This is a genomic window from Arcicella sp. GW458-12-2-14-TSB2, from assembly GCF_059423785.1.
Genome location: NZ_JBWKYN010000002.1, coordinates 1 through 57,671 on the forward strand (window position 1 = coordinate 1; position 57,671 = coordinate 57,671).

General features: G+C 35.4%; 52 protein-coding genes (1 of these 52 running past the window's edge). 25 read left to right on the forward strand and 27 right to left on the reverse strand.

The window, feature by feature from the left end; all coding sequences use genetic code 11:
* Positions 1-250: 250 nt before the first annotated feature.
* On the reverse strand, positions 251-1,564 hold the full coding sequence (locus AC07XN_RS00315; RefSeq protein ID WP_494741616.1) for a cryptochrome/photolyase family protein: 1,314 nt from the start codon (positions 1,562-1,564) through the stop codon (positions 251-253).
* Between the two features lie 505 nt (positions 1,565-2,069).
* On the opposite strand from AC07XN_RS00315, the gene queA reads away from it, so the two are divergent.
* From queA to AC07XN_RS00355, 8 genes are all read left to right on the forward strand, one after another.
* The gene (gene queA / locus AC07XN_RS00320) at positions 2,070-3,122 is read left to right on the forward strand and encodes a tRNA preQ1(34) S-adenosylmethionine ribosyltransferase-isomerase QueA (protein WP_309923315.1); all 1,053 of its coding nucleotides are present in this window, start codon (positions 2,070-2,072) and stop codon (positions 3,120-3,122) included.
* 111 nt (positions 3,123-3,233) lie between these two features.
* Positions 3,234-3,893, forward strand: a complete 660-nt coding sequence (locus AC07XN_RS00325) for a 2-C-methyl-D-erythritol 4-phosphate cytidylyltransferase (RefSeq protein WP_494741617.1) — start codon at positions 3,234-3,236, stop codon at positions 3,891-3,893.
* Positions 3,886-4,878 carry a methylmalonyl Co-A mutase-associated GTPase MeaB gene (meaB, locus tag AC07XN_RS00330; protein WP_494741618.1) on the forward strand — a complete coding sequence of 331 codons (993 nt, stop codon included), beginning with the start codon at positions 3,886-3,888 and terminating at the stop codon, positions 4,876-4,878. Before AC07XN_RS00325 ends, meaB begins: the two co-directional genes overlap by 8 nt.
* The gene (locus AC07XN_RS00335; protein ID WP_494741619.1) at positions 4,875-7,238 is read left to right on the forward strand and encodes an efflux RND transporter permease subunit; all 2,364 of its coding nucleotides are present in this window, start codon (positions 4,875-4,877) and stop codon (positions 7,236-7,238) included. Before meaB ends, AC07XN_RS00335 begins: the two co-directional genes overlap by 4 nt.
* Before the next feature lie 299 nt (positions 7,239-7,537).
* On the forward strand, positions 7,538-8,722 hold the full coding sequence (locus AC07XN_RS00340; protein ID WP_494741620.1) for an MFS transporter: 1,185 nt from the start codon (positions 7,538-7,540) through the stop codon (positions 8,720-8,722).
* Between the two features lie 451 nt (positions 8,723-9,173).
* The gene (locus AC07XN_RS00345) at positions 9,174-9,356 is read left to right on the forward strand and encodes a hypothetical protein (protein WP_309923113.1); all 183 of its coding nucleotides are present in this window, start codon (positions 9,174-9,176) and stop codon (positions 9,354-9,356) included.
* A gap of 189 nt (positions 9,357-9,545) precedes the next feature.
* Positions 9,546-11,171, forward strand: a complete 1,626-nt coding sequence (locus AC07XN_RS00350; protein WP_309923111.1) for an NADP-dependent glyceraldehyde-3-phosphate dehydrogenase — start codon at positions 9,546-9,548, stop codon at positions 11,169-11,171.
* Positions 11,172-11,268: 97 nt separating this feature from the next.
* Positions 11,269-11,496, forward strand: a complete 228-nt coding sequence (locus AC07XN_RS00355) for an Rpn/YhgA-type helix-turn-helix domain-containing protein (protein ID WP_494741621.1) — start codon at positions 11,269-11,271, stop codon at positions 11,494-11,496.
* A gap of 3 nt (positions 11,497-11,499) precedes the next feature.
* On the opposite strand, the gene AC07XN_RS00360 is transcribed toward AC07XN_RS00355, so the two are convergent.
* The 3 genes from AC07XN_RS00360 to AC07XN_RS00370 all read right to left on the reverse strand — a co-directional run bounded on the left by AC07XN_RS00360 (position 11,500) and on the right by AC07XN_RS00370 (position 14,292).
* A complete protein-coding gene (locus AC07XN_RS00360; RefSeq protein WP_494741622.1) occupies positions 11,500-12,300 on the reverse strand; it encodes a lipid II flippase family protein in 801 nt (266 codons plus the stop codon).
* A gap of 133 nt (positions 12,301-12,433) precedes the next feature.
* Positions 12,434-13,228 (reverse strand): DUF3108 domain-containing protein, encoded by a 795-nt coding sequence (locus AC07XN_RS00365; protein ID WP_309923104.1) that lies wholly within the window; start codon positions 13,226-13,228, stop codon positions 12,434-12,436.
* A gap of 11 nt (positions 13,229-13,239) precedes the next feature.
* Positions 13,240-14,292 (reverse strand): aminopeptidase, encoded by a 1,053-nt coding sequence (locus AC07XN_RS00370; protein WP_494741623.1) that lies wholly within the window; start codon positions 14,290-14,292, stop codon positions 13,240-13,242.
* Between the two features lie 185 nt (positions 14,293-14,477).
* On the opposite strand from AC07XN_RS00370, the gene AC07XN_RS00375 reads away from it, so the two are divergent.
* The 4 genes from AC07XN_RS00375 (at position 14,478) to gatC (ending at position 16,931) form a co-directional block, all read left to right on the forward strand.
* Complete coding sequence (locus AC07XN_RS00375; protein WP_309923099.1) at positions 14,478-14,846, forward strand: Rid family detoxifying hydrolase; 369 nt, start codon at positions 14,478-14,480, stop codon at positions 14,844-14,846.
* Positions 14,847-14,856: 10 nt separating this feature from the next.
* Complete coding sequence (gene gltX / locus AC07XN_RS00380) at positions 14,857-16,353, forward strand: glutamate--tRNA ligase (protein ID WP_494741624.1); 1,497 nt, start codon at positions 14,857-14,859, stop codon at positions 16,351-16,353.
* 83 nt (positions 16,354-16,436) lie between these two features.
* Positions 16,437-16,619, forward strand: a complete 183-nt coding sequence (locus tag AC07XN_RS00385) for a hypothetical protein (RefSeq protein ID WP_309923095.1) — start codon at positions 16,437-16,439, stop codon at positions 16,617-16,619.
* A gap of 24 nt (positions 16,620-16,643) precedes the next feature.
* On the forward strand, positions 16,644-16,931 hold the full coding sequence (gene gatC / locus AC07XN_RS00390) for an Asp-tRNA(Asn)/Glu-tRNA(Gln) amidotransferase subunit GatC (protein ID WP_309923093.1): 288 nt from the start codon (positions 16,644-16,646) through the stop codon (positions 16,929-16,931).
* A 93-nt stretch (positions 16,932-17,024) separates the two neighbouring features.
* On the opposite strand, the gene AC07XN_RS00395 is transcribed toward gatC, so the two are convergent.
* From AC07XN_RS00395 to AC07XN_RS00410, 4 genes are all read right to left on the reverse strand, one after another.
* Positions 17,025-17,588 carry a DNA-3-methyladenine glycosylase gene (locus tag AC07XN_RS00395; protein WP_494741625.1) on the reverse strand — a complete coding sequence of 188 codons (564 nt, stop codon included), beginning with the start codon at positions 17,586-17,588 and terminating at the stop codon, positions 17,025-17,027.
* A 133-nt stretch (positions 17,589-17,721) separates the two neighbouring features.
* Positions 17,722-18,900 carry an MFS transporter gene (locus AC07XN_RS00400; RefSeq protein WP_494741626.1) on the reverse strand — a complete coding sequence of 393 codons (1,179 nt, stop codon included), beginning with the start codon at positions 18,898-18,900 and terminating at the stop codon, positions 17,722-17,724.
* Positions 18,901-18,911: 11 nt separating this feature from the next.
* Positions 18,912-19,577 carry a cyclase family protein gene (locus AC07XN_RS00405; protein WP_494741627.1) on the reverse strand — a complete coding sequence of 222 codons (666 nt, stop codon included), beginning with the start codon at positions 19,575-19,577 and terminating at the stop codon, positions 18,912-18,914.
* Positions 19,574-19,816, reverse strand: coding sequence for a CBU_0592 family membrane protein (locus tag AC07XN_RS00410; protein WP_494741628.1), 243 nt, complete (start codon positions 19,814-19,816; stop codon positions 19,574-19,576). Before AC07XN_RS00410 ends, AC07XN_RS00405 begins: the two co-directional genes overlap by 4 nt.
* A 251-nt stretch (positions 19,817-20,067) precedes the next feature.
* On the opposite strand from AC07XN_RS00410, the gene AC07XN_RS00415 reads away from it, so the two are divergent.
* Together AC07XN_RS00415 and AC07XN_RS00420 are read left to right on the forward strand one after the other, a co-directional pair.
* Complete coding sequence (locus tag AC07XN_RS00415; protein ID WP_309923083.1) at positions 20,068-20,499, forward strand: FKBP-type peptidyl-prolyl cis-trans isomerase; 432 nt, start codon at positions 20,068-20,070, stop codon at positions 20,497-20,499.
* 367 nt (positions 20,500-20,866) lie between these two features.
* Entirely contained in the window at positions 20,867-21,244 is a 378-nt protein-coding gene (locus AC07XN_RS00420) for a GxxExxY protein (RefSeq protein WP_494741629.1), read from the forward strand.
* A gap of 318 nt (positions 21,245-21,562) precedes the next feature.
* On the opposite strand, the gene AC07XN_RS00425 is transcribed toward AC07XN_RS00420, so the two are convergent.
* Positions 21,563-24,064, reverse strand: a complete 2,502-nt coding sequence (locus AC07XN_RS00425; RefSeq protein WP_494741630.1) for an FtsK/SpoIIIE family DNA translocase — start codon at positions 24,062-24,064, stop codon at positions 21,563-21,565.
* 217 nt (positions 24,065-24,281) lie between these two features.
* A complete protein-coding gene (locus tag AC07XN_RS00430; RefSeq protein WP_494741631.1) occupies positions 24,282-26,510 on the reverse strand; it encodes an FG-GAP-like repeat-containing protein in 2,229 nt (742 codons plus the stop codon).
* Positions 26,511-26,571: 61 nt separating this feature from the next.
* Between AC07XN_RS00430 and AC07XN_RS00435 the strand changes: the two genes are divergently transcribed.
* Positions 26,572-27,882, forward strand: coding sequence for a UDP-N-acetylmuramoyl-tripeptide--D-alanyl-D-alanine ligase (locus AC07XN_RS00435; RefSeq protein WP_494741632.1), 1,311 nt, complete (start codon positions 26,572-26,574; stop codon positions 27,880-27,882).
* Positions 27,883-28,021: 139 nt separating this feature from the next.
* Positions 28,022-28,981, forward strand: a complete 960-nt coding sequence (locus AC07XN_RS00440; protein WP_309920684.1) for a DUF8428 domain-containing protein — start codon at positions 28,022-28,024, stop codon at positions 28,979-28,981.
* 39 nt (positions 28,982-29,020) lie between these two features.
* On the opposite strand, the gene AC07XN_RS00445 is transcribed toward AC07XN_RS00440, so the two are convergent.
* Positions 29,021-29,860 carry a hypothetical protein gene (locus AC07XN_RS00445; protein WP_494741633.1) on the reverse strand — a complete coding sequence of 280 codons (840 nt, stop codon included), beginning with the start codon at positions 29,858-29,860 and terminating at the stop codon, positions 29,021-29,023.
* Positions 29,861-30,179: 319 nt separating this feature from the next.
* Between AC07XN_RS00445 and ahcY the strand changes: the two genes are divergently transcribed.
* Entirely contained in the window at positions 30,180-31,496 is a 1,317-nt protein-coding gene (gene ahcY / locus AC07XN_RS00450) for an adenosylhomocysteinase (protein WP_494741634.1), read from the forward strand.
* Between the two features lie 235 nt (positions 31,497-31,731).
* Positions 31,732-32,109, forward strand: coding sequence for a VOC family protein (locus AC07XN_RS00455; protein ID WP_494741635.1), 378 nt, complete (start codon positions 31,732-31,734; stop codon positions 32,107-32,109).
* An 84-nt stretch (positions 32,110-32,193) separates the two neighbouring features.
* Here AC07XN_RS00455 and AC07XN_RS00460 read toward each other — a convergent pair whose 3' ends face one another.
* Complete coding sequence (locus AC07XN_RS00460; protein WP_494741636.1) at positions 32,194-33,510, reverse strand: DUF6624 domain-containing protein; 1,317 nt, start codon at positions 33,508-33,510, stop codon at positions 32,194-32,196.
* 104 nt (positions 33,511-33,614) lie between these two features.
* Here AC07XN_RS00460 and AC07XN_RS00465 point away from each other — a divergent pair, with 104 nt between their 5' ends.
* The 5 genes from AC07XN_RS00465 (at position 33,615) to AC07XN_RS00485 (ending at position 39,018) form a co-directional block, all read left to right on the forward strand.
* The gene (locus tag AC07XN_RS00465) at positions 33,615-35,453 is read left to right on the forward strand and encodes a sensor histidine kinase (RefSeq protein ID WP_494741637.1); all 1,839 of its coding nucleotides are present in this window, start codon (positions 33,615-33,617) and stop codon (positions 35,451-35,453) included.
* Between the two features lie 528 nt (positions 35,454-35,981).
* Positions 35,982-37,280: an ATP-binding protein gene (locus tag AC07XN_RS00470; RefSeq protein ID WP_494741638.1), complete on the forward strand. Its 1,299-nt coding sequence runs from the start codon at positions 35,982-35,984 to the stop codon at positions 37,278-37,280.
* A 214-nt stretch (positions 37,281-37,494) separates the two neighbouring features.
* Positions 37,495-37,698: a helix-turn-helix domain-containing protein gene (locus AC07XN_RS00475; protein ID WP_494741639.1), complete on the forward strand. Its 204-nt coding sequence runs from the start codon at positions 37,495-37,497 to the stop codon at positions 37,696-37,698.
* On the forward strand, positions 37,695-38,018 hold the full coding sequence (locus tag AC07XN_RS00480) for a HipA N-terminal domain-containing protein (protein WP_494741640.1): 324 nt from the start codon (positions 37,695-37,697) through the stop codon (positions 38,016-38,018). The genes AC07XN_RS00475 and AC07XN_RS00480 overlap by 4 nt, the downstream gene beginning before the upstream one ends.
* Positions 38,011-39,018, forward strand: a complete 1,008-nt coding sequence (locus tag AC07XN_RS00485; RefSeq protein WP_494741641.1) for a type II toxin-antitoxin system HipA family toxin — start codon at positions 38,011-38,013, stop codon at positions 39,016-39,018. Before AC07XN_RS00480 ends, AC07XN_RS00485 begins: the two co-directional genes overlap by 8 nt.
* Before the next feature lie 65 nt (positions 39,019-39,083).
* Here the strand turns inward: AC07XN_RS00485 and AC07XN_RS00490 are convergent, their stop codons facing one another.
* The 15 genes from AC07XN_RS00490 to AC07XN_RS00560 form a co-directional block, all read right to left on the reverse strand.
* Positions 39,084-39,443, reverse strand: coding sequence for a hypothetical protein (locus tag AC07XN_RS00490; protein ID WP_309917612.1), 360 nt, complete (start codon positions 39,441-39,443; stop codon positions 39,084-39,086).
* 285 nt (positions 39,444-39,728) lie between these two features.
* Positions 39,729-40,841 (reverse strand): sensor histidine kinase, encoded by a 1,113-nt coding sequence (locus tag AC07XN_RS00495; protein ID WP_494741642.1) that lies wholly within the window; start codon positions 40,839-40,841, stop codon positions 39,729-39,731.
* Between the two features lie 134 nt (positions 40,842-40,975).
* Positions 40,976-41,758, reverse strand: a complete 783-nt coding sequence (locus AC07XN_RS00500; protein WP_494741643.1) for a LytR/AlgR family response regulator transcription factor — start codon at positions 41,756-41,758, stop codon at positions 40,976-40,978.
* 90 nt (positions 41,759-41,848) lie between these two features.
* Complete coding sequence (locus tag AC07XN_RS00505; RefSeq protein ID WP_309917619.1) at positions 41,849-42,571, reverse strand: efflux RND transporter periplasmic adaptor subunit; 723 nt, start codon at positions 42,569-42,571, stop codon at positions 41,849-41,851.
* A 32-nt stretch (positions 42,572-42,603) separates the two neighbouring features.
* The gene (locus AC07XN_RS00510; protein ID WP_494741644.1) at positions 42,604-44,922 is read right to left on the reverse strand and encodes a peptidase domain-containing ABC transporter; all 2,319 of its coding nucleotides are present in this window, start codon (positions 44,920-44,922) and stop codon (positions 42,604-42,606) included.
* 13 nt (positions 44,923-44,935) lie between these two features.
* Positions 44,936-46,138 carry a radical SAM protein gene (locus AC07XN_RS00515; RefSeq protein ID WP_494741645.1) on the reverse strand — a complete coding sequence of 401 codons (1,203 nt, stop codon included), beginning with the start codon at positions 46,136-46,138 and terminating at the stop codon, positions 44,936-44,938.
* Between the two features lie 27 nt (positions 46,139-46,165).
* On the reverse strand, positions 46,166-46,345 hold the full coding sequence (locus AC07XN_RS00520) for a hypothetical protein (RefSeq protein ID WP_494741646.1): 180 nt from the start codon (positions 46,343-46,345) through the stop codon (positions 46,166-46,168).
* 30 nt (positions 46,346-46,375) lie between these two features.
* A complete protein-coding gene (locus AC07XN_RS00525) occupies positions 46,376-46,537 on the reverse strand; it encodes a hypothetical protein (protein WP_494741647.1) in 162 nt (53 codons plus the stop codon).
* A 53-nt stretch (positions 46,538-46,590) separates the two neighbouring features.
* Positions 46,591-49,017: an alpha/beta hydrolase family protein gene (locus AC07XN_RS00530; protein WP_494741648.1), complete on the reverse strand. Its 2,427-nt coding sequence runs from the start codon at positions 49,015-49,017 to the stop codon at positions 46,591-46,593.
* Positions 49,018-49,041: 24 nt separating this feature from the next.
* Entirely contained in the window at positions 49,042-52,206 is a 3,165-nt protein-coding gene (locus AC07XN_RS00535) for a lantibiotic dehydratase (protein WP_494741649.1), read from the reverse strand.
* Positions 52,207-52,488: 282 nt separating this feature from the next.
* On the reverse strand, positions 52,489-52,686 hold the full coding sequence (locus AC07XN_RS00540; RefSeq protein WP_309917642.1) for a class I lanthipeptide: 198 nt from the start codon (positions 52,684-52,686) through the stop codon (positions 52,489-52,491).
* A gap of 107 nt (positions 52,687-52,793) precedes the next feature.
* Positions 52,794-52,988, reverse strand: a complete 195-nt coding sequence (locus AC07XN_RS00545; RefSeq protein ID WP_309917645.1) for a class I lanthipeptide — start codon at positions 52,986-52,988, stop codon at positions 52,794-52,796.
* A gap of 55 nt (positions 52,989-53,043) precedes the next feature.
* Positions 53,044-53,244, reverse strand: a complete 201-nt coding sequence (locus AC07XN_RS00550; RefSeq protein WP_492804467.1) for a class I lanthipeptide — start codon at positions 53,242-53,244, stop codon at positions 53,044-53,046.
* 156 nt (positions 53,245-53,400) lie between these two features.
* Positions 53,401-53,595, reverse strand: coding sequence for a class I lanthipeptide (locus AC07XN_RS00555; protein WP_494741650.1), 195 nt, complete (start codon positions 53,593-53,595; stop codon positions 53,401-53,403).
* A gap of 82 nt (positions 53,596-53,677) precedes the next feature.
* A complete protein-coding gene (locus tag AC07XN_RS00560; RefSeq protein ID WP_309917652.1) occupies positions 53,678-53,890 on the reverse strand; it encodes a class I lanthipeptide in 213 nt (70 codons plus the stop codon).
* A 343-nt stretch (positions 53,891-54,233) separates the two neighbouring features.
* Here AC07XN_RS00560 and AC07XN_RS00565 point away from each other — a divergent pair, with 343 nt between their 5' ends.
* Together AC07XN_RS00565 and AC07XN_RS00570 are read left to right on the forward strand one after the other, a co-directional pair.
* Positions 54,234-56,768: a TonB-dependent receptor gene (locus tag AC07XN_RS00565; protein WP_494741651.1), complete on the forward strand. Its 2,535-nt coding sequence runs from the start codon at positions 54,234-54,236 to the stop codon at positions 56,766-56,768.
* Between the two features lie 3 nt (positions 56,769-56,771).
* Positions 56,772-57,671, forward strand: partial view of a lanthionine synthetase LanC family protein gene (locus tag AC07XN_RS00570; RefSeq protein ID WP_494741652.1) — the 5' portion only. The gene runs 294 nt beyond the window's last position; the window shows 900 of its 1,194 coding nt (coding positions 1-900); its start codon is at positions 56,772-56,774; its stop codon lies off the right edge, out of view.

A 57,671-nucleotide genomic window follows, 5' to 3' on the forward strand; every position in this document is an offset into this window, starting at 1 on the left:
GGATGAAAGGATTATAGAAAAGATTATAGAAAATATCTAGATTCTAACCCCGATGGGGTGACATAAATTTTTAATCTTATACATTTTCACCCGATTGTATCACCCTTTCAGGGTTCTGACAATATTACATTAATTGTTTGCTATAATCATTCCATCCCTTCGGGATTATGGTCTACAAGATATAAGACACTAGAAGTAAGACAAAAGATTTAGTTTTAATACCTTTCTTTAAGTCTTTAGTCTTGTATCTTTAGTCTATAAAACCCTTCAAAGCCATTTGATAAACAGGCAACACCCGTTTACGTGCAAAATCATGATTGACGATAGGTGTAGGATAATCGAAAGTATTTAATTCTGGTACCCATTTTTTAATATATTCCAGTTGCTTATCAAACTTTTGTGTTTGTAAAGTCGGATTGAAAACCCTAAAGTAAGGTGCCGCATCGCAACCGCTCCCTGATGCCCATTGCCAACCGCCATTGTTGGCTGCAAAATCAAAATCTAATAACTTTTTAGCAAAATAAGCCTCGCCCCAACGCCAATCGATTAGTAAATGTTTGGTCAAAAAAGAAGCTACAATCATCCTAACACGGTTGTGCATGAAGCCTGTGGTATTCAATTCACGCATACCAGCATCTACGATAGGATAGCCCGTTTTGCCTTCACACCAAAGCTCAAACTCCTTTTCATTATTTCGCCAGATAATTTTGTCATACTCTTTCCTGAAAGCTTGTCCTTGCGAGATGTGTGGGAAGTGATAAAGAATATTGAAATAAAAATCTCGCCAGATTAATTCATTCAGCCATGTTTCTGATAGCGATTGTGCTTTGCGTGCTAATTCACGGATGCTAACTGTACCAAAGCGTAGATGAACAGATAACTTAGAAGTGCCTTCGATTGCGGGGAAATCTCGGTTGTCGGCATAGCTACGAATAATACCATCTCGCACTTGTTTACTAGGAAATTTTGTTTTAACTGCTTGAAATCCCATCATGGCTAAGGTTGGTATTTCAAAAGGCTTTGTTTGAAGAAAATTATCAAAGTACTTTTCAGTAGGATATGATTTCAAATAAAATGCATTTACCTTCTCTTTCCATTTACGGCTATAGGGTGTAAAAACAGTATAAGGCGTTCCTGCACCCGAAAGGACTTCATTTTTCTCAAAAACGACTTGGTCTTTATAAGTACTAAAGCCAACGCCTTCGCTAGTCACAAATTCACGGACGCTCTCATCTCTTTCATGGGCATACTGTTCATAGTCATGATTGGTATAAATCGTATCTATGTCATATTCATCAAGCAATGCCGGAAAAACTTCTTCAGGCGTACCATATTTTACTAAAACAGTACTGCCCATAGCCGTTAAAAATGCTTGGATTTCGGTTAGCGCCTCGTGAATAAATGCTACTCTGCGGTCATGTTTGTCGTCAAGTTTATCCAGAATATTTTTGTCAAAAATAAAGATTGGTAATACTGGCACACCTTTTTTAAGAGCATGGTATAATCCTGCATTATCGTGTAAGCGGAGGTCGCGACGAAACCAAAAAATCGAAATTTTAGACATTTTAATAAAGAATAAGGAAAATAAAAATTGGTTACTCTGAACTAACTATTTCAATCTGAATTTGTTCGATAGATTTATTGTATTCAAAACATAAATCAGTGTAAAGTTCTACAGGAAAGCCAGAAAATGGATTGAAAACCAAGTGGTTTTGAGATAATTCAGAAAAATATATTACTTATTAAAAAAAATATTGTCAAATATTATAGGCCAAAAAGAGCTATTGAAGAAGCATATACAGGTTTATTTGAAAAATTAACTAAAAGAATCAACTAAAAGTGTAATTTATTATCATATTGTATTGACAAGCCCTATCTGGAAATTGTATATTTGCAAGAATCGTATTGAAGTCATTTATCTATAGGGTGGGAGACTTTAGTATAAAACCAAGATTTTTGTTTTGATTTTATACGATAAAAGCCCTAGTAGCAATCATGTTATCAAACAAAACCGAAGATTAAAACCGTAAGAAATGACTCCAGGCGAAAAAACCGCAAACATTATTAGAATGAAATTATCTGAGTTCAGATTCGACCTCCCTAATAACCTCATTGCCTTGTACCCACCAGAGAACAGAGGTGAATCACGATTAATGGTGGTAAATAGAAAAACAAAAACTATTGAGCATCGTATGTTCACCGACATTTTGGATTATTTTGATGACGGTGATGTAATGGTTACAAACGACACTAAAGTTTTCCCTGCTCGTTTGTTCGGTCAGAAAGAAAAAACAGGTGCAAAAATTGAAGTATTTTTACTTCGTGAATTAAATAGAGAACACCGTCTTTGGGATGTATTAGTTGATCCTGCTCGTAAAATCAGAGTAGGTAATAAATTATATTTTGGTGATAGTGATTTAGTGGCAGAAGTAATCGATAATACTACTTCGCGTGGACGTACTATTCGTTTCTTGTACGATGGTGACCACAAAGCTTTGATGAAAGCGATTCACCAATTAGGCGAAACGCCACTACCAGATGAAATCCGTTTTAAACGTAAAGTAGAAGCGGCTGACGAAGAGCGTTATCAAACAATTTATGCTGAACACGTGGGTGCTGTAGCGGCTCCAACAGCAGGTTTGCACTTCAACAAAATCATCATGAAACGCTTAGAGTTGAAAGGTATCAACTTTACGCCACTTACCTTGCATGTTGGTTTAGGAACTTTCCGTCAGGTAGATGTTGAAGACTTAACAAAGCACAAAACTGATTCTGAAAATTTTAACATCACAGAAAAAACTTGTGAGGTGGTGAATGAAGGAATTGATAACAAAAAGAAAATCTGTGCAATTGGAACAACTGTTTTGAAGGCGTTGGAATCTTCTGTATCTGCGGATGGTCACTTAAAACCTATCGAAGGCTGGACAGATAAATTTATTTTCCCTCCATACGATTTCAGAATCCCGAATGCATTATTAACTAATATGCACTTGCCAGAGTCAATTTTATTGATGATGACTTCTGCTTTTGGTGGGTATGATTTGATTAAGGAAGCTTATCAAATTGCTATCAAAGAGAAATATAAATTCTTTAGTTATGGCGATGCCATGTTGATTATCTAAGATGTATAATCAGCACTTTTCAGGCGAAAGACATTAGGCAATATTCATAGCTTAGGTCTTTCGCCTGATTGTTTTAGGGGTTTGTATCAATTTTATTTTTCGTAATTATTCATGAAAAAATATGCTATAATAGTAGCGGGCGGAAGTGGTAGCCGAATGAAAAGTAATTTGCCTAAACAGTTTATCGAAATAGGTGGATTACCTGTATTGATGCATACTTTAATCCGTTTTAGAGAAGCTTATTCGGATATTAGCCTCATACTGGTATTGCCTGAAAGTCAGTTTGATTTTTGGAAGGAATTATGTCAAAAACACCATTTTGAGGTACAACACCAGTTAGTGAAAGGTGGACAATCAAGATTTCAATCGGGTAAAAATGGATTATCTGTAATAGATACAGACGGTATCGTGGCAGTGCATGATGGTGTCCGACCATTTGTAAGTACAGACATCATCCGTGAAAGCTTTGAGGTTGCCCAAACCAAAGGAACAGCCGTCGTCAGTGTAGCTTCTAAAGATTCTGTTCGGGTAAATGGGCAAGCAATAGACCGCCAGACTGTTCGATTGATACAGACACCACAAACGTTTCAAGTAGCTATTATCAAAAAGGCTTTTGAAACCGAAGAGTTGAGTACCTTTACTGACGATGCGAGTGTCGTAGAATTTGCAGGCTTTGATATTAATCTCATCGAAGGGTCGTACGAAAATATCAAAATCACCACCCCCGAAGATTTAGAGTGGGCAGAAATTATTTTGAAGCGAAATGCTTAAACGCTTATCCATAAAAGAATATACTGACGGCATTTTGGCTGGAAACAGAATGATTCTCAGCAGAGCAATCACGCTGACAGAAAGCAATTTGCCTACAGATAAAATATTGGCTCAAGAAGTACTAGAAGCTGTGTTACCCCATACGGGAAATTCAATCAGGATTGGTATTACAGGTGTACCTGGCGTGGGCAAAAGTACTTTTATAGAGGCCTTCGGACAGTATTTGACCAAGCTACCCAAAAAAGTAGCTGTATTAGCGATTGACCCAAGTTCGCCCATTAGCAAAGGAAGTATTCTGGGGGATAAAACCCGCATGGAAAAGCTCGTGAATGACCCACTGGCTTATATCCGTCCTACCCCTACCAGTGGAGGTTTGGGGGGCGTAGCCAACAAAACCCGTGAAGCAATGTTACTTTGTGAAGCCGCAGGCTTTGAAGTAATCATTATTGAAACAGTAGGAGTGGGGCAATCAGAAACCATAGTGCATAGTATGGTCGATTTTTTTCTATTACTCATGTTAGCTGGTGCTGGTGACGAACTCCAAGGAATCAAGAAAGGCATTATGGAAATGGCCGATTTGATAGCTATTACTAAAACAGATTCGGGCAATGAAACCCAAGCGGATTTAGCTAAAGTAGCTTATCAAAATGCCCTACATTTGTTCCCACCTAACCAAACAGGCTGGTACCCCGAAGTACTTACCTGTTCGGCTATTACTGAGAAAGGGATTAAGGAAATATGGGAGGCTATTGAAAAGCATCGTGAACTACTTATGGGAAATGGATATTTTCAACAGAAGCGTAGCCAACAGAATTTGGAATGGATGTATTATTTTATAAAGAAGTCGCTAGAAGAGAAATTTTACGAACATCCTAGCGTTGACCTTTATAGGAAAGATATTCAGCAGGAGGTAAGTGAAGGGAAGAAATTGCCCATTAATGCTGCCATGGAATTGCTGAATTTATTTTATCAAAATAAAAAATGAAAAACTTTTGGCATAATTTAGCCTTATCAATCCTCAAGTACAGACTTTACTACCTATCTGCCGTAATTGCCCTAGCAATTTTCATGACGGTGATGGCTTCTAAAACGCAAGTTTCTAGCGAATTGCCTAAGATTCTTCCTCAATCAGATGAACGCTTTCAGTTATACGAATCTTTCAAAAAAAGATTTGGCGAAGATGGTTCAGTGATGGTAATTGGTGTTGAAACCAACAAAATGTTTCAGTTGGCTTTTTTCCAACATTGGCAAGACTTGGCTAAAACTATCAAAACCGTAAAGGGTATCAAAGATGTAGTATATGCCGGTAATATTCCAAGAGTCGAGAAAAATGATTCTCTGAAACGCTTTATTACCAAAAGTCTGATAGCACAGAGGGCTACTTCCCAAGTTGAGGTAGATTCTGTAAAAACCAAATTAGATAAACTACCTTTTTATAAAGGATTCATCATCAACGAAACGGGCAATGTGCATTTGATGATGATTACTTTTGACCAAAGTGCTATTAACGATAAGAGTAGGGTAGAGGCCGTACAAAAGATAAAGAAAATTGCTAAAGAATTTGAAACCAGCCAAAATACGGATTTGCATCTCTCAGGAATGCCTTTTATCCGTACTGAAATGACGGCTCAAATTACTAACGAATTAGGTATTTTCTTGATTTTAGCAATAGTAGTTACTTCCTTGATTTTACTGGCGTTTTTCCGGAGCTTCAAAATAATGCTGGTAGCATTGGTAGTTGTTTTAATTGGAATCGTATCTGCCTTGGGGATTATTGTGATGTTTGGGTTTAAGATTTCTATCATTTCTGGATTGATTCCTCCTCTTGTAGTTGTGATTGGCGTACCCAATGCCATATTTATCGTAAACAAATATTACGAAGAATACGCCTTGCATGGTAACCAAGAGTTAGCCTTGAAAGTAACCATCGAAAAAATTGGACAAACACTTGTGTTGTCGAACCTCACTACTGCAATTGGGTTTGGTGTTTTTGCTTTTACGGGTAGCATCTTTTTAATAGAGTTTGGCATTGTAGCAGCTATCAATGTAATGTTAACTTATGCTGTTTCATTGATTTTGATTCCTGTAATATTTAGCTTTTTAGCACCGCCAGCGAACAAACATACTATTCGTTTAGAGTCTGGTAAAATATCCAAATTTTTACTTGGTATCGACCATTGGGTGAACCACCGAAGGTCGGTTATTTATTTAGTAATTATCCTAATTATCGGTGTATCGGTGTATGGCACAACCAAAATAAAATCAATAGGGTATATCGTAGATGATTTAACGAAGGATAACCCTATCTATACCGATTTGAAATTTATTGAAAAGAATTTCAAAGGAATTATGCCTTTTGAAGTAGCCATAGACACTTATGAACCTGGCAGAGTAATGAATTCCCCAGAGCTTTTGACTAAAATAAAAAGGATGGAGAAGGAATTTGCCAAGTATCCAGAATTTACCAAACCTGTTTCTTTAGTGACGGCCGCTAAATTTATTTATCAGGGGTATCGTGGTGGTGACCCTAAATATTTTGTATTGCCAGGTATCAACGAACTAGCAAAGCTTAAAGAATACAATGCTAGCTTGTCGGGTAAACAAAATTTTGCCAAAGGCTTTATTGATTCTACAAAGCGTTATACACGTGTAAGTTTTCAAATTGCAGACTGCGGAACGGTGCGGACTAATCAAATAATTAGTGCGTTACAACCTAAAATAGATAGCATCTTTAATTATAATGCCGAAACCAACGAGTTTTATAAAAAAGGGGATAAGCAAGGCTATGATGCTGAAATAACGGGTAATAGTGTGATTTATGCTTGGCAAAATGATTATTTGCAAGGTAATTTGGTAGAGAGCACCCTTCAAGCAATTTTTCTGATTTGTATCATTATGGCATTGTTGTTTAGGTCTTGGAAAATGGTTTTTATTTCAACTTTACCAAGCTTGATTCCCCTTCTGATTACAGCGGGATTGATGGGCTATTTTGATATTCACTTGAAATATTCAACTATTTTGATATTTTCAATAGCCTTCGGTATTTCATCAGATGGAACTATTTATTTCTTGACACGCTATAAAGATGAATTGTTGAATAAAAACAGAACTGTAAAAGAAGCTGTCACAGCAACCATTTTGAATACGGGTGTTTCTATGTTTTATACAGCAATCGTATTGTTTACAGGTTTTTTTATTTTTACAGCTTCAACTTTCAAAGGAACACAGTCGTTAGGAATATTAATTTCAATTACGCTGTTGATGGCGATGATTTGCAATTTAATATTACTACCAGCATTCTTGATGACACTGAATAAGCGTGAAAGTAAAAAGCTATTTATGTAATAATGAGGGGTTTTTTCTGAATACAAGTATCTGATAATCTTATCCTTATCACTAGCGAGGGACTTAAGTCCCTCGCTAGTGATAAGGATTGAAAGCTCGATCGCTTAGTCACTAAAGACACCAGCTAAAAGTAAATGATTTTGAGGATTATCCTTCCACACTTTGCGTAACACTAAACTACCGCTTGTGTGATGAAATGTTACCTTGCAAAAAATCCTGAACAATCTATCAATACCCTTTTAATAAAAAAAGCTTATGCCTTACAGCTTAATGCTAATAGCTACTAATTATCTTTGCGGATGGAAAAACAAACTTCAATATACACTACTCAGTTTTGGTTACTTTGCGTTAGTAATTTTCTTTTTTCTGCTAGTTTTCAAATGATGATTCCCGAACTGCCCGATTATCTAGGTTCAATGGGTGGAAAAGAATACATCGGTTACATCATTGCATTATTTACGCTTACAGCAGGTTTTGCGCGTCCTTTTTCTGGTAAATTGACTGATACCATCGGTAGAGTACCCGTGATGGCCTTTGGGTCATTGGTATGTTTTGTGTGTGGCGGACTATATCCCTTTGTTCATACCATTGCTGGTTTTTTATTATTGCGCTTTTTGCATGGTTTTTCTACGGGTACAAAGCCTACGGCTACGTCGGCCTATGTAGCAGATATTATTCCCGAAAATCGACGTGGTGAAGCACAGGGAATGCTAGGTATTTTTACGGCAACGGGGATGTCTATCGGCCCAAGTATCGGGAGTTACCTTACCAGTTGGATATCTATCAATGGGATGTTTTTTACTTCTTCAGCTTTTGCTTTACTCTCTATCTTAATATTGTTGAATATGCGAGAAACGCTTCCAACGATACAAAAAAAGGCTTTTTCTTTTAAATTATTTAGGATAGGTTGGCAAGATGTGTTTGAACCAAGGGTAATTCCAGCCTTTGTTGTGATGATTTTAGTGTCGTTCTCTTCGGGTGTATTGCTTACTTTGGTGCCAGACCAAACCAAACTATTGGGGATTAGCAATAAAGGGCTTTTTTTTACAGTTTATACCGTTGCTTCTTTAACAGTAAGGCTATTCTTTGCGAAATCATCGGATAAATATGGTCGGATTCCTATTTTGATGATTTCATCAACTATCTTGGTAATTTCCATGATATTGTGTGCTTTAACTAGCTCTTTTTGGATATTTATTTTATCCTCTATTTTATTTGGCTTTTCTTGGGGATTCAATACACCCACTTTAATGGCGTGGACAGTAGATTTATCTGACGAGCTTTACAGAGGAAGAGCCGTTGCCACTACTTACATTGCCCTAGAGGCAGGTATTGGCTTAGGAGCATTATTTGCAGGACAAATTTATAAAGGCAAAGTAGAGAACATTGTTATTCCATATTTTCTTGCCGCTTTTTTTGCATTTGCTTCTTTGGTATATTTATACTTTAAACAAAAAGAAAGACCTGTTTTGATAGAATCTTAGCAGTTAAGAATTGATTAGTAAATAGTAATTGGTGATTAGCACACAAATTTAGTTAATCATTTATTTACTACAAATGACAACATTGCTTTAATTGTATTGATTACTTAACTTAGAGTTTTTAATATTTTCTAGGGTTTAAAAATTTTATTTTAGATTAAATAGGTGTAATTTTTTCTGAAATTCCGCTGTTTGAGCAAAGCGAAATGGGTCGCCGACGATTATGAATTTCTTTTAGCTCTTCCATTGCAGTTACTTTCCTTATATCGAGCTGGCACGCATAGTGTGGCACGCATAGCGAAGAAAAGATAATTAGTAGTGAATGGAAATTTTCTTTTCAGATAAAAATCAAATAAAATTCTTAAAAATATTCTAATCTGTCTAGCGTTAGCAAAAAAATGCTACCGAGACATCAGATCATTTACCAATCACTATTTACTAATCACTACTTACCATGGTTTTTGAACAATATCTCGAACAGAAAAATATAGATTCAGAAAAATTTCTTTGGGCAAATCCCGAGGATTTTCAAAGCCTGAAAGTGGTTTTTAACCAAGTAAATCCAGAGAGTTTTACAGCCCAAAAGAAGTTTTTAATTAACAAACTTCGTAGAAAATATCAGTTAAAAACCTTCTAAGTAAATACACTGACTTCGCTTAAATTAGTATCAATGAAATTTAACTGCAAATCAATAAATAGGAATATTTGTAGTATATTTATGATTATTAAAATAAAATAGTCTCACTTCATTTGCTGAAACTCCTTTCTTTTAAACTTTGCCAAGACAAAAATCTAAATCATTGTACTTTTTTAAGAATTAAAATTCATGTCTTCTGTAAAAAACTTAGAAACTTTTTTTCCAACCGAAGCTCAGATTCCAGCGGAATATAATCTCACAGAGCCGATTGAGCAACGTGAGTATTTAGTTAACGGCGAGATGCGTCAGTGGGCTGGGAAGACCCAAGATGTTTGGTCTCCTGTTTATGTTCAGACTGCCAACGGTTTAGAACAAAAAAGAATAGGTTCGTATCCTATCACCAATCCGGAAGATGCGATGGAAATCTTGGATGCTGCCGTAAAAGCTTTCGACCATGGTCGTGGCGAGTGGCCTTCAATGTCTGTTGCTCACCGTATAGAATGTGTTGAGAAGTTTACGCAACAGATGATTACGAAACGTGATGAGGTTGTGAAATTATTGATGTGGGAAATCGGTAAATCTTTGGGTGACTCACAAAAAGAATTTGACCGTACCGTTCAATATATTTATGATACTATTGGTGCATTGAAAGACATCGACCGTAATTCTTCAAGATTTATGATTGAAGAGGGAATTATCGGACAGGTTCGTCGTTCTCCACTTGGTGTTGTTTTGTGTATGGGACCATTCAACTATCCCTTGAATGAAACTTTCACTACGTTGATTCCTGCATTGATTATGGGAAATGTAGTGATGTTTAAGCCACCAAAACATGGTACTTTATTACACTACCCGTTATTGGAGGCTTTCCGTACATCATTCCCTGCTGGGGTAATCAATACAATTTACGGTCGTGGAAATTCAGTAGTTCCTCAATTGATGGAATCAGGCAGAATTGATGCTTTAACCCTGATTGGTTCGTCGAAAGTAGCGGATAAATTGAAAAAAATGCACCCGAAAGTAAACCGTTTGAGAGCTATTTTAGGACTAGATGCTAAAAATGCTGCCATCGTTACTGAAAGTGCTGATTTAGAATTAGCCGTGAAAGAATGTATGTTAGGTTCATTATCGTTCAATGGTCAGCGTTGTACAGCTTTGAAAATAATGTGGGTACACGAATCATTGGTTGATGCTTTCAACAAACGCATGTCTGAAGAAATCGGTAAGTTGAAATTAGGTTTAATGTGGGAAAAAGGAGTAAACATTACGCCACTTCCTGAGCCTAACAAACCAGCTTACTTGAAAGAATTGATTGACGATGCCATTGCACACGGAGCAAAAGTTGTAAATGAAGGCGGTGGAGAATCTTTCAAATCTATTGTTTACCCTGCATTGGTATATCCTGTAAACAGAGAAATGAAAGTTTGGCATGAAGAACAATTCGGTCCTCTTGTTCCAGTAGTAGCTTTCAGTGATATTCAAGAACCAATTAATTACTTAATTGAATCGTCGCACGGTCAGCAAGTATCTATTTTCAGTAAAGATGTTCATCAGATTTCTGAATTAATGGATGTGGCTGTACACCAAGTTTCGCGTGTAAATATTAACTCACAATGTCAGCGTGGACCAGACGGTTTCCCTTTCACGGGTCGTAAAGATTCAGCAGAAGGAACACTTTCAGTAACGGCTGCTTTGCGCTCGTTCTCTATTAGAACAGTAGTTGCTACTAAAGAAACTGCTGAGAACAAAGCTATCGTCAACCAAATTGTAGAAAATCAAGAATCAACATTCCTTTCTACTCGTTTTATTTGGTAGTTTTTTAGCTGTTAGCAGTTAGCCTTGAGCTATGAGCTTATATAACTAAAAATCCTGCAAGAATTTATTTTCTTGCAGGATTTTCTGTATTTACAGTGTGAATTTACCACCGTGGTCTGTGGCATACAGAACACGGACGGTAGAAGAAGAAATAAACGATTACGAGCAAAGTTTAAAAATATCCCGTGATTTAAAAGGTGTTATTGATACAGCTTATGAAAAAGGAAAATTGGAAGTAGCCAGAAATCTAAAGTCTTTAGGAGTTGATATTGACATTATTATCAAATCAACGGGCTTGTCTCTGGATGACATTGCTAATTTGTAAATTTTACATTTGGTGACTAATGTATGCTATTAGGTGTGCGGCTGGCAAAAATAAAAATTGAGCTAATACAGTGCCTAATAGTCTTGATAGCATCACAAAAATTATATTAAATCGAAAAGTTGTTTCATTTATTTCTTTTCCCATATATTGGTCTGTGAGTATTGACAAATATGGGTCAATAAATACAAACATGATTATTGTAGAAAATCCATTTATTAATGCTGATAAATTACTAGCCGTACTTCTATAATCTGGATTCAAATACCCAGCATATACTGATGCAATTACACCCACAGACAGAATGGCTGTGGCAACGGTATTCAAAATAAATATTTTCCAAGGGTAATAATCGTGTTTAAAAAGTAACTTAATATTTGAATAGCTTGGGATGGTAAAATACAAGAGCGTTTTTTTGAGAAGAGAGCCTTTGGATATGAAACTGATAAACATTTTACTAAAAGTTTTGACCTTATAAAACTCCATGATTGCTCTAAAAAATACTCTCTGGGTAGTTGGAGTTAAAAATATTCCTAGTAAAGTGGCAATAGTATACGATAATAGGATGAGTCTAAATGTAAAGGTTGTACTCCCCAAATCGCTATGGATAGTTTTTTCAACATAATTAGCTAACAACGGTGCCTGAAATCCATTGGCAGTTCTGGAAATAACATTCAGGATATTGAATAATGAAAAAGCGAGTGCAATTTTCCCTGTTCTAATACCGGCAATCCTTGCTGCGAAGGAGAGTGTGGCTATAAGGTTTATGATGAGGTTTAAAACTATTAAAATTATAATGACGCTCATTTTTCTTTTTTAACAAAGGCTAGACAGTTGTTTGAGGCACAATAATACGGGTGATCAATTGTGTTCTGTGGCACACAGAACACGGTGAAGACCACATTGAACTTTTCAAAAGCTCATCGCTCAAAGCTAACATCTAATTAAACTTCAACTCATGTTTCAAGCCAGAATACTTCCTAAGGTCTAGTGCTAAAGCACCAATTTTTAAAGAAACCTCTGCTCTTACTGGAATTTTGTTTTCATCATCCGTTACCCACATTTTTACAGATTCTTCGTCTTGAAAGAAATTGTTTTTAGGTAATTGAGGGGTGATTTTAAAAGTGCTAATTTTACCAAACTTTGTATTGATCGTTTCTTTGCCACGAAACTTCAATCGCATATTATACACTTCTCCTTCAAAAAAGAATGTAACAGGTACAGAATCACCCACATTCATTTTTGAAAAGTCAATCGTTCTGATAAAGTAATAACCACTTACCACATCCTGAATATACTTAGGCAGATTATACGTTTTCTTCTCTTGCGAATCATCCATTTCAAACAATTTTGCAGTATTGTTATTATGGTTAAAAATCACTCTTTGTTCTTTTTTATAATTTCCTTCATGCTTGTTCATATAGAACTGCTGAGGTAAAATCATAGATGCATCGATGTAGGATGTCCAAGTATCGCGTACTTTACTAATCCAATCGGTAACGCCCACAGTTCTAGCTACGATACCAACTTTATAACAAGGTTTACCATTAGCATTTTGTAGTTTGTTATCTACATCCACAATGGCCTCCGCAGCATTCACAAAACCATAATGCACACGATATTCTATATGTTCGCCAGTAGTAAAACTATCTTGTTCGATTACCCTTTCTTGAAATGATGACTTGAAACTCATCGCCGTAACCAAGAGAATTATTATCAAAAATACTTTTTTCATATATGCGCAGATTACTGATTATATTTTTTTTGCATGGACTTCAAAAAATGTTCGAAGTTCCCTTTATATTGTTTTTGAAAGATTAACTCAAACTCATTTTGTTTAGAATTATACGTTTTAAACCCTATAAAATAAGCATTGTTTGGCAAATCCTTCCTGTCAATTTTAGGTTTAGGTAAAGCCGTTGATTTTTTTAAGATAGTATCCTGACTTATTTCAATTTCCTCAATTAACGCATACTTTAATGAATCCTTGCGTATGTCAGAATTTTTTTTGCCTTCAAAAGTTTTATAAAGACTATCCAATTTCAAAGTCCCTCTGTTTAAGTGCTTTATATATTTGTCTCGCACCTCTTTAGATTGATTTTTCTTTTGGAACTGTGGAGACTCTTTGCCGTATTTATAAATTAAAAAACGTTTTGCACCATAATCGCCAATGAAGTTGGCAAGATTCTCACTCGTCTCATGATCATCTTTTACAAAAATCGTTCCATGTGTCATTTCGTGAATAATCAGGCTCGCTAATTTGCCATCAGAGTAGTAAAGCATACTGCTTAAGATAGGTTCGGGTAGCCAGCCCAAGGTAGAATATGCCGCCCCTTGTCCCATCTCTGTATCGTAGCCTTGTAGTTTCCAAACATTTTCTTCCTGATAAGCAGCCGTTGAATCAAAGAAACCTTTGTAAGTAAAGTTGCCAATAAATGGAAAATTAAACATCACTGCTTCCATTTTATACCGCTCTGCTACAGTAAGCAAATATACCAAAGGTCGTCCTTGTTGGTCATACAAAGTTTGGTATACTTTTGGGTTATCCTGTAAGCCCAAAGAATCAATGGCAAAACGCTTTATCTCGCCAATCAATAAAATGCGTTTTTTTACTGAATCAGGAACATTTTTATCTTTCAGTACCTCTTCAAGCGGACGAGTATTGAAGGCAACATCCAACCCTCCTCTGGCTTGTTGGTATAGATAAACAACCCAAACTCGTTGCCAAAAAAGGACAATAACCAATACTACGATAAACAATAACCAAAAATTATATTTACGACGAATCTTTAATACCATGAATTGTATGTTTTAATTTATTAGTGCAAACAAAGGCAAATTATTGAAAATATCTTGGAATATACAGATAGTCTACGAATTTGCCCCTTACAAAAGTATCATGATTTGAATAAATGCCTTAAAACAGCTAATCATTTTGTAACTTGCACAAAATTTCGGGAAACCAATAAAGATACAAATCAACAATGAAACAAATCATCTTCACTGAAAAAGCACCCGCAGCCATCGGGCCATATTCGCAGGCAGTACTCTCTAACGGAACTTTGTATATTTCAGGGCAAATTGCTTTTGCTTTGGCAGAAGCTGGAGCAAGTATTCAGGATGAAACACGTCAAGTAATGGAAAACCTAAAAGCTATTTTAGCAGCAGCCGATATGACTTTCGCTAATGTGGTAAAGGCTTCTATTTTTGTAAAAGACATGAATAATTTTGCAGCCATCAATGCTGTATATGGTGAATATTTTTCAGAGAATCCTCCTGCACGTGAAACTGTAGAAGTGGCACGTTTGCCAAAAGATGTAAATGTAGAGATTTCTTGTATTGCTGTAATTTAATTTTCAAAAAATGTCAAATCAAGTAAGAGTACGTTTTGCACCAAGTCCAACAGGAGCTTTGCACGTAGGTGGTGTAAGAACAGCATTATATAATTATTTACTAGCCAGAAAACTGGGTGGTAAAATGTTACTACGTATTGAAGATACGGACCAAACTCGTTTTGTAGAAGGTGCGGAAGACTATATCATAGAAGCCCTCAAATGGGTAGGTATTACGATTGATGAAGGAATAAGCGTAGGTGGCCCCCATGCCCCTTACAGACAGTCAGAACGTAAGCCTATTTATATGGATTATGCGATGCAACTCATCAATTCAGGAAAAGCTTATTATGCTTTTGATTCAAGCGAGGAATTGGATGCAATGCGTCAAACTTTTGAAAGCCAAGGTTCGGCTTTTCAGTACAATGCCGCAACGCGTAGTCGATTAAAAAACTCTTTGACGTTTTCAGAAGAAGAAACACAGGCTAAAATAGCCGCAGGCGAGCCTTATGTTATTCGTTTGAAAGTACCAGCCAAAGAAGAAATTCGTTTTAAAGATATCATCCGCGACTGGGTACATGTACATTCATCAACGATGGATGATAAAGTATTGATGAAGTCGGACGGAATGCCAACGTATCACCTTGCCAATGTAGTAGATGACCACCTGATGGAAATCTCACACGTCATTCGCGGGGAAGAATGGTTGCCTTCAGCACCTTTACACGTATTATTATACCGTGCTTTTGGTTGGGAAGATACCATGCCTTTGTTTGCCCATTTACCATTGTTGCTGAAACCAGAAGGCAATGGAAAGCTTTCAAAACGTGATGCTGATTTAGGCGGTTTCCCAGTTTTCCCATTGGAATGGAAAAACCCTGATGGCACTGTTGCCAAAGGATTCAGAGAAGAAGGTTATTTGAGTGATGCTGTCGTAAACTTCTTGGCTTTCTTGGGCTGGAACCCGGGAACAGAACAAGAATTGTTTTCAATGGAAGAATTGATTGAAAGCTTTAGTTTAGAAAGAATCAATAAAGCAGGTGCTAAATTCGATATTAATAAAGCTAAATGGTTCAATCAGCAATATTTAAAATTGCGTTCTGATGAAACGTTAGCCAAAGAATATTTACCTAACTTTGAATCGGACAAAGCTTTGAAAATTGTAAGCTTATTCAAAGAAAGAGTTACTTTTCCACAAGAAATCACAAAAGAGGCTGAGGCATTATTCATTGCACCCGTTACTTATGATGAAGCCGTTGTAGCTTCTAAATGGAATGATGATGCTAAAAAAGGAATTACTGCCTTTAAAGATGCTTTACCTACATTGGATAATTTTGTTGCAAATGATATTAAGCACGTTTTGCATGCAGAATTAGAAAAACTAGGCATTAAAATGGGAAAAGTAATGCAGGCTTTGCGTGTGGCTACCACAGGGGTAGGAGCAGGCCCCGACTTGATGTTATCAATGGAAATCATCGGAAAAGAAGCTGTAATTACACGTTTAGAGAAGGCTTTGAATACCTTGTAATAATGAGTTGTGAATGGTGAGTGATGAGTAATTAATCTATTGAATGCACTAATTTTGAACCTCCAAATTTTCAAATTCAGATAATGGCAAAGAAAAAAGAAACTCCTAAAAAAGAACTTCCAAAAGTTCATAATGAACTTGATGGATTCGATATTTCAATTAATTCTTTTGGTGAAATCAATAGAAGTATTGACATTGAAAAAATCAATGAGTTTTTGAACAAACACATGGACGATAAAAAATTGAGAGGGAGAGACGAAGTTTAAACTCTCTCTCAATACATGATAAAGATGAATATAGATAAAGAATTATTACAAAAGATTGCTCATTTAGCTCGTTTGGAAATGCCCGAATCTGCTGAAAAAGAAATAAAGGAGTCGTTGGAGTCTGTACTAAACTGGATGTCTGAGTTAGATGAAATAGATACATCAAACGTAAAGCCATTGACCCACATGAGTTTAGAAATCAATGCTTTGCGTGAAGATAAAGTAGTTCAAAGCATTAGCCGAGAAGAAGGATTAAAAAATGCTCCAAAACAAGACGGAGAATATTTTAGAGTGCCGAAAGTGATGGAATAGTGCCTTCACAGAACAACTACAAAACGTATTTGAGGTGGTTCTTCATATTGATATATGGTATCAACATGAAGAACCACCTCAAAGCGTTAAAACCTAAGGTTTACTAATAAAAGGACTACCCTTTAAATAAAATCGATAAGGCAATTCAGCTCCTTGTGTAATGCCGATTCTGGTAGTTGTAATAATGTCAGCATTGGAATAATCGTTGACTGGAGGAAGTAATTTTAAATCACCGTCCAAAACATGCCAATCGTTCATGCCTTTATGGATGCCCATTGCCTGGACCAACTTCCCTGGACCAGAGCATAAATTCTTCAAAATAGTAGTATTACGCCTCGTTTCCATCAGTGGAATACCTTCAATAGGCTCTAACGCTCTTATCAATACGGCCTCGCCTATATCTTTCTTGTTAGTGGTAATATTCACACAAAAGTGCATGCCATATATTTGATATACATATACCGTACCCGGCACACCAAACATGGGGGCATTGCGAACACTCTTTTTTCGATAAGCATGACAAGCGGGGTCATCTTGTAGATATGCTTCGGTTTCTACTATAATTCCTGCGGTTATCCCTTCTTCACTTTCATGCACTAAGCGATACCCTAATAGACCTTTAGCGATTGTTAATGTATCTGATGTTAATAAAAGCATTTTTGCTAAATAATATACGAATGATTATTTGTAAGTGTTTGAAAATGAAAACTTTATCACTAGCGAGGGACTCAAGTCCCTCGCTAGTGATAAAGTTGAAATCTCTTATATAGTAGGGCTTGAGGGCAACATTTTAAACCTTATACCTTACCTCAAAAGTGCTTTTAAAAGTACTTATTAATCCTAATACAGGACCTATAGCCAAAATTAAGTAAACGTATTCCTCCGTAATATATTTGGTCGCAAATTGTAAAATTTGTAAACTAATAATGGTAATAGCGAAACCAATACAGTTTACAATGGTGATGGATGATGCTCGATATTCAGGATTGGTATTTTGTGAAATTAAGGCAGAAAATTGTGGTGAGTCGCCAGCTACACTCATTCCCCAAACCAACATGATGGTAATGAAGACAAAAGGGCTGACTTGTGAAAAAGAAACAGAAAAAAGACAACATATTAAAGAAAGTAATAAGCAGTAAAAAGCCAATTTGGCACTCCCGAATTTAGCAGAAAACTCACCTGTCAATACACATGCTATCAAGCCAGAAGCAATAATTAAGAATGACCACAATGAAATATTGAAAGAATAGCTACTATGTTGATTGTATTGTTGAATAATGATAGGTACATAAGCCCAAAAAGTATAGACCTCAAACATATGCCCGAAATAGCCAAATGAATAGGTTTTAAAGGAGGGGTTTTTGAAAGATGCTATAATGCTTCTTGGGTTAAATCGTCCTGCCTTTTTACGAAAAGGGCCATCTTTAATGAATAAAAACATTAATAAAGCCCCAGATGAAGCAATAATTGATGTGGCAATAATGACAGATTGCCAATGGATGCTAAGAGAGAAAAAAGCAATAAAATGTGGGAATGAAGTGCCTAACACTAAAGACCCTACTAAATATCCCAAGGCTCTTCCCAAACCTTTGTCATACCAGTCTGCCATGATTTTCATGCCGACGGGATAGATGCCTGCTAAGAAAAAACCGACAGCAAAACGAATGAAAAGCAATTCCTTGAAACTAACAGGTATCCAGACAATCAGCAAATTAAAAAACGCTGCTAACAACGTAGAATACACAAATACCTTTACAGGCGAAAAGCGGTCGCTGATGGTTAAAACAGCATATATAGCCGTACCAATGACAAAACCCAATTGTACAGAGGAGGTCATGCTACTCAGAAAATTGGATGTGTCTGGATATAATTGCTGTAAGTCTTTCAACACAGCATTGAGGGCAAACCATAATGATGTTCCCGAAAATTGTGCAAAAATGACTACTGGAAGTAAGTATTTTGGTCTCAATGTGAATAAATCTAAAGGGTTTCAATGACGGCATAGGCCCTGACAGGGAAAGTCCCCATCCCTTTTACTTTAGGAGGTGTTGCCGAAAATTTGAAAGAAGTATCTGTAGGAATTTCGCCTAAATTACACAAATGCTCTACAATCAAGATTTCGTTTTTGAGTAAGATGCTATGTACTGGGCGAGCTTTCCCTGACACGTCATCGATATTATGCGAGTCGATACCGACTAATTTTACTCGTTGACTCACCAGATATTCGGCAGCATCGGCTGTTAAAAAAGGATTGCCACTATAATACTCATCAGTTTTCCATTTTTCATCCCAACGAGTATGAACCAAAACGGCTTTATCTGTTAAGTCTAATCCTTCAAAATACGACTTGTCAATGCTCAATTGTTCATGGTAGGGAACACTTATCAGCACAGCGTCTAATAAAGCAGTTTGTTCAATCAGGATTTGAGATAAATCTTTTCCGTCTTCATATCGATGGAAGGGCGTATCTAGGTAAGTCCCTGTATTGGCTACCATTTCAATTTTTCCTATCTGAAAAGAAGTTCCTTCTTCGTACCAACTTTTAGATTCTTCACGCGTCCAGAAATCACAAATAACAGGGGCAGGCAGACCTTTATAAGTAACTACGCCTTCTTCAATAACATGGCTTAAATCGATAAATTTCATTTCTTTCTAGCTTTTATAATCGCAATAACTGCAATAATTACCCAAACTACATTGACAAAAACGGAAGGATAGGCTTTATGTTCAAGGGTATTAATGATAAAACAGATGGCTCCAAAAAGATTAGCTAATTGGTAATTTATGGAGGTAGACGAAATCTTACTCAAAGCGTTTAAGGCAAATGCCCCAACGATAAGAATAGAACCAATCCAACCGATAATTTCAACTAAGATTAAGTACATCAATTTTAGGTTTTTACAAAGATACATTGATTTATGAAAGCAAGTAAATGATAATACATCATAACTGCTTAATTATGCAAATACGTTATAGATACAAGCTGTTACGCTGATATTAAGGACTGTTTTTTATGCATAATGATGATATAATCTTAGGCTTTTTGTCTTGATTATTAGTAATAATTACCAGATGAAAACTAAGTTTTCCATAAAAATTACGACCTTTACCGAAATTTTAAAAAATAATTGATAAAATGGCACAAGCAAAGGCGGGCGATAAAGTAAACGTCCATTACACAGGAAGATTAACGGACGGAACTGTATTTGATAGTTCGGCGGGACGTGAAACTTTAGAGTTTGAATTAGGTACGGGCATGGTTATCCAAGGCTTTGATGAGGGCATCACTGGAATGACTATTGGCGAGAAAAAAACTGTTCATATTCCTGCTGAACAAGCTTATGGACCAGTGAATGCTGACTATTTAGCAGTATTCCCTAAAGCTGAACTTCCTGCTGATATTCCTTATGAAGTAGGTATGCAATTAAATATGCACCAAGATGGATCTGGACAAGTAATGCCAGTAACAGTAGTTGAAGTAACAGATATAAGTATTACTTTAGATGCTAACCATCCTTTAGCTGGGAAAGATTTGATTTTTGATATTGAATTAGTAGCAATTGGTTAATAATCATTGCTTAAATGTGAAAGAGGTCATCTGATAAAGGTGATCTCTTTTATTTTAATCAGCAAGTAGAATATTTTCCCGCAGATTATCGCAGAAAAGATTCGCTGATTTGTGGAGATTTTAATCAGCGAGAGTCAGCGTTTTTTAATCTGTGTAAATCAGCAGTAGAATATTTTCCCGCAGATTATCGCAGAAAAGATTCGCTGATTTGTGGAGATTTTAATCAGCGAGAATCAGCGTTTTTAATCTCTGTAAATCAGCGGGTAAAAATTCTCGTTAGTTGTGCAAAAACTGTCATTGATTTTATTATTTTTGAGTTGTTTGAAAAATCTATTTCAAATCTGCATCTATTAAATAATAAAACTATATGGAAATAAATGAAATCTCTTATAAAATTAGAGGATGTATTTTTAATGTTTATAATAATCTAGGTCCTGGTTTATTAGAGTCTGCTTATGAAGCTGCTTTGAAATTTGAACTTGAAAAAGCTGGATTAGAGGTGAAATCACAAGTAGCTTTGCCTATGATTTATGAAACTATTAAAGTAGATGTTGGCTATCGATTAGATTTGTTGGTTGAGAATAGAGTAATTATAGAATTAAAATCAATTGAAAATTTATTGGATGTACATCATAAACAAGTTATTACTTATCTCAAATTATCTGGTTTTAAACTAGGGCTTCTAATAAATTTCAATACAGATGATATTTCTAAAAGTATTTTCAGAAAGGTGAATAAGTTTTAAAATCTCTTCAAATATTTTCCCGCAGATTATCGCAGAAAAAATCCGCAGATTTACGGAGATTCTAATCAGCGAGCATCAGCGTTTTATAAATCTCTGTAAATCAGCGGGTAAAAAATATTCCCACAGATTATTGCAGAAAAGATTCGCAGATTTACGGAGATTCTAATCAGCAAGCATCAGCGTTTTATAAATCTCTGTAAATCAGCGGGTAAAAAATATTCTCACAGATTATTGCAGAAAAGATTCGCAGATTTACGGAGATTCTAATCAGCGAGCATCAGCGTTTTATAAATCTCTGTAAATCAGCGGGTAAAAAAATCACAAACTTTTCAAATGTCTTTCTAACGTTTCTGAATCTTTTATCAATACTTCTCTTGCTTTAGAACCTTCAAATTGCCCTACAATGCCTGCTGCTTCTAATTGGTCAATTAAACGTCCAGCACGGTTGTATCCTAATTTTAACCTACGTTGAATTAACGATGTTGAGCCTTGTTGATGGGTAACAATTAAGCGAGCTGCTTCATCAAAAAATTGATCACGATTGCTTGGGTCAAAATCACTTTTTTCGTTACCACCGCCATCACTATCACCTTCAAATTCGGGTAACATATAAGCAGAATCATAACCTTGCTGATTGCCAATAAATTCACAGACATCTTCTACTTCTGGTGTATCTACAAAAGCACATTGCAAACGAATAATATCAGAACCCATTGAAAGTAACATATCTCCTTGTCCTACTAATTGTTCGGCTCCACCCGTATCTAAAATCGTTCTAGAGTCAATTTTGGACGTAACTTTAAACGAAAGACGCGCAGGAAAGTTTGCCTTGATTGTACCCGTAATTACGTTTACTGATGGTCGTTGCGTAGCCACAACTAAGTGTATACCAATGGCACGGGCTAACTGGGCTAGACGAGCGATAGGTTGCTCTACATCTTTTCCAGCCGTCATCATTAAGTCGGCTAGCTCATCAATAATCAAGACGATATAAGGCATGAAATAATGCCCTTTGTCTGGATTGAGCCTTCTGTTGACAAACTTTACGTTGTATTCTTTCAAATTTCTACAGCCTGCATCTTTCAAAAGGTTGTAGCGATTGTCCATTTCTATACAAAGTGAATTGAGCGTATGAACCACCTTTTTGGTATCTGTAATGATGGCTTCGGCAGCGTTTGGTAACATTGCCAAGAAATGTCTTTCAATTTTATTGAAAAGTGTTAATTCAACTTTCTTGGGGTCGACCAACACGAATTTTAATTGAGATGGATGCTTTTTGTATAGTAACGAAGTCAGAATCATATTCAACCCAACAGACTTCCCTTGTCCTGTTGCACCAGCCATCAATAAGTGAGGCATTTTGGCTAAGTCGGTAATGAAAATATCATTACTAATCGTTTTCCCTAAAACAATAGGTAATTCTGCGGTTGATTTCTGGAATTTTTCAGAGCCAATCACCATTTTTACAGGCACCATCTCACGATTTTTATTAGGTACCTCAATGCCAATCGTTCCTTTTCCCGGAATCGGTGCAATAATACGAATTCCTAGTGCTGCCAATGACAAGGCAATATCATCTTCAAGATTCTTGATTTTAGAAATCCTTACCCCAGCATCTGGAATAATCTCATACAACGTAACTGTTGGGCCAATCGTAGCTTTGATAGAAGCAATGCCAATCCCATAGTTAGCCAATGTCTCCACAATTTTATCGGAATTGGCTTTCAATTCTTCTTGCGAAACATTCGGCTTACCCATGTCATACTCTTTCATTAAATCAAGTGTTGGGTACTTGTAATGAGGCAAGTCTAACATCGGGTCGTATAAACCAAATTTTTTCAATAATTCATCATTCACCGAATCATTCACTTCCAAGACTGGCGCGTCTTCATCAGTATCTTCTATGATTTCTGGAATGTCTTCAATATTCTCAATGGTCAAAGCCACTGGCCCTTTTACAGCATTTGCTTTGGGAGTAGGTGTCTCGATAATAGGAGGAAGGTATGGACGAATATTGGCTTCATCAAAGTTATCTTCACGATTGATTGGTAAATCATCTTCGGGTTCTTCTTCAGCTACTATCGTTTCAAAGTTTTCTCTAACTCTTTTGATATTCTTGGCGTCTGCAATATTATCTTTATCATCTTCTACTTTACTCACAACTGTGTCATGTTCTTCATCAGTTGGTTTTGCTACCAAACTAGAGGTATCTACTTTGTAGTAATACACCACAAAAACAATCAGCACAAAAGTGATTACAAAAAAAGAAGCCCAACCAATGAACCCATACATGTATTCATTGACAAAATATCCGATACCTCCGCAAAGGCTACTCCATTTTTCTTCTGCTTCTAACATAAAAACAAAAAAACCAAGGAAAGCACTTAGCCAAATCATATAGAATAATGATTGCCAAGTTAATTTCTCTAGCGGAATAATTTCTTTTTTAAAGGCAAGCTTATAGCCAGCAGTCAATAAAATAGGAACAAGCAAAAAGGCAGACCAGCCGAAAAGTCTAAAAATCAACAGATAAGCAAGCTTGGCTCCATATAAGCCAAATGGATTTTTAGGTTGTTTTTTTAAAGGCTCAATCGATGATTGAAGCGGGTCTTCAACTTCACTTTGGTCAGCATCGCCTGTGAAAAGATGTGATGAAAACGAAAAAAACATAAATACTCCTAAGAGTATAAACAGGATACCCAAAACGAAATGTAGTTGTTCGCTTTGGATTATTTTTTTTATATTAAAGTCAAACGAAATTTGCGGGGAAGGATTTCGTTCTTTGGTTCTTTCTGTATTTTTTGGAATATTTCTTGCCATATTAAAATTGGTTCTCGGCGAGTTACAAATGGTTAAGTATTTGAGGATGGATAGTTTCGCTATTGAAGCTCAAATTTTCATAACCATTAGCCTTATGCCAAGTAACTGTATTATTCCAAAGTTCGCAATTTTGAGGTATTTTTTGCGAAAAAAATTAAAAATGTTATTTAAAATCCTGATTAACGCTTTTTATCCACGTAACTCTTGGCTGATTTTATTACTTATTAAGCAATACTTTTTCGGTAACCATGCCTTTTCCTTCTGCAATTATTCTGATAAAATAAGTACCATTGCTATAATTACTTAAATCGAAAAATACATCTTCGTTCAAACTTGTACTATTTTTCCGAGAGAGTGTTTTGCCTGTAATGTCGATGAGCTGATATTCTGCTAAATAATTATTTTTGATATAAACAAAATGATTGGTTGGGTTAGGATAAATAACCGCTGTTTTACTTTCTTCGTTGCCAGTAACCGTAAATTTAGTGGTACCTTTCAAAAATTTTAAACCACCTGCATTGGTACCAACAATAAAGTCGGGAATAACGTCTCCGTCTAAATCACCCACTGCAATCGAAAGCATACCACCCAATTTTAAATGAGCATGCTTTCCTGTAAACTCATCTAAAACACCTGACGAATCCTCTTTGAAAAGGTCTTGATTTTGGTCAATGATATTTTTGAAAACCTTAAATGTTCCGTCTCTGTTTCCTGTAATGAGTTCAACTTTGCCATCACCATTCAAATCTGCTACAGTCAGCGATACATTTCCAGAAAGATAATCTGAGGTAAGTCCGCCTAGTTCTTCTTTTGTCAAAGTATACACTGGACTTGTACTGCTCCCCGTATTTTTATGAAACTCAATTCTACCACTACCTTTTCCGATTAATAAATCTTTTTTGCCGTCGTTGTCTAAGTCAAAAAATAAGGGCGAATCGCCATTGGATAGATTATTGATTTTAGGCAACGAAACTATTTCAGACAGTTTTAATGAAAAAGCTTGATTTCTGGCTGCTCTGTTTGGGATATATTGAATCGTCATGCCATTAAAAGTATTGGCAGTAAAACCAAAATCATCCGTACCATCTCCATTCATATCAGTAACAAATGGTTTGATTTCAAATAACTGTTGAGATTTTGATAAATCCAGAAAATCCGTTGTTTTCAGTTCAAAAGTATTGTTTCCTTTGTTTTCATAAAGGGTAATATTGGCTCTGTAGCCATTATCGCCACGATTCCCTGCATTGCCAACCAACAAATCTTTATCCCCGTCACCATCAATGTCAGCCAGCACTGGACTAGCATTTTCTCCTAAATCCACCATGGTATTTTGCAAGAAATTAGCTTGTTGGAAAGTAAGGTTTAGGTTATTGTTTTGCCCATTATTTTTATAAAACCATGCTGCATTCTGATAATCTACTGTTTGTAGCGCATTATCATAGCCATTTGGTGCGGCAATAATGTCTTTGATGCCATCAAAATCTACATCTTCATAGAATATCGCTGGAAAGATAGCAAAGTCAATCGGTTTTTGGTTAGGGAAGAAGTAATCTGCTTTCGTAAAGATAGTTTGATTGCTAGTACCATTATTACTCAAAGCAGCTACTCTGTTGGCTGAAATGTGTCCATAAAGGGCATCTTTTAAACCATCTCCATCTAAGTCCAATAGCAATAAAGCATTTCCCGAATGTTCAACCTTTTGACCATTCGCGCCATTGTTTGTACTACCACCCACAGGAACATTCGCTCCACAGTCTTGATTGAAGCGTGCATCATCAAAATGCTCTTTGAAGAAATTTCCCCAACAATCGCCTATTCTTTTGAACTCTAAATGATTATTATCTTTGTAGTTTTCCTGACTGAAATTTTTGTGGAAGAGGAAGAAATTCCCCGAAGAATCAAACGCTACGATGTCATAATCGCCATCATTATCAATATCAACAATTGCAGGAATATCAGTAGAAGCCGTGTATAAATTTATTTTACCCGAATAACCAGTGCTATACAATGGGTCGGTGATGAGTTCCCACGCTATTTTGTCAGTAGAAACATTTCTATAAACTTTAATTCCTGCGGGTGTATAAGTAAAAATATCCTTTTTGCCGTCAGAATCATAATCTACCAATAATATCCAATGCTGAATAGCTGGGAATGCCGTTTCGTATTCAGGGGCATATTGCCAATAATATTTACCTGTGTTGTCTTTTTTAGCAAGAAAAGTGCTGAGTTTAGAGGAGGTTCTGTCGAAAACAACTAAGTCTTCAACACCATCATTATCTAAATTACATTTTGAGAATTGCGGAGCATTTAATCCACCCGCAAAGGTATTAGGTAAACTTTGTCCATTTTGGACTACTTTAAAACTATTATTGTATTGAAAGGTAAAATTTTGAGCAAAGCTTTTACCAAGATTTGACAGGAATAAAAGTAAAATTAATTTTTTCATGTAATATTTGTCGAAAAATCATGAATCTCGAATTTGAGACACATACATAACGAATAAAATAATGATTTCGCTTACTGAATTATATCAAAAGTATAAAGAATGTTCTAGTGTATCTACAGATACTCGTAAAATTGGAGAAGGCTCAATGTTTTTTGCTTTGAAAGGCCCAAATTTCAATGCTAATGCTTTTGCAGAACAAGCATTGGCCAAAGGAGCAAAATATGCAGTAGTGGATGATGCCCTTTATGTAAAAAACGAGCAATATCTTTTAGTAGAAGATGGATTAAAAGCATTACAACAATTGGCTAATTTTCATCGCAAACAGCTAGCTATTCCCTTTATTGGATTGACGGGCTCAAACGGGAAAACGACAACTAAAGAGTTAATAAATTGCGTTTTATCAAAAAAATATTGTACTTACGCCACATTAGGGAATTTGAATAATCACATTGGCGTTCCGCTAACCATTTTGGCAATCGACGAAAAGATTGAAATTGCCATTATTGAAATGGGTGCCAATAAACAAGGAGATATAAAGGAATTAGTAGAAATTGCAGAACCCACTCACGGCTTTATTACAAACATCGGCAAAGCACATTTAGAGGGCTTTGGAGGGATGGAAGGCGTAAAGAAGGGCAAAGGTGAATTGTATGATTGGCTGAGTGCAAATAATGGAACAGTTTTCGTAAATGTGGCGTCTGAACCTACCTATGATATGATTCAGCGCTATAATTTTAAAGAAACAATCGTTTATACTTCTAATAAAAACCCAACTTTTGAAAATGTCGTAAATATTCTTGAAGAAAGTCCTTTTGTAGTTTTTGAAGATTTATCAGGAAATATCTATACGTCACACTTAACAGGCATTTATAATTTCCAAAATATTTGTGCAGCCATTAGAATCGGACAGTTTTTTAATATTGAAACTTCAATAGCGTGCCAAGCCGTTGCAGATTATGTTCCTAATAATAATCGCTCGCAATTTATTCAAAAAGGTACCAACATGGTTTTGATGGATGCTTACAATGCTAATCCTTCGTCAATGTCGGCTGCGATTACTTATTTTAATGACCTGAAAGTAGGGAAAAAAATGGTGATTTTAGGTGATATGTTCGAGCTTGGGGAAGAAGCAATTGCTGAACACGAAGCCATAGGCAAATTATTATTAGCTTGTAACTTCGATTATATCCTTTTGGCAGGGCACTTAATGGAAAATGCAGTAAGAGTATTACCGATTATGAAAGTACATTATTTCCCAGATAAATTTGGTTTACACAATTGGTTACAGGATTATCCCGTTAGTGATACTCATATCCTCGTAAAAGGTTCAAGAGGAATGGGCTTAGAAAGCGTCTTGCAATTTCTAGGATAATCATTGGTTTTTAAACAGAGTATTCGTCTTTATTAATCACCGATTATATTGGTAATGAAATATTTAGTGAAAATGTTGTATTATCTTTGACGGATTTTTGAAAACCAAAACATTCTTTTAAAAATTTATCCATTTCATCATGAATAACTTATCAAGCGAAGAATTAACCCCAAAGCCCAATACAAATAATATTTTAAGGGCTGTATTAGTGTTGGTAGTTTTGATTGCGGGTTGCTTGGCATACATGCTTTTTGAGTCTAAGGAAACATCAGCCAATCAACAAGAGGTAATCAATACTAAAGTAATGGAACTGGCTGAAACTCGTGTAAAGCTAGATTCAATTACGACGCAATTGGAAGCTCAAATTGAAGAAGTTGAGAAACTAGGAGGGGATGTTTCTGAGTTACAGAAAGCCAAAGCCGCTTTAGAAAAAGATAAAAGTGAGTTAACGAAACGTTATGCAACTTTAGAAAACATCAAAGAAAATTATGCGGATAAGATAAAAAATTATGAGTCGATACTTATTGCTAAAGAAGCAGAACTAGTTCAGTTAAGAGACGAAAATTCAAGTCTGACTAACGAGAATTCCACGCTTAAAAACGAAAAAAATGGCTTGACGAAGAGCGTTGAGGAAGCGAGGGCTCAAAACAAAGAAGTATCTTCTATTAATAAGATTCTTACCGAAAAGGTTACTCGTGCAGCCGCACTCAGGGCAGAGTCTATCAAAATTATCGGAATAACTGAAAAAGGTAAGGAGTTTGAAGACGACCGATACAAGTCTAAAAAATTGGGCAAAATCAAAATTGCTGTTCAATTGAATAGAAATGACCTTACCGAAAAAGGTAAAAAAACTGTTTTAATCAGGATTCTTGACCCTGATGGATATACGCTTTTTGATACAGATTTAGGCTCGGGCAATTTTGAATACAATGGGCAAGACTTGGCTTTTACTATCAGAAGAGACATGACATTTGATAATGAAAACCTACATGCTGAATTTTATTTTGATCGTGGCGCTCCTTATCGTCCGGGCAAATATACTGTTGAAGTCTTTACAGAAGGCTTTAAAATCGGAACAGGAGGTTTTGAAGTAAAATAATAATAGAGAGGCTGGAAATTCTTCCAGCCTCTTTGTTCTTTAGAGGTCAACAGATAAGTTGTATGCTTTCTTTTTATCTTTCCAGTATAACGTCATCTGGTTATTTTTGAATGAAACTACTTTGAATAAATCATTTTTGATTCCCTTTGCTTTGCCAGTCACATATACAAATCCATTTTCCTGATAAAAATCTTCAACAGTAAAACTTTCAGGTAAAGATGGATTCCCTTCAACATCCGTACTGTTTCTGCCTGCAAAGAAATTAGAATTTACTACAAAGGTTTTCTTATTTTTTAGCGCTGTAGTTACATCTTCAACCTTCGGAATATTATTACTATAAACAATACCTGTAAGGGTAGTTTGGGTGGCTCTGCCAGCCTGATACTCGGTACCAAACTGGTTCCCTACAGTATTTTGGTCTAGTAGATAAATTACATTTCCCCCCAACAATGCTGCTTGAATTTTTAGCTTTCTAAAGGCTCTTTCTTTCACGGTTGTAATGTTTGATAGGGTAGTAGTTCCTACAGCCTTTGCATATACTTCGTCCAGTTTATAAAGCCCTTTAACTTCTGATTCTAGGTGTGTTAAACTAACCTTATCAAAATCGTGTGCATAATTTACTTCATTGAGTGCTAATGATTCTTTAAAAAGCTGTACCCTGCCTGAATTAAATCTGATTTTTTGGACATTGTTTTTGTAAATAGAATTCACTAAAGTTTCAGAAGGAAAGGAATATTTGATGTAATCAGGGGCGATTTCCTTCACTTCTGCAAGGATTAATCCTTCACTAGTGAAGATAGAATCCAACGGAGTTTGTTGTGCTAATGATGCATTGCTAATACAAGCAATGGCTAAAAGGTTTAAGATTTTTTTTAACATAGCTTTATTTTAATGATTCATATACAAGACAAACTAAAAACTTTTTCCCCTATTATTTATTGCATAAAAACTTTTTAATCAAGGATTCTACGTATTCTTATAAAATACGTAATCAACTATTCCTGTTGGATTATGTAGATAATATTTCTTCATATTTAATTTAAAAAGATATATTATCTAATTTTGTCGAATAAGTAGATAAATCAAAAAAGTTCTTCTGAATCATTTTTAGAATCAAGCATAAAGATGTTAATTTTGTGTTATTCTAAGAAAAAGACTCGTAAAGAGCAAAAAACGAAATTTAAAACATAAGAAATAAATGTCAACTGGAACACAACAGTACGTGCCATACAAAGTAAAAGACATTGCTTTGGCAGAATGGGGTCGTAAAGAAATACGTTTGGCCGAAGCAGAAATGCCAGGTTTGATGGCACTTCGTGCAGAATACGGTGAAGCTCAACCTTTGAAAGGTGCTAGAATTGCAGGCTGTCTTCACATGACCATCCAAACGGCTGTATTAATTGAAACACTTACTGCGTTGGGTGCTGATGTTACTTGGTCATCTTGTAATATTTTCTCTACACAAGACCACGCTGCTGCTGCTATTGCTGCTGCTGGAATCCCAGTTTATGCTTGGAAAGGCATGAACGAAGAGGAATTCAACTGGTGTATTGAGCAAACACTTTTCTTCGGAGAAGACCGTCAGCCTTTGAACATGATTTTGGATGATGGTGGTGATTTAACAAACATGGTATTTGATGAATATCCTGAATTGATTGAAGGTATCAAAGGTTTGTCGGAAGAAACTACTACAGGTGTTCACCGTTTGTACGAGCGTTTGAAAAATGGTACTTTATATTTACCAGCTATCAACGTAAACGACTCTGTTACTAAATCTAAATTCGATAACAAATACGGTTGTAAAGAATCATTAGTAGATGCTATCCGCCGCGCTACCGACTTAATGTTGGCTGGTAAAGTAGCGGTTGTAGCAGGTTATGGTGATGTAGGAAAAGGTTCGGCTGAATCTTTACGTGGTGCAGGTTGTCGTGTATTAGTTACTGAAATCGACCCAATCTGTGCTTTACAAGCTGCAATGGACGGTTTTGAAGTTGTTCCAATGGATGAAGCTGCTACGCGTGCTAACATCTTCGTAACAGCTACTGGTAACTTACGCATTATCCGTGAACGTCACTTCAAAGCGATGAAAGATAAAGCTATCGTTTGTAACATCGGTCACTTCGATAACGAAATCGATATGGCTTGGTTGAACGCAGCTTATGGAGATACTAAAGAGCAAATTAAACCACAAGTAGACTTATATAACATCGACGGTAAAGACGTAATCGTTTTGGCTGAAGGTCGTTTAGTAAACTTAGGTTGTGCTATGGGACACCCATCATTTGTAATGTCTAACTCATTCTGTAACCAAACATTGGCACAGTTAGAATTGTGGACAAACACAGATAAATACGAGAAGAAATTATATATCCTTCCTAAACATTTGGATGAAAAAGTAGCTCGCCTACACTTATCACATATCGGTGTAAGACTAGAAACTTTGGAAGCTGAACAAGCAGAATATATCGGCGTAACTGTTGATGGTCCATACAAGGCAGAACATTATCGTTATTAAGATTTTGGATTTGTTTTAATATTAAAGCCTCCTCATCAGTTTTTTGGTGGGGAGGCTTTTTTGTTTTAAGGCTTGTTGAAATGTTTTGCAGGTCATCTCGAAATATAACAATAATATTAATCCTCTTTTTCCACTCAGATTGTAAATTCTTTTATATTTACTTATACTTGGCATCTCGAGGTATTTTTCAGAATATTAAGAAAAGTAATCTTTCAATACGATAATTAAACATAAAATGAAAAAAGTAACAGGCATTGGGGGCATTTTTTTCAAATGCAAAGACCCTAACCAAATGAGGGAGTGGTATAAAACTCACCTTGGTTTAAACACCAATGAGTATGGGGCAACCTTTGAATGGAAAGAAGAATCAGACTCCACTAAAAATGGTTCTACACAATGGAGCCCTTTTGCCGAGAAAACAAAATATTTTGAACCTTCTACCAAAGACTTTATGATTAATTATAGAGTCGCTGATTTGGAGGCATTGGTAGAAGAACTAAAAAAAGAAGGGGTAACAATTCTTGACAACATAGAAACGTATGATTATGGCAAGTTTATTCATATTCTAGACATGGAAGGCAATAAAATAGAATTATGGGAGCCTATTGACTAGGACTGTAAATAAGATATAGCCTTAAGCATTTCAGTTGTCGCTTTAATAACTTATGGTTTAAAGTAACGTCTGTATCAATTTTTCTCACTTGACATGCTCATACAAATCAATCCACCTATGTTCCTTAAAAAGTACTTTAAATTCAGGTTGTTTTTTTAATTGAGACTTACTTAGTGCTTGTCGTTGGTATAATAAATTCAAAAAATCAAGGGCAATATCTTTGTATTGCTGTTCATTGCTTTGTGAGGCTATCTTTGAAAATATAATAGCGGCGTTATAGTTGTCTTTGCTAGACATACCACCCAAAACAGTTGAGGCAGTGTTGTAGTAATTGTAAGTTTTTTGAAAATCACTTTTGGTATAAAAGTAATTAGCACTATCTATAAGCTGTTTGGTATAAGCTAAATCGGTAGAATCGTTTTTATATGCTTGTGCTGCCGTTAGGTTATTGTATTCAAAGCCATAGGTCAAACTATATATGCTAAGCGGTAATAAACCAATTTCTTTTCTTCTTTTATCAACAAGATTCTCTTGGGTAATAGGTCTAAAACTAGAGGCTTTACCATTATTTATCCAATTGACCTGAGTGCCATAAAGTTGCTTGAAATTAAGATTGCATAGAACCCTGTCGTACAGAAAAGCATAATGTTCTAAATTGATTTCATTAGAATTTTTAAGCTTTTTCATAGCATTAAGTGCATTTTGTTGGAAGATAACATCTCCGTCAGCGTGTTGAACCATGAGCCAAAAATTATTTTGTCCATCCTTACCTATTTCTGAAAGTTTTGGCCAACCATGTTTATTAATAATTGCTTTTGCTTGTACTAAATTGGTGGAGTCTGTTTTATGTATTGCTTGATTAACCAGTTTTCTTTCATTTTTATCTTTTGTTTGTATTCTTTTATACCTAAGCTTTTGGTCATTAATTGCTATTAAATTGATTTGTTTACGCAAAGCAGGTAATCTTAAAGTTTTTTCATATTCTCTCTCTTTCTGTAAAGCTTGCTGTTTTATTATTCCCCATTTATCGGGTGTGGTGTTTTTTAAATAATCAAAATAATAATCTTCTGCTAGCCAGTCCGCTTCTGTCCAACCAGTATTCAATGCTAATTCCAAATAAAAAAAAGCTTTATTCGCATTACTATCTAATGAATATACGCCTGCTAATTTGTATGCTGTCAAAGCATCGGGCTGTTCTAGTTTAAAGGCTTTTTCGTAAGTAAGAATAGCTTTTTTATAATCTTTTTGAAGATGCAATAGTCCAGCTTCAGCTAATAAAGTATGATATAAGGTATTATTTGATTGACCTTTTACACTGTTAATTAAAAATAATATAAAAAAAGTTATATTATGATTTTTGTTAGTGTTTTGCCATTTTCTTAATAATATATTTATTGACAATTTGTTTTTTACTTATTGGAATCTTAATTATAAAAGCATCTAATTGTGTAGTAAAAACTGTTGAAAAATTTACTATTCTATTATTTGTTAAACTAATTTTAATAATGACCACGCAAGACAATCTACTATTATTAAGCCAAGAAGCACTAGATATTCTGATAGATCCTGTTTGTATATTGGATTCAGAATGTACCTTTGTTTTTTTTAATAAGGCTTATACTGCTTTTTTTAAAGAATTGTATGGTTATTTCCCAGAAATCGGCAGCAAAAGACTTACAGATACTGATACTTTATTTTCATCCGTTGCACCAACTAATGTTAGCAGGGGCTTGAGTGGAGAAAGGTTTAAAACTACACATGAAGCTAAAGGCAAATACTACGAGTTTTATATTAATCCTGTTTTTAATTCTAATCAAATTGTAACCCATCTTATCATTTATTCCAAAGATGTTACTGAAAAAGAACAACTGATTCGAAAGGTATATGAACAAGAAGAAAAATATCAATATGTGTTTGAAAATGTACATGAAGTGCTTTTTCAAACAGATATTGTAGGGAATTTGACTTTTTTAAATAAGGCTTGGGTTGATATTTTGGGTTATACTATTGAGGAATCTAATAGTAAGCCTTTTTATACATTTTTGCATCCTGATGATATAAAAAAAAATATATTACTTTTTAGGTCCTTAGTCAACCAACAAAAAACGTCTTGTTCTCATATCGTTCGTTTTATTAGTAAGACTAATGAAATAATATGGATTAAGGTTTTTATTAGTCTTTTAATGAATGAGAAAAAAGAAGCTATAGGTACAACAGGCACCTTAAGAGATATTACTAATGAAAAATCAAATGCACATTTTAGCGAGTTACTATCAAGTAATGTGCGTGATTTAATTTGTATTTGTAATCTTCAAGGTCAATATCTATATGTATCTCCTTCATGTAAGGAGGTATTGGGTTATGAACCCAAAGAACTAATTGGTAAAAATGTGTATGATTATTTTTACCCTGAAGATATTGAAGGTGTACAAAAAAAACATGAACGTTACCTTTTAGAAGGTAACATGGAATCATTAATAGAGTATAGATTCCTTAAGAAAACAGGAGAATATGTTTGGATGCAAACATCTTATAAAATGTTTTTTGATGAATATAACCTTGAAGATAGAATAGTTAGCTCGAGTAGAGAAATAACCTTGAAGAAAAAAGCTGAAGAAAGTATGATGAATGCTCTGAAAAAAGAAAAAGAGTTAAATCAACTAAAAACTAGGTTTGTGGCCATGACGACCCATCAATTTAAAACACCACTTTCCACTATTTCTTCATCAGCTGAAATTATAGAAATGTTTCTTGAAGAACAGAAAGATAATCCTATTAAGAAAAAGATTAAAAAGCAACTTAATACTATCCACACTGAAATTATTAGTATCACTAATTTGATGAACGAAACACTGTTTTTAGGCAAAATTGAAGATGAAAATAGGGATGTTCAAAAGATGGAAATAGATTTAGTTTCTTTGATATATTATGGAATTGAACGACAAAATAGACATCAAAAAGATGGTAGAAAGCTAGTTTTCGAACAAATCGGTGAACAAAGAAAGGTATTAGCAGACCCTCAACATTTAGAACATATAATTGACAATTTGTTATCCAACGCTTTTAAATATTCTCCGAAATGTGAAAGCCCGATAATAACATTATGTTTTAAAGAAAACGAATACGTAATTGAAGTAAAAGATTATGGTATTGGTATTCCAATAAATCAACATAAAAAAGTTTATACATCTTTTTTTCGGGGTGCAAATGTTGGGGGAATTAAAGGCACAGGTTTAGGATTACTGATTGTCCATAACTTAGTGAAAATGAATGGAGGAGAAATTACTTTTGAAAGCGAAGAAAATGTTGGCACAACTTTCCGCATAACTTTTCCCTATTCTTAATTGAAAATATCAAATCTCCATTAATCCATAGCAAGAAATTGCTATGGATTTTATTCTTATAAAATCTCTTTCAAAATTTGGAAGATATGGAAGTGGATGCAGAGCAATTAGATGTTGTGTCACGAGAAACAAGTGAAACACTCCTCCTATTATCAAACCTCATAATCACGATGGGAATGTTTTTATAGAAGGTTAGAACTCTAATCTCATGTAAACTTTAAAAATTTAAACGTATATATCATACCGTACATATGCACTTTATGTTTTTTTATACATTAAACTTTTTTAATAGCAGATACTCTTGTGCAAAACGCAAATTTCCTAGTCAATAATGAGAAAGTTACTAATACGTAATTACTAAAATTATATTTTTAGACAGTACTGGACAATACGATGCTACTATTTATTTTACTGAATAATGGCTATTATTTTATTTGTTTGATTTAAAATAATGGTCATTATTTTAAACATTTACTATATTCCATTATATTTGTAAGGGAAATGTAGTACATTGATAAAGACGAATCTATGTTTAGAGAAAAGATAAACGAATTAGCCAATTGGAAAATAAAGCTGTCAAGAAAACCCCTTGTGCTAAATGGAGCTAGGCAAGTCGGAAAGTCTTGGTTGGTTCAAAAATTTGGAGAGTCGTACTTTACAGGAAAAGTAATTACCCTCAATTTTGAAAAAAGGCGAGATTTACACATCATTTTCAAGCATAATTTTGATGTAAACAGAATACTTCTAGAACTTGAATTTGCGCTTGGTATCAAGATAGATATTACGAATGACCTGCTTTTTTTTGATGAAATTCAGGCTTGTGCCGATGCATTGGGAAGTTTGAGGTATTTTTATGAAGATAAAAAAGAATTACATCTTATTGCGGCAGGTTCACTATTAGACTTTGAATTTAGGAATCAGCCTTTCCCTGTAGGGCGGGTAGATGTGATGAGTCTAACACCCATGACTTTTTATGAGTTTTTGTTGGCTCGGAAAAAAGACTCAATCGCTAACATTCTTAATGACAAACCTACTATTTTGCCAGAGGTTGTAACAGGTATTTTGAATGAAGAAATCAATAATTATTTCGTCGTTGGTGGAATGCCCGAATGTGTACAAAGCTTTGTGAATAATCAGAACTTTAACGATGTCCAAGAAATTCAAGATAATTTGTTATACGCTTACGAGCAGGATTTCAAGAAGTATAAGCCCACTGTAGATGGAGATGCGCTGAATGATATTTTAGAAAAAAGTGCTTCCCTAATAAGCAATCAGATTATCTATACACATTTATCTGACCGATTTTCAAGCCCCACCATCAAAAAAGGCGTAGAAGTATTACGAACTGCTCGTTTATTAAATGCCGTTCAAAATGTATCTATTGCTGGTCTACCGCTTACTCCGTCTGGCAAGCAATTCAAATTATTTCATCTTGACATTGGTTTATTATTGCGAAAAAGTAAGCTGTCTTTTCAAGATATTTACTTGAAAAAGAATCTCACTGCTGCTTTCAATGGCATGTTAGCAGAACAATTTGTGGCACAACAAATGATTGCTTCGCAAAAAGAAGAACTCGTTTATTGGGCAAGAACCAGTCCAGGAAGTAGTGCTGAAGTAGATTTTGTTATTGTAAGAGATGGCAAAATAATCCCGATAGAAGTAAAGTCTGGAAGAAGTGGTTCTTTAAAAAGCTTACATTATTTACTAGAACATCATCCTCATATTTCACAAGCCATCATTTTTTCAAACGCTCCATTTGGTATTCAGGAAAAATTATACTTCATACCTATTTACTGGGCAGGGAAAGTACAATTCCCCTTAGTTTAAAAGTGTTTGAGAAACTATTATTCGCTCTATGAGCATTGACATTTTAAGCATAGTCCTTGACTGTTTTTAATTGTAGTGGATGGTTAGTGTGTCTCAATAGATGAAGGGGAAACGCAATTAATCTTTTTTCATAAAATGCATTTAAATGCACATTTTACATATTATTAAAAATAATAATGTATGTTTACACTAAAAAACGCATTATGATGCACAAATGAATAAGCAAACTTTAGGAGAACAAATAAAAAACAGGCGTAAAGTATTAAAGATACGCCAAGAAGACTTAGCAGAAATCTCGGCTGTTGCTTTGCGAACAATTGTATCAATTGAACGCGGAGAAGGAAATCCATCTTTAGAAACATTGTTGAAATTAGCAGAAGTATTAGGGATGGAATTACAACTGAATGTAAAACTATGAGAAAGGCAAAGGTTTATTTTAAAGGAACTCCTGCGGGAATTTTAGCAGAAGATAAAAACGGATTTGTATTTAGATATGAGGATGATTACTTCCTACATTCGACGTTCAGACCGATAAGTATGACTATGCCCAAAAGCCAACAAGTGTATCACCATCCTACTCTTTTTCCCGTTTTTTATAATATGCTCCCTGAAGGAGCAAACAAAGCAACACTTTGCCGTTTACTAAAGATTGATGAAAATGATTTTTTTGGATTATTACTTGCCACCGCTCAATATGATACTATAGGAGCTATAACCGTTATTCCTATTTATGAATAATTTAGATTTAAAATATTGCCCCTCTACCCTCAAAGAAGGATTTGAATCCTTTTCTCCGTTGGCCTTACGACGCCTTTTTAATGGTAAAAAAATAAGTCATTATCTACCCTTTTCTTTAAATTCACCTTCTGAAAGTACCTTTAAAATTCAACGAATTTCTATTTCGGGGGTTCAGGAAAAAGTATCTCTCTTGTTAGATAAGCATAAGCTTCGCTTGGTTGAAGTTAGTGAGCATGGACAGTATATTTTAAAACCAATTCCTAGTAGTCGTTTTAAAGCAATTGAAGAAATTCCAGCGAATGAACACTTGACAATGCAAATAGCCAGACAGGTTTACAAAATAGAAACAGCAGAAAACACAATGATGTTTTTCCCTGATAATCAACCTGCTTATCTGACCAAACGTTTTGATTATCATTCGGATACTACTAAATTGATAGTAGAAGATTTTGCCACGTTAGCTGGAAAATCAAGTATTAAAGGTGGAAGCTCAATGAAATATGAGGGTAGTTATGAAGATATGGCAATGCTCGTGAAAAAATATGTAGTGGCTTACTCAATTGAGATGGAAAAGTTTTTCCGCTTAGTATTATTCAATTACCTGTTTTCTAACGGGGATGCTCACTTGAAGAATTTTTCATTGATAGAAAGCCTTAATGGAGATATGATTCTAGCTCCAGCCTATGATTTGCTTTGTACTCGTTTACATGTGAATGATGACGATATGGCAACAGCGGACGGTTTATTCTCGGATGATTTTGAGACAGAGTCTTTTAAAGAAAATGCCTTTTATACTTATGACGATTTCATATGTTTCAGTAGTAAAATTGGAATAAATGAAAAGCGAGCGAAACAAATCATCCCTTTTTTTCAAAAAGATTATCCGCTTATTCATCAGCTCATTAAACATTCGTTTCTTTCAGAAGAGAGTAAAATAGTTTACACTAATTTATATTTTAATAAATTAAGGCGCTTAAACTATCTGTATTCAAAGCACTAAAAATTAACACAATCATGCTAATATTCAAGGATACTTATACTATTTATGGATAGTTGTGATAATTATCAGTCATATTTCATAGAATATTTCATGATAGCACTAACAACTAATTCAAACGTTAGCGGACGAATGATGTATTCTATAATGCATGGCGTTAACGTTTTTTCAAAATTTGGCAAGGCCTTCGGAGATGAAATAACGATTGTATTATTAGAAAAAGCTAATTTTTCTAATAATACAATCATCTCTTGAGGTGGACTTTCAACACTAATAAATAATAAATCCACAGGCTTTTCATGCAGGAATTTCTCTACATCATCAAATGAACCAGACCATTCTCTTTTTAGGAAGGTTATCCTGTCAAGATAGTCTATCAATTGGTTTTCTAAAATTGTATTTTCGTATAGGATTCCGTAGCTGTCCATTCTGTAATTAAAATTTAAAAGAGTAAGTTTTCTATCATCTTGTCACGATAGTAATAGTAGTACTTCCTGACTTAAAGTGTAAATTGATATTTGAATAATGATTATTATTAAGGGTAGAAACAGTTTTTTTTGCAAGATTTAGTTTTGAATTTTTCATAGTTTTTGCTGTTTGAAAGGTTATATATTTAATGATGACACTAAATAACACAAAACCGCAAAAGCAATGAAAAAAATTAGAGCAACTATGTACTTGCTTAGATAAAGTAGGTATTAAAGGAAGACAAACTAGACCAATTCCAGTTGTAGCTCGACAAAAAAAGTTTGTTTTTTGTTTTCTATTAATAACTTATACTTATCTGGATAAAGTAATTCCAGCCTTTTTTTGACATTAAACAACCCTATTCCTCCTTGTACTTCTTCGTGCATGATATGAGTCGGTTTGCTATTTTCAACACTGAGAATAACGGTTGATTTTTTCATCCTAAAATCAATTTTTACCCACGAAGCCTTCCCAGTATTACTCACCCCATGTTTGAATGCATTTTCTACAAATGAAATAAAAATCAGTGGGGGAACTTGATAATTACCAAAATCACCAGCCATCGTAAGTGTGATATTCACCCTACTTTGAAAACGAATCCGCTCTAGTTCGGTATACTGTTGAATAAATTCTACCTCACGTTTTAAAGATACTTTTTCGCTCTCTGTTTCATAAAGTGTATAACGCATTAGTCCTGACAATCTTACAATAATATTGGCAGCGGTCTCGTCCTTTTCAACGATAAGTGAGTATATACTATTGAGTACATTAAAAAGGAAATGAGGATTAACCTGCGATTTTAAGAAGTTCAGTTCAAGGTTGAGGTTATCACGCTGTAGTGAAATAGTTTTGTTACGTGAAGCAATAATAATTTTGACGAATTTTACAATCAGCGGGGGGAGAATCGGTAATGTTTCATTGTATATATGGATAAAAAATAATTTAGAGAAAAGAATTGACCCCATCAATCCGCCTTCATTAATCATGTTGGCATATCGCTTATAATAAAGTGAAGTCTCAAAATTATTACTGACGGTCTCAAACATGTAATAGGAAATTACCGAGTCTAGAAAGAACATAATGCCTATTCCTATCAAAAAAAGAACCCATCTATTCCCTTTCATGACAAGCGGGAGCAATAGATAGGCAATTATATAATAAGCAAACATTGATTTAACAACCAAGAAAACAGTATGTACTAAGGCCGCTTTAGGATATTCCCATCCAGCAAGATTAAAGCCAAAACTAGAGAGAATAAGGGCAGTAATAACCCAAAATATTACATGAGTCCAGATACGTGCCGAGGGGGAATAGAGTGAAAAATATACTTTTGCTTTGTCTAAAAAACTTTTATTCATCTTGTATAATGGATATAAAATAAACAAGTCGATTTCGTCAATACAAGTTGAGAAAAATAATTCTCTGGCTTGTACTAATAAAATCGACCGTCAAATGTTTTCTTGATAAATACCAAGTTATCATAAACCTTCTACTAAATCAAGGTTTTGCTTTTAAAGTATTCTTTCAGGCTCTCCCGATAGCTACTACCAATATCTAACTTCCTATCATTAGACATTTCAATCATGTTGCCTTCAATACTTTTCATGGCTGCTAAGGAAATAATAAAAGAACGATTGATGCGTAAAAATTTTGATTTAGGTAATAATTGTTCAATACGGGTCATCGTCATGTATATGACGATAAACTTTGTTTTGGTATGTATCTTCAGATAATCCTTCATCCCTTCAATGAAAATAATTTCATGGGGATAAATTTTCACGAGTTTTTTGTCTTGCTTGACTAAAAGATATGTTTCTTCTTCTGATTCCTCTTTGTTAATGTCTTTGCCTTCCAAAGAAACTGAGGCTTCTTTAGGCTCAGGAGCAACAGTGGCATTGTTTTTCTTATCAATCATCCGTTGCTGAATCTTATTGATTGCCTTTAAGAATCTATCAAATGGAAAAGGTTTTAATAAGAAATCAGCCACATCGTGTTCGTAACCTTCTATTGCATGGTAAGAGTAAGCAGTAGTAATAATAATCTGTGGACGAGTATTGGTAAGTGATTTTAAAAATTCTAGTCCAGTCATCTCTGGCATATTAATGTCTAAAAAAATAATATCTGGTTTTTTTTCATTAATCATCACGAGTGCATCCATTGCTGTAAAACACTTTCCCACACATTGTAAATATGGAATTCTATTTACAAATTTTTCAATGAGTTCTTGTGCTAAGAGCTCGTCATCAACAATTAAACAGGTTAATAAATTTTGCATAACTATTTATGGAATAATAATCAAATATAGCAATAATAGGTGTTAAATGCAAAAAATACTTTATTAATTGAGAATCCCGGTGCCATCTTGCTATCTATTAAAATTTCCTCCAGTAAAACGACTCAATAAACTTTTTTCATCTAGCATCACTTCTGCTGTTCCGATAAGGTAATATTGAAGAGGAATTTTTTTTCCATTGGTAGTATTCATCCCGTTCGTTAGTTCAACAGATGCCCTATAATTGTTATCAATAGCATACGGCACTACGGCGGTTATCTTCCCTTCTAAATAGCCAAATTCATTAACAGGATAAGGGTCTAGTTTTATTTGTACCCGTTGCCCTACTTTAATCTGCCCAACGCCTTTTATGGGTAATGACAATTGTACACGATAACTAGACATAGCAGGCGTTACTATGATGGTTGATTTATTAGGGTTATTGTCAGTAGCCCTTAGTATTATCACACGTCCTGCTACAGTAGATACTTCATAAAATTTCTCATTGGTCTGTACATTATTTTCAATAAATAATGTATCTCCTTTTTTAACAATCTGAGAATCAACGACAGTCAATTTATACTCCAATGGTGGCGTTGCCATCCATGATACTTTTTTAGGTTGTATCGTTGTTGTTATCAGGGCGTTTGCCTGAGCAACATCTGGATAACTAACCCAATATGAAGTAAGAATGAATACAAACAGGATTGAGAATAAGACAGTAATACCCCATCTAACAATCCAATGTGGAACAAGCCCGATAATTTCTTGGATCTCTTCGCTCCTGAGTTCGAAACTGCTACTTTGCTCTGGCATGGTTAATTAATAGTTTATGATAAATATTATTGCTATGCTGTTTCTAAGTCTAATTGATTTTTGACTAACTCATAATAATACCCCTTTTGTGAGGCTAGCTCTACATGAGTACCCTTTTCTCTGATTTCGCCATTTTCCATGACAATTATCTGGTCGGCATTTTTTACGGTACTTAGTCTATGAGCAATGACGACGACGGTTCTACCATGAAAGAATTTTTCTAGGTTCTCCATGATAATATTTTCATTGTTGGCATCCAAAGCACTGGTAGCTTCATCAAAAAATAAGTAAGTTGGATTTTTATAAACAGCCCTAGCGATGAAAATACGTTGTTTTTGTCCGCCACTAAGCCCCGAACCTGTGCTACCAATTTTGGTGGTAAAACCCAAAGGAAGTTTGCGTAAATAGTCTTGAATATTGGCCACTCTGACGGCATTTATCAATTTCTTCTCATCAATTTTTTCTCCATCTACCGCAATGTTTCGGGTAATAGTATCTGAAAAAATATAGCCATCTTGCATCACAGTCCCACATTTTTTTCTCCATTCACGTGCCGACAAATCGTTCAAATCGTTGCCATTCACCAATATTTTGCCATTGTTTGGTGGGTAAAATTTCAATAACAACTTCAATAGCGTAGTTTTTCCACTACCGCTTGCACCCACGATGGCAGTTACTTTTCCTGCGGGAATATGTAAATTAAGGTTTTTGAGAATCAAAGGGCTTTGCGAACTTCCATACCTAAATGAAACATCTTCAAGGGTTATTCCTTTTCGAGCGTTAATCATTCCATTTAAAATTTTGCCTTCGCTAATTTCTTCTATGAAATACGTTTGATCTTCAAAACTATCATCAAGCTCGCTTGAAAATATTTTACCCATCAATTGCTCTTCATCTGCCTCTTCATCGGGGCGATTATGAATTTCTGCCAATCGATCCAAGCTTATTTGGGCATCCTGAACGCTTCTCATAAATTTGATAATTTGTGTCAGGGGTGCATTCAACTGTCCGATGATATAAGAAATACTAAGCATTACCCCTAAAGTAATATGGTTATTCATCACTTCTGACGCCACCATATACGAGATAATGATATTTTTTAGCTGGGTCAGAAACGTTGAACCTACTTCTTGATACTGTTCAAGAGACAAGCTTTTGATATTGATTTTGAATAATTTAGCTTGGATTCTTTCCCATTCCCATCTACGCGCTTTTTCGCAGTTATTCAATTTTATTTCCTGCATACCCGTAATCAATTCATAGATACTATTCTGATTTTCTCTTAAACTCTGAAATCGTTTATAGTCTAAATCTTTGCGTTTTTCTAAAAAAAGCACAACCCAAATGATTGAAGCAACACTCCCAGCTACAAAAACAACTAATATAGAGGTACTATAAATCCCTAATATTATCGAGAAAATAATGAGGTTAATAAACGAGAATAATGTCTGAAGGGTTGAACCCGTCAAGAAAGACTCTATCCTATGGTGGTCATTAATCCGCTGAGAAATATCTCCCGTATTTTTTGATTCAAAATAACTAATGGGTAATCTCATTAGTTTTAGTAAAAAATTGGAAATAATAGACACACTCATCCGAGCATTGATGTGTAACAAAATCCAATTTCGAATCATATCAACCGCCATACCGCCTAGGAAGAGAAGTAGTTGGGAAATTAATATCAGTTTTATAAATTGGTGATTTTGTCGCTGAATACCGTAATCTACCATGCTTTGTGTCAAGAATGGGAAAATCATTGACAGTAAACTGCCAAACAGCATTCCAAGGATAATTTGAACCAAGTATTTTTTGTAGGGAGTCATGTATTGAAACAAGAACTTGAATCCCATCGACTCCTTTTGTTTTTCCTCAGCAGTTTCGTAGAATTGATTAGTCGGCTCTAATAGTAAGCTCACACCTTTATTGTCTGAAGTACTGACCCACGACTTCATAAAGTTTTCCTTATCAAGCCACACTAAACCGTGGGCTGGGTCTCCTAATAAAATCCTATCCGAATTATTTTTAGAAAAGGGTAACTTAAAGTTAGGACGTTTCATATCATAAAGCACCACAAAATGCTCTTGATTCCAGTGAAGAATACAAGGCTTGGGTACTTCGTCAAACAATTGCTCGTAAGAAAGTTTAGCTCCGAGGGTTTTAAATCCAATTTTTTCGGCTGCCTCACTAATTCCTAAAAGACTCACTCCTTGGCGTGTAATAAAAGAGTTAGCTCTAAGGAAATCAAGCGGATAATCAACACCATAATAAGCTGATATCATCTTGAGGCAAGTAGGTCCGCAGTCCATATAGTCGAGCTGACGATAAAATTTATATTTGCTGCTGGCTATCATAAGTTCAAGTTTTTTAAATGTTATTATACTTTAATTCTTCAAATGACAGATAAGTAAGCTCACTCTCCTCTACAAATTCAATAGGCAGGTAATCAAGTACTTTGTTCTGAACATGAGTAATCAATTTCATTAAATCCAGACAGTATACTGAAGGATTATCAAAACCATTATGTTGGCTATAGCGATGAGCCACGAACCCTCCCCCACATACTTCCACAATCGGACAAGCTTGGCATTTTGAACATAAGTTGTCATGGCCATTGATATATCTTTGTGCAAGCTCATCTTCCAAAGATTCCTCTAACGTATGTGTATGAATGTTATAACCCTTTTTGGTAAAGCCATCACCACAAACTTTAAAAGAGCCTGTTACCTCAATAGAACCATCGCTTTCAATGGTTAAAAATTCTGCTTTTCTATTGCCGATGTATTCAAAGCCCTCATCAATACCAATGATGATTTTCACGAGTTGTTCAAAAAAGATAATCTGTGGCCCATTGGTATTATCAGAGAACCACAAATCAAAAAGAATAATCAACCAATCTGCGTATAGTGTCCTATCATTTATGCCATCCGCATAACCCAGAGGAAGTTTTTCATAAGAGCAGTCAGGTAATAAAAAATCGATTAATTGAACCTTATATTCTTTCAAAAAATAAAAGAATTTTTCTGCATCTGACTGAATATTAATGACCGACAAAACTCCAGGAATTTTCTGAAGATAAGCCGATTCGGATGCAACCTTAAACCCTTGCATGACTGACCGAAATGAGCCATTTCCAGTATGGTTTATTCTATATTTATCATGGCTCTCTTCATAACCATCAATGCTGATACCTAGCTCAATTTTTAGCTCACTAAACACTTTGCACCATTCTTCAGACAACAATATTCCATTGGTTTGGATAGCAAAAAAAAGCTTGGTCTGGATAGGGAGCTTTTCTTTTGCTTGTGCTACAAAGTATTTATAAAATTCCTTTGAAATAAGCATAGGCTCACCACCGTGAAATATAAATTCAAACGCCTTTAAATCATTTGTTTCACAATGCAATCTGACTTGTTCAATAACTTTATCAACTGTATCAATACTCATGAATTTAGGTTGACTTTTGAAAGACTCATCCCCCACATTGTACATATAACAATAAGTACAATTTAGGTTGCAACGGCTGGCAACTCTCATAATCAACACTTTGCAAATTGATTTATCTCTCATGGCTAACTGATACGTTAATTAAAATTACTATTCTGCTGGTGGAGCTGGTGGTGGCTCTGTAGGATCTGGATTTTTACCTCCATATTGACGAAAACCACCTAAAACATCCTCAGAAATAATCTGGTTTTCTTCAGTATTAAAATGTTCTAATGCCTTCTTTTTAGCATCTTTTTCATCCTTTTTGATGAAGAATTTTTTCTTTGCCATGTTATGATATTATTTAACTTGGTGAATACCTTATTTTAAATTATCGAGTAAGATTGCTGCTCTTCCCCAGTCAATATCCTTAGATTTATCATCGTACATGGGTGTATATTCTCGGTCTCCGCCACGCACCTGCAGCGACATTTCATCAGTCAAGAACTCAATCGGTTCTGCATTTTTCGGTCTGTTAAGCATCTTCTCTATTAGGTTTCCAACTGTTTGTCTCATAATATTTCCTGTTTAAACGGTTATTTATTAATTGAAAATTCGTTTTTTACTACATATTTTTGAAACCAGTTATTGATTTCTGCATATACTTGAAGAAGGTTCTCTTTACCACGATAACCATGTGATTCATGTGGTAGATTAACATACCTTGTAGTCGCTCCTAGCCCTTTCAAGGCTAAAAAATATCGTTCACTTTGTAGGGTAAATGTCCCAGGGTTATTATCAGCATCCCCATGAAAAAGCAATAATGCGTGCTTCATTTTATTAGCATTTTGGAAGGGCGAGATAGTATTATACATCGCTGGACTTTGCCAATAATTTCGTTCCTCCGTCTGAAAACCAAAGGGCGTAAGCGTTCTGTTATAAGCTCCACTACAAGCAAAACCTGCTTTAAATAAGTTGGTATGCGTTAAGAGGTTAGCTGTCATAAAAGCACCGTATGAATGCCCCCCAATAGCCACCTTGCTGGAGTCTACCACTCCTAAACGTACTCCTTCGTTAATGACAGCTTTGGCACTTTCCGTAATCTGCTCGATAAAAGTATCGTTTGCTTCTTTTCCTTCTTCGCCAATGATGGGAATTTTCACATTATCCAACACGGCGTAGCCCTGCGTAACAAAATAGATGGGTGAAAGAATGGGCAATCGGACAAATTCATTAGACGAAATATTTTGCTGGCTTGCCCCCTCTTTTGATTTATATTCTTCTGGATAAGCCCACATAAGCGTAGGCAGAGCCCCACGTGCAGGCGTATAGTCAGCAGGTAAATAAAGCTCAGCCGTCAAATCTATACCATCGGAACGTTTATATTTCAATACTTTTTTTTGTACATTTTTAAGCTGTGGATATGGATGTTCAAAGTTGGTTAATGGTGTAATAAAAGATGAATCTGTCGACAAATCTCGGATATAATAATTAGGGTTTTCAGTTAGGGATTCTCGTCGGGTAAGGAATTGCATTTTGTCTCTATTCAATACAGAAATGGCATATTCATAGTGGTTTTTATCGCATTGCCATAGTCTTTTGGTTTCGCCAGTAGCTAAGTTTACCTGATCGATAAAAGGTCTGTTTCCGTCTGGCGTTGCTCCTGCTCCAAAAGTCAATATCTCATCATTGGCTGAAATAGCCATCGTAAATTTCCCAAATTTGTTTCTTAGTACTTCTGGATTACCGGGTTGATTATAAATATCTTCCGCTGAAATATCATACAAAAGGCGAGGCTCTTTTTTCAGGGAAGGGTCAATCACCCGACTAATGTATCGACGAGTAGCATTCCAGTATTCCGAGGTCATGGCAAATTTATCGTTACCCCACGACATATAACTAACCCTGTATTTTGATGTCAGCACTTCATCAGGATTGCCCTCAAATGGATAACTCCACGAATACATTTTATCCCTAACGTCTGTTACCCTTTTTGGATCACCACCATCCTGTGCTTCCAACCACCACAATGAAGCCTTCACGTCTGGTCGCCAAGCATGCCCTCTAGGAAGTTCCGTTACGGCATCATACCCAATAGGAATATTCTCTTGCAAAGGAATATCTGCTATATTTTTCAAAAAACTGCCGTCTTTCGTAAGCCATATATCTACTTTCTCAGGGAACCTGTACATCGGTAACGTATAAGAGTACGGACGTTGCACTTTTTTGGTCATTAGGCAAGTGCCATCGGGAGATACGCTGATGTTTTTATAAACAGCTACCCTTCCTATTTTTAATATCTTTCCCTTTACAAGGTCAGTCTTAACAATCTGAGATTCACCATAATAATCAAATACGGCTTGGTCGTATGGGCTTTTCAATAAATCTTGATAAGTACGCGAAGCATTTTTTTGTCCGTTACTTTCTTGTATCACTGGTCCTTTTACGATATTTAGTTTTGTCGGCGGGTCCATCCTTGAAGGAACCGTCAGCACCATAATATTTTTGCTGTCATTCAGCCACTCATAGGGCGAATCAAACACTGAATTGACTGTAATTTTTTCAACCCTATGAGCGTCCAAGGTTTGCATATCTACATACCAAAGCTCCACTCCGTCGGGTCTGTTATGCGTAAAAGCAAACTTTGTTTCATCAGGCGACCATTTGATATTAGCAATCAATGGATTTTTAGGTAAGTTTTTTACCTCAACTTCTACTTTAGTATCAATAAACAGGATTTTAATCGCCGTTGCAAAGCGAATCCTGCTTGGTGAATTACTTTTGGGATTAATCCTCATCCCAGCCACTCTGATTTCAGGCTCAGCCAATTCTGCAACTGTCGGCAAGGAATTGTTTTCTAAAATAAGCAAAACGTTCCCTTTAGAGTTAGTTCTGACTGTTGGGGTTACTTTACCTAACAGTAAATCTTCAATAGCTTGTGGGGGATGCTGATACACGCTCTCCTGACCCATGCAAACCATCGTACTGATGATGGTGACAAATATTAAGATTAACTTTTTCATTATTCTAACAGTTTAGTGATACAATTAGCTATTAATCAATACAGTATGTTGTTTTTTTCGAGCAATCTGAGATTTGTAATACTTATCTAAATAATGATAGATTACTAGTTCATGCAGGCGTTGTTTGGAAATGAACAAGCGATTCAAACACATGTGTATTAGGCTAGGCAACATCTCCTGAAAGGTCATAACGCCCATTTGATTTGCTTGAATTTCCCTTATTTCCGCTACAATTTTTCTATTTTCGGCAGAACGTTCTTTAAAAATGGCTATCGCATCGGCTACTCCTTCATCGTATTCATTCCCATTCATCAATTGGTTGATTGCTGAAGTTTGAAGCCTATATTTATCGTTCAACTGAACATTTAAGGCATTGTTGCCATTAAATTCTTGAAAGAAACCTGCTTGTAGATTCTTTAGTAATTCGGCTTTTTGCGTAAGGCTAAATTCAAAATCATCCAACAGGGCATTTACGCCATATAGCCCAAATAAATAGCGGTATTTTTCTCCTTCGTCGCTTCCATCCAGTAAATCTATAAAATTGACAATGGCTTGACTATCATGATAAAAAAGCTGTTCACATTGTTCTATCGTCGTATCTCCATACCGTTCAATTTCACGCTTATACGTATCAATCTGAATACTGCTTACTATCTTTTGATCGATATACGACGCTAGTTTTTCATGCAATAGCGTAAGAATATATTGCCAAAATTGTGCATTTCTGCTATTGTGAAACCTCAAGCGAAGGTGCTCGTCAGTATCTTTAAATCTGAGAAAAAACCATTTGTCTATTACACCATCATTCACCAATTCTTCACAAAGTGGCTTCACAATTTTTGTCAAAATCTTTTCAATTGACTTTGTCCCCGTATATATTTTAACATAAAACCATTCACTGCCCGGCACAAAAATTCTTCGAACGTTACTATCTATACGCTTTGGAGTCATTTCTCTCTTTTTAACGTGAAGTGTTTTGAAGGCAAGCAACATTTCATTAGTATACTTTCCGTTTTTATCTTGGATGAAACAATTATCAGGGCTAGACAGAAACTCACTTAGCGTAGCCATTCCTTTCTTTAAAATCTTATGATGTAGAATTTGTAGTGAGGTCTCACTCTCAAAATCTATCAAAAGCTCATTATCTCCTTCAGTCAAAACTACGTAGCGAGGAATATTAAGGTCTTTTTGCAGATTGTCCCAAAAAGTTCTATCAGGCAGATTTTTTCCTGCTAAAGCTGGATGTAGTTCTGCATATAGTTTCCATTTAGCCTTGCTAACGATTATATTTTTATATTCTACCCGTGGTAGAAATGTTTGTTCATTTAATATTCCCCAATCCCAACTAACAGTACTATTTAGCCCATACCCTTGTAAATCACATAGAAATTTATAAATCCCTAAACCTCGTGAATAATTATGTGCCGTTGTAAGGCGTGGAATCACTTCCTTATTAAGTTTTTTTGAACGCAAAACCACTTTTCTGCCATAAGGTACTGAGACCATCAAATCATCTAAGGCAATTTGAAAAGGTTTTTCTACAGAGGCATTGCCCAAGAACGGAATTTCATATTTTCGAATGGCTGGTCTCATCAAAATATTCCCTATTCTAGCCTCTGGGAGGTGTACCACTTCTGCATAAATGGCCTCTGGATTATGTTGTTCTTCATATTCCAAACACTCCTTTACTTTAGCTGTGATTTTTTCATCACCATGACAAAAACGAGCAAAAAGGTTTCCAGCCGATGGCCCTGAAGCCACAGACATCAAAAATTTAAAATTCCCAGTATCAATTGCCTCTGCTGATGGAGCCAATACAGAACCAAAAGCATAAAAGCTGTCAGGTAGCTTTATACCGTCTTTTATCGCCAAAAATGGCTCAAAATCCTTGTCAGTAAGCATTATAGTAGTACTTCCCTCCTGCTTTGCCTGTAAAAACTTGCTAAATTTTATTCTATCAATGTCTTCCCAATTGGTAGTTTGTTCCCTTGCTCTTCCCTGAATGCGTAAGTCATCCACCAGCGGTGCGTTGTCGGCTTGTCCTCCAAAGACAGCGCCATAACCTACACCTGTTTCACCATCCAATGCCAATAACAAAGGGACTTCTTCTTCTTCATAACGGGCATAAAAACGTTTTTTGAAACTCTCTAAATCTGCTCCATTATTTTTTCGAGTCCACAAAAATAGCTTTTCAAGTGAACTTGATAGTTGTTTCGTCACCGTTTTACCGATTGAATTATTGAGCGTTTCATAAAACAAATCAGTCTGTATTAAATCCTTGCTAGATGTTTTTACAAAATTCTCTGAGATAATCCTTTCAATTTCATGGTATTTTGAAACAGAATTATCTTGGATTAATAATAATCTTTTTATTTGTTGAAGATGCTTGGATATTTCCACTGTGCCTTGTAAAGTGGCCATACGGGCCATCAAAACATCAAAGAACTCATCTCCTGTGGTGGTAGGTTCCAATTCACTTACTAATATCTGAGCATCAATCATGTCTTCAACAAAGGCAATCGCTTCATGATAATTTACTTCGTTTGAAACAATGCTTTGTGCTAATTCTGATAACCTAGCTCCATTTTTTGCTTTTGTAAGAATACTTTCAAGGTATTCCGAAAAAGCCACAGACGTTAAGAAACAAGAACGTTTTTTATGTTGAACACGACATTCAGCATAACGGTAGGCATCAGCCACTTGATAGATACTACTATTGGTGAAGAACAAAAGTTGATGGCGAATCTCTTCACGATTAACAATCAACTTTGCTACTTCTTCCACATAATTCATGTCTAATCTTGAGCTTTTCCTAAACTTAGCGTTTTCGGCAAACCGAATATCTGTCGAGTCTTGAATATCACCAATTGTACAACCTGCAAATAAGCCATAGGGCGTACAACGGGTACTCATGCGCACATAATATTTGTAAAGTGACAACAGAATTTTACGAACGTCACTCGGATTTTGATTTACACCATCAAACCATTTTTTGAATTCAGCATAAAAATCTGGCGAGGCAATATAAATCGCTTCCTGTAGAATAGCCTCTGAAAACAACTCACGTAGGTTTTCTTCAAGGGCTTCCTTGCTTCCATGAATAATTTTATCATTGAATTCCATCAATTTATCTACCGACAATAGTGGAGTTCGGAGTAAATAAAAGTCGTGTGCTTCAAAATTCTGCATAATACTGCGCGTTTATAATTTGTTTTTATAAGAAAAATAGGTAACATTACGCTTGAATAATTAAAAGAAAGACGACTCCTGTTATTGGCATTGTCGAGATAGCCGATAACCAACATTCGTTATTCTAAGCCAGGCCTTCTCCAAAAGGTTTGGCTTTTTTATATTTAGAGGTTTTAATTTTAAATAATTCGTAATCAATACCTTGAATTAATATCCATTACGAACACTTCATGGTTTAGATAATTTCAATTGTTAAATAGGTTTTTCGGAAATGATAAAGCCTTAATTACAAGAACAGGCATCACAAGATTTGCTTTCGTTTATCTCTTCAAAAGCATCCTTTGGCTTTGGTGTATGAATACAAGTAGCAGTGTTTACACTTCCTCCTACAAGAGCATCCATTTGCATAGCATCTAATTTGCTTACGATTTGACGATCAAGGGATAATTTTTTGTCGAAGGTTATTTGTTTCTTTTTCATAGTGATTTTTGTTTAGAAAATTGAAAGAATGATGGTTAAAGGTTTTTCGAGTAGCTACTATCCTGAATACTTACCGAATAGTAGCCATCATACAGTGTAACTCTTTTTTAGTGATTACAAGAACAAGCATCACAAGATTTTGCAGCTTCAGCTTCCAATGCTTCTTTTGGAGGATGCCCGATACAAGTAGCAGTGTTTACACTTCCACCTGCAATAGCGTCCATTTGTTGAGCATCTAATTTGCCCACAATTTCTCTGTCAAGAGATAGTTTTTTATCAAAGGTTATTTGCTTCTTTTTCATGATTTTTTATTTGAAATAGTTAAATAGAATTTAATCTAAGTGTACAGCAGTGATATTATGGTTTTGGACCATTACAAGAACAAGCCTTGCAAGATTGTGCAGCCAACTCGTTGTCTTCAGCAGCTTCTTTGTAAACACATGTTGCAGTGTTTTCGCTACCACCCACAATCGCATCCATTTGTTGAATGTCTAGCTTGCCAATGATGCTTTTATCAAGCGATAATTTTTTATCGAAGGTTATTTGTTTCTTTTTCATGATTTCAATTGTTAAATGTTGTTAGAATCAATAAAAAAGTATCCAAACAGCGTTGGTTTAGACAGTTACCTAAGGTTGAAATCAAATGCACAGCATTGATTTTCAATATTTTATTCTTAACAGCAAACGAATTTTGTTTAGATACTCAGGTATTTTTTAATATTTCGTAGGACTGTTACATGAACATGCCTTACAAGATTTTGCTTCGAGTTCTTCAGCAACGGCATCCACACAGGTAGCAGTGTTTACACTTCCACCAACAAGGGCATCCATTTGGGTGGCATCAAGCTTACTAATAATGCTTTTGTCCAACGCTAGCTTTCTCTCAAATGTGATTTGCTTCTTTTTCATGATGATTGAACGTTTTGGGGTGAAACATTAGCAGTATAAGCAATACCCAAGAATCAGGATATTGCTTACACAATGCTTTAAACTATTCTTTAGCAGCTTGTGCAGGTGCGGCAGCTCCGTTACAAGAACAAGCAAGACATGACATTTCATCATCATCTTGTTCAGACTTACCACAAGTTAAGCTTCCGATAGTCACACCACCGTCGATTTTGTTCAATTGATCATCACTCAATTTTGAAAGAGTTTCTTTGTCGAGGTTTAACTTCTTTCCTGTTGAAATTTGTTTCTTTTTCATGCTGTTTGAATAATTAAAAGATTAGAAATAAATAAGACGACTGTCGACATCGTTGAGTCAAAATTGAATACTTGAAGGGGCTATCGAAAACTAATTCGACTAAAGCATCATTTATTCCGACGAATCTTTTGTAAATCAAGGCATTTTAGGGAATAGTCAGTCTCCAAAACATATTTCGTCTTATTTTCTCCATATAATCTCGTCTTCGTCTAAAGTCTTGGCCTAATTGGTCTAAAAAAATTCTTATACCGCTCTTATATTACTTGTTTTGATGTATCAAAATCAACAAAAGAAAAATTTATCTAACAGGTTGATAATTAGGAACTCTTAAATAAAATAAATTATGAAAAGGAACATCAGGTATTCAAAATGGCTAATTGTTATAGCCTTCATGAGTTGTAATGAACTGTATTCTCAGACAGAAATTTCATATAATGCTACAAAAGCAACCTTTGCTACTTCTACCCCTCCTGCTGGCGGTGGCAAGGCGTCTGGGATTTTATTAGATGAAAAAAAACAACCTATCCCTTTTGCTACAATTAAAGTTTGTAAAGCTAAAGACTCAACCTTTGTAAAAGGGGTAGTAACTGCTTCAGATGGCGCATTTAATGTTGAAAGCCTGCCGTTGAACCAATATTTAATTTCAATTTCTATGATTGGTTATCAGCAAACGGCAGTTGCTTTCAATATTGATGAAAATAACTCAGACATAAAATTAGTGCCTATTGAAATGAAGCTCGATAGCAAGCTGTTGAACGAAGTGGTCGTAAAATCTAAAAAGCCCCTAATCGAACAACAATCTGACAAAATAATATTCAATGTTGAAAATAGTGGTTTAACAGCCGGTAATAATACCCTTGAGTTACTAGGGAAAGCACCGATGATTTTTTTGGACCCAGCCAGCGAAAATATTTTACTCAAAGGTAGATCTGGCGTAAAGATTATGATTGACGGCAGAATGACGAACCTTTCACAATCTGATGCTAACGCATTGTTAAAAAGTATGCCCGCCGATGAGATTTCTAAGATTGAAATTATTACCAATCCCTCTGCTAAATATGATGCTGCTGGTACCTCTGGCATTATCAATATCATTACTAAAAAAGGACAATCTTTAGGCACAAACGGCTCGTTCTCTATTGGTGGCGGATATAGTGGCTGGTACCATGAAAATGATTACGGACGGGGTAATACAAGCCTTGTCCTGAATAATAGAACTGAAAAAGTCAATTTATATGGTTCATTAGCCGCCTCTACTAATCGCTCTTTTTCTGAAAATACAGGTTTTGACGAGTATTATGATAGCAGTGATAAAATCCTTAATTATCGCCATGAAAACCAAAATTTACTAACGTATAAATCTAACAGTCAGAGTTTTAAATTGGGGATGGATTGGTTTTTGAATAAAAAAACCACGATAGGCTTTTTGACCAATGGCTTTATGTCGGCTCGTACAGATCATGACGATGCCAAGACCTTAATTTTAAAAGAAGGGAAAACGCTGGAAGTCACAAATTTAAACAGTCAAGACGAAACTAGTAAGAACCATAGACTCAATTTTAACACCAACTTCAAGCATATCTTTGATGCCAAAACTGGTCAGGAAATTTCGGCTGATTTTGACTATTCTACTTTCGCCAGAGAAGCAAACAGTACCATCAATAATTACCTAAAAAGTAATGAAGGCGAAATCTACAGCCCACTGCTTCTGCGTAATACATTACCTATCAATGTAGATATTGTAGCAGGAAAAGTAGACTATATTCATCCTCTAAGTCAAAATGCGAAACTAGAAATGGGAATTAAAATGAGTGACGTTGTAACAGACAATAATGCTCAATTCGAGATTAATACTAATCAGGTTTGGCAAAATGATGCTAGTCGATCGAATCATTTTAAATACAGCGAACGCATTCATGCGGGGTATGTAAACTATTCAACATCTTTTAGTAAATACCAACTTCAAGCAGGCCTTAGGGTAGAACAAACTATTTCTTCGGGTAATTCTATCACAACCAATACCGTGGTTGATAGAAACTATACCCAGTTTTTCCCTAGTTTTTCTATCATGGATGCTATCAACGATAATCATAATCTATCGCTTTCTTACAGTCGCAGAATAGGTCGCCCAACTTATGAAGACTTAAATCCTTTTATTTTCATTTCTGATCGTTACAGTTATCAACAAGGCAATCCATATTTGAAACCCTCTTATACTACTGCCGTAGAGTTGAGTCATACTTTCAAAGGGACTTATACCACTAGCATTACCTATGAAAATACTGTTGATTTACCGCTTGAAGTAATGAGAAGAGAAAGTGCTGATAACAGAATTGTATTAAACAGAATGGAAAACATTGCTTCTGGAAACTTCTACGGTGTAAATTTTAGTGCCTCACAAAGTGTGACAAATTGGTGGACCATCGATACCTACGCAGGTGGATTCTATGGATCTTATAAAACCACATTAGCAGGACAAGAAATTAGTAATGCAAAACCTTATTATATGGCTACGATCTACAATAGTTTTACTTTGCCTAATAACTGGACATTTAGATTATCAGGCAATTATCTATCGGCTCTTGCCTATGGCGTAATGGTTCAAAACTCTCAATATCAAGCAGATATGGGATTTAGCAAAAGCTTTTCAGAGAAAAAAGCCATTTTAAAAATCAGCTTTGACGATATTTTCAGAACTGCTCGCGGATATTATACTTCTCGTCTACCAGGACTTGCATCAAGCAGTACCAATCACTGGCAAAGCCAAATTGTTAGGGCTTCGTTTACTTACAAATTTGGTAGTAACAAAATCAAAGCTGCTCGTCAAAGAAGTACTGTAACTCAAGAAGAACAAGGACGAGTGAATATAAAAGACTAAGCGATGGCACCAGTAAAAAGATATTCGGTAAAGCAAAAAATAGAAGATATCGCCACATGTTTAGCCTTAGACGAAAATCAAATTAAAGGCTTTGGTTATGGAAACGGAAGGCTTGGCATAGCAATCTTCTATCTTTATTATGGACACTTAACAGCCGACAATGCGTATGCTGAAAAAGCCGAACTTTTATTCTCACAAGCCTTTGATGAACTTAGAAACGAAAAATTTGAAGGTCATTTTTTTGAAAAAGATTTAGCAGAGTTTGGCACGTTCATAGAGTTTACTCAATCGGCCAATTGGTTTGATTTTGAAGCAGCTGAAATCCTTGAAAGCATTGACGAGGTACTTCTTAATCACCTTGAACATGCTATAGAAAGAGAAGATTTTGATCCTTTTTCTGGCGCATTAGTGGCAGGAAACTATTATAGTTTTCGTTTAGAAAATACAGATAAAGTAGTACCCTATCTTGAAAAGTTGGTACATGGTCTTTATCAAAAAAAGAACATTGATTCAGACGGCAACTGGTTTTGGAAATCTAAGTTAACAGACCCAAACGGGGTAGTTTATACAGGCATTAGTCACGGGATGGGAGCGATTTTGGCACTTTTAGCCGATTCTTACGAACATAATATTTTGCCTGCTTTGTGTGCTGAAATGATGTTAAAAGGAAGTCATTTCCTGCTGACCCAAGCAAAAGATTTTGAAAAACAAGGTTATTATTTCGACGATATTGTTGGGCAAGCAAACGGCATTTCTCGATTGAGTTTATGCTATGGAGATTTGGGAGTATGTTACGGACTTCTAAGAGTTGGGCAAACTTTAAGCAATGATGTTATTTGTACCAAAGCAATGAGCATTTTAAGAAACTCTATCTTACGTAGTTCCCTTGAACAAACAGGGGTT

Coding starts and splice junctions, on each gene's coding strand:
- AC07XN_RS00315 (WP_494741616.1), bottom strand. CDS start 1,564: ATGTCTAAAATTTCGATTTTTTGGTTTCGTCGCGACCTCCGCTTACAC.
- queA (WP_309923315.1), top strand. CDS start 2,070: ATGAAATTATCTGAGTTCAGATTCGACCTCCCTAATAACCTCATTGCC.
- AC07XN_RS00325 (WP_494741617.1), top strand. CDS start 3,234: ATGAAAAAATATGCTATAATAGTAGCGGGCGGAAGTGGTAGCCGAATG.
- meaB (WP_494741618.1), top strand. CDS start 3,886: ATGCTTAAACGCTTATCCATAAAAGAATATACTGACGGCATTTTGGCT.
- AC07XN_RS00335 (WP_494741619.1), top strand. CDS start 4,875: ATGAAAAACTTTTGGCATAATTTAGCCTTATCAATCCTCAAGTACAGA.
- AC07XN_RS00340 (WP_494741620.1), top strand. CDS start 7,538: ATGGAAAAACAAACTTCAATATACACTACTCAGTTTTGGTTACTTTGC.
- AC07XN_RS00345 (WP_309923113.1), top strand. CDS start 9,174: ATGGTTTTTGAACAATATCTCGAACAGAAAAATATAGATTCAGAAAAA.
- AC07XN_RS00350 (WP_309923111.1), top strand. CDS start 9,546: ATGTCTTCTGTAAAAAACTTAGAAACTTTTTTTCCAACCGAAGCTCAG.
- AC07XN_RS00360 (WP_494741622.1), bottom strand. CDS start 12,300: ATGAGCGTCATTATAATTTTAATAGTTTTAAACCTCATCATAAACCTT.
- AC07XN_RS00365 (WP_309923104.1), bottom strand. CDS start 13,228: ATGAAAAAAGTATTTTTGATAATAATTCTCTTGGTTACGGCGATGAGT.
- AC07XN_RS00370 (WP_494741623.1), bottom strand. CDS start 14,292: ATGGTATTAAAGATTCGTCGTAAATATAATTTTTGGTTATTGTTTATC.
- AC07XN_RS00375 (WP_309923099.1), top strand. CDS start 14,478: ATGAAACAAATCATCTTCACTGAAAAAGCACCCGCAGCCATCGGGCCA.
- gltX (WP_494741624.1), top strand. CDS start 14,857: ATGTCAAATCAAGTAAGAGTACGTTTTGCACCAAGTCCAACAGGAGCT.
- AC07XN_RS00385 (WP_309923095.1), top strand. CDS start 16,437: ATGGCAAAGAAAAAAGAAACTCCTAAAAAAGAACTTCCAAAAGTTCAT.
- gatC (WP_309923093.1), top strand. CDS start 16,644: ATGAATATAGATAAAGAATTATTACAAAAGATTGCTCATTTAGCTCGT.
- AC07XN_RS00395 (WP_494741625.1), bottom strand. CDS start 17,588: ATGCTTTTATTAACATCAGATACATTAACAATCGCTAAAGGTCTATTA.
- AC07XN_RS00405 (WP_494741627.1), bottom strand. CDS start 19,577: ATGAAATTTATCGATTTAAGCCATGTTATTGAAGAAGGCGTAGTTACT.
- AC07XN_RS00410 (WP_494741628.1), bottom strand. CDS start 19,816: ATGTACTTAATCTTAGTTGAAATTATCGGTTGGATTGGTTCTATTCTT.
- AC07XN_RS00415 (WP_309923083.1), top strand. CDS start 20,068: ATGGCACAAGCAAAGGCGGGCGATAAAGTAAACGTCCATTACACAGGA.
- AC07XN_RS00420 (WP_494741629.1), top strand. CDS start 20,867: ATGGAAATAAATGAAATCTCTTATAAAATTAGAGGATGTATTTTTAAT.
- AC07XN_RS00425 (WP_494741630.1), bottom strand. CDS start 24,064: ATGGCAAGAAATATTCCAAAAAATACAGAAAGAACCAAAGAACGAAAT.
- AC07XN_RS00430 (WP_494741631.1), bottom strand. CDS start 26,510: ATGAAAAAATTAATTTTACTTTTATTCCTGTCAAATCTTGGTAAAAGC.
- AC07XN_RS00435 (WP_494741632.1), top strand. CDS start 26,572: ATGATTTCGCTTACTGAATTATATCAAAAGTATAAAGAATGTTCTAGT.
- AC07XN_RS00440 (WP_309920684.1), top strand. CDS start 28,022: ATGAATAACTTATCAAGCGAAGAATTAACCCCAAAGCCCAATACAAAT.
- AC07XN_RS00445 (WP_494741633.1), bottom strand. CDS start 29,860: ATGTTAAAAAAAATCTTAAACCTTTTAGCCATTGCTTGTATTAGCAAT.
- ahcY (WP_494741634.1), top strand. CDS start 30,180: ATGTCAACTGGAACACAACAGTACGTGCCATACAAAGTAAAAGACATT.
- AC07XN_RS00455 (WP_494741635.1), top strand. CDS start 31,732: ATGAAAAAAGTAACAGGCATTGGGGGCATTTTTTTCAAATGCAAAGAC.
- AC07XN_RS00465 (WP_494741637.1), top strand. CDS start 33,615: ATGACCACGCAAGACAATCTACTATTATTAAGCCAAGAAGCACTAGAT.
- AC07XN_RS00470 (WP_494741638.1), top strand. CDS start 35,982: ATGTTTAGAGAAAAGATAAACGAATTAGCCAATTGGAAAATAAAGCTG.
- AC07XN_RS00475 (WP_494741639.1), top strand. CDS start 37,495: ATGAATAAGCAAACTTTAGGAGAACAAATAAAAAACAGGCGTAAAGTA.
- AC07XN_RS00480 (WP_494741640.1), top strand. CDS start 37,695: ATGAGAAAGGCAAAGGTTTATTTTAAAGGAACTCCTGCGGGAATTTTA.
- AC07XN_RS00485 (WP_494741641.1), top strand. CDS start 38,011: ATGAATAATTTAGATTTAAAATATTGCCCCTCTACCCTCAAAGAAGGA.
- AC07XN_RS00490 (WP_309917612.1), bottom strand. CDS start 39,443: ATGGACAGCTACGGAATCCTATACGAAAATACAATTTTAGAAAACCAA.
- AC07XN_RS00495 (WP_494741642.1), bottom strand. CDS start 40,841: ATGAATAAAAGTTTTTTAGACAAAGCAAAAGTATATTTTTCACTCTAT.
- AC07XN_RS00500 (WP_494741643.1), bottom strand. CDS start 41,758: ATGCAAAATTTATTAACCTGTTTAATTGTTGATGACGAGCTCTTAGCA.
- AC07XN_RS00505 (WP_309917619.1), bottom strand. CDS start 42,571: ATGCCAGAGCAAAGTAGCAGTTTCGAACTCAGGAGCGAAGAGATCCAA.
- AC07XN_RS00510 (WP_494741644.1), bottom strand. CDS start 44,922: ATGATAGCCAGCAGCAAATATAAATTTTATCGTCAGCTCGACTATATG.
- AC07XN_RS00515 (WP_494741645.1), bottom strand. CDS start 46,138: ATGAGAGATAAATCAATTTGCAAAGTGTTGATTATGAGAGTTGCCAGC.
- AC07XN_RS00520 (WP_494741646.1), bottom strand. CDS start 46,345: ATGGCAAAGAAAAAATTCTTCATCAAAAAGGATGAAAAAGATGCTAAA.
- AC07XN_RS00525 (WP_494741647.1), bottom strand. CDS start 46,537: ATGCTTAACAGACCGAAAAATGCAGAACCGATTGAGTTCTTGACTGAT.
- AC07XN_RS00530 (WP_494741648.1), bottom strand. CDS start 49,017: ATGAAAAAGTTAATCTTAATATTTGTCACCATCATCAGTACGATGGTT.
- AC07XN_RS00535 (WP_494741649.1), bottom strand. CDS start 52,206: ATGCAGAATTTTGAAGCACACGACTTTTATTTACTCCGAACTCCACTA.
- AC07XN_RS00540 (WP_309917642.1), bottom strand. CDS start 52,686: ATGAAAAAGAAACAAATAACCTTCGACAAAAAATTATCCCTTGATCGT.
- AC07XN_RS00545 (WP_309917645.1), bottom strand. CDS start 52,988: ATGAAAAAGAAGCAAATAACCTTTGATAAAAAACTATCTCTTGACAGA.
- AC07XN_RS00550 (WP_492804467.1), bottom strand. CDS start 53,244: ATGAAAAAGAAACAAATAACCTTCGATAAAAAATTATCGCTTGATAAA.
- AC07XN_RS00555 (WP_494741650.1), bottom strand. CDS start 53,595: ATGAAAAAGAAGCAAATCACATTTGAGAGAAAGCTAGCGTTGGACAAA.
- AC07XN_RS00560 (WP_309917652.1), bottom strand. CDS start 53,890: ATGAAAAAGAAACAAATTTCAACAGGAAAGAAGTTAAACCTCGACAAA.
- AC07XN_RS00565 (WP_494741651.1), top strand. CDS start 54,234: ATGAAAAGGAACATCAGGTATTCAAAATGGCTAATTGTTATAGCCTTC.